The following is a 54,376-nucleotide window of genomic DNA, read 5'->3' as shown; positions in this document are numbered from 1 at the left end:
CAGGTGCCGTTCACGGTCTCCCGCGATGCCGTCGACGACGTTGAGCGGGGTGCCAAGGACTCGGACTGGCAGCCGGTCAAGGACGCTGCCCAGACGATCGCCTACACCGAGGACCAACTGGTTTTCGACGGTTTCGGTGAGGGCCACATCGCCGGCATCCGGCCGGCTTCTTCGTTGCGGGCGTTGACTTTGCCGGCCGAGGCCAAGGACTATCCGATCGCGGTCGGCGACGCGTTGGCCAAGCTCCGCGCGGCTGGCGTGGACGGCCCGTACTCGGTCCTGCTGAGTGCGAAAGCCTATGCCGCCGCCACCGAGGCGGCCGACCACGGCTATCCGGTGATCGATCACCTCACCCAGATCGTGGACGGTGAGCTGATCTGGACGCCGGCCATCGAAGGGGCCTGCGTGGTTTCCACCCGTGGCGGGGATTACGAGCTGACCTTTGGCCAGGATCTGTCGATTGGCTATCGCGGCCACGACGCGTCCACAGTGGACCTCTACTTCCGCGAGGCACTGACTTTTGTCGTGCACACACCGGAAGCTGGCGTCGCGCTCACTTCGGCATGATGGCTCTGCGGGTACGAGCGGTCGCGTTGCCAGCCGAGCGCGAGCGCGACCTGTACGTGGTGGGCGACCGGCTGACGTTCGAGCCGGTCGCGAGCGCCGAAACGGTCGTACGCTCCGGCTGGGCGGTGCCGGGTTTGGTCGATGCGCATTGCCACATCGGCCTGCTGCCGCAGGGTTTCGTGGACAGCGTCTCGGTCGCGAAGGATTTGGCGATGGTCAACCGCGCGGCTGGCGCGTTGACGATCCGGGACGCCGGGTCCCCGTTTTCGTACGCGGAGCTGGACAACGACCCTGACATGCCCCGGCTTCTGCGCGCTGGCCGGCATATCGCGCCACCGAAGCGATACATTCCGCGGCTGGCGGTCGACACGACTGGGCTCCAGTTGGCGGCGACGGTGGCCGAACAGGCCCGGGCCGGCAACGGCTGGGTGAAGCTGGTCGGCGACTGGATCGACCGGGAAGCCGGCGACCTCGGCCCCACGTACGACCGGGAATCCCTTACCGCCGCGGTAAAAGCCGCTCACGACGCGGGCGCGCGCATCACCGTGCACACCTTCAGCGAAGCCGCGCTGCCGGATCTGTTGGACGCCGGCCTGGACTGCATAGAGCACGGTACGGGCCTGTCGACGGATCTCCTGAACAAGATGGCCAGCGTTGGTACGGCACTCGTACCGACCATGATCAACATCGAGACTTTCGGCGACATCGCTGACAAAGCACAGCAGAAGTTCCCGGCGTACGCCGACCATATGCGGCGGCTGCGGGACGGGTTCCCGGCGGTGGTGGCCGCCGCGTACGAGGCGGGGGTGCAGATTTTCGCCGGCACCGACGCCGGTGGTGGCATCGCCCACGGACTGATCGGTCAGGAGATCCAGCGGCTGCACGCGGCTGGCATGTCAGCGGTGGACGCCTTGGCGGCCGGCTCATGGCGGGCTCGCGACTGGCTCGGCCTGCCGGGGCTGGTCGAGGGCGGCCTCGCTGACCTCGTCGTCTATGACACCGATCCGCGGCAGGACCTCGGCGTGCTCGCCACCCCATCCCGGATCATTCTCCGAGGCCGCGTCATCGCCTGACCGCGGCCACTACCGCGAAGTGTCATACGAAGGTCGTACCGTGGGGGAGTGACCCGCCCTGACGTGCAAGTGGTCAGTGCCGGTGAGCAGGGCTCCGAGCTGGTGACTCGGGTTCCGCCGCCGGCGCTGCGGCCGTACGTGCGCCGGTATTCGGGCTGGACCTCACCGTCCAGTCAGATCCACCCGCGGGTGATGCCGAACACGGACATCGTGGTGGTGATCAACTTCGCCGCCCCGCTGGTGATCCACGATCCGCTGCAGCCCGGCGGGGACCGTCCTTACCGGGCCTTGCTCGCGGGTCTTCGCCGGACGTACGCGGGCACCAGATATGAGGGCTCCACCGGCGGTTTCCAGCTCGACCTGCGCCCGATCGGCGCTTATCTGCTGCTTGGCATCGCTATGCACGAGATCGCCGACCGGATGATCGACATCGAGGAGCTCGGCGACTGGGAGCTGGACGGACTGGTCGCCCGGCTGCCCGAGGAGCCGACCTGGCCGGCCCGGTTCGACCTGGTCGACGAGGTGATCGGGGCCCGGCTGGCCAGGGCTTTCGAGCGTGGTCCGGCCGAGGTCGGTGGGGTCCGGAGGGCCTGCCAGCTGCTGACCGCGTCGGCGGGCCGGGTGGACATCGAGCGGGTGGTGTCCGAGTCCGACTACAGCCATCGGCACCTGATCTCGCTGTTCCGCGAGCAGGTCGGGGTGCCGCCCAAGCTGTACGGGCGGATCCTGCGGTTCCAGCGAGCCACCCGGATGCTGGGCAGCGGTTATCCGCATGGCCTGGCTGCCCTTGCCGCCGACTGCGGCTACTACGACCAGGCGCACATGGTTCGCGAATTCCGTTCGCTCGGCGGCTGCACGCCGGGGACATATCTGACCAGCGTCTGGCCCCAACTCGACCAGGAGCTGAACGCTCTGCATCTCTAGGATGCCTCGAACACTGGCGGTTCTCCGAAGGCGACGACCAGGTCAGGGTCGATGAAGAGGGTGATCCTGGCGATGTGGGTGCTGCTCAGCGTCAGGACGGCGACGCCGAAGGCGCGGTAGGCGCCGTCCGTGCCCCGCTGGTACGCGGCCGCTGCCGGTTGGCCGTTCGCGCTGGTCGGGACCATTCGCCAGTCGCCTGGAGCGCCGAGCGCGGAAGCGACGAAGAACGGCATGCAGGTCCTGAGCCCGGCGAACCAGGTCCGGGACGGGGTCATCTCCAGCGTCGAGTCCGCGCGCAGCAGCTTCTCCAGAGCGGCCGCGTCGGAGTTCTCAAAAGCCGCCATGTAAGCGTCCAGCAACGCGCGCGCCTGCGGTGCGGTCGGCTCGGCGACCGTGTCGGGCGCCGGAGCTACCTCGTCGAGGCGCGCCCGCGCGCGCTGCAACGTGCTCTTCACCGCCGTGGTGGTCGTGTCCAGCGCTTCGGCGACCTCGGCCGCCGACCAGGCCAGCACATCCCGCAGCAACAGCACCGCCCGCTGCCTGGGCGGCAGATACTGCAGGCTGGCGATCAGCGCGAGCCGAATGCTGTCGCGTGAGACGACGACGTCAGCGGGATCGGGGTTCAGCAGCGCGTCCGGGATCGGCTGCAGCCAGGACACTTGCGGCCCGGCCAGCTCGGTCGGCTCGTACGGGTCGTCCGACGGTGCGCCGAGGCCGGACGGCAAGGCTCGCCGGCCGCGGTTTCGCAACGCGGTCAGGCAGGTATTGGTCGCGATCCGGTAGAGCCACGTACGGATCGAGGAGCGGTCCTGGAACCGGTCGTACGACCGCCACGCCCGCAGATACGTCTCCTGCACCACGTCCTCGGCGTCCGACACCGAGCCGATCATCCGGTAGCAGTGCGCCAGCAACTCGCGCCGGAACGTCTCGGTACGGCGGACGAACTCCTCGTTGCCTGGTTGCGACACCGCGGCTCCATTCTGTTGGTACGCGTACTCGGGTGCAGACTCGCCGGCCAGCGCAAAGGAATCGTTCGCCCGTCAGATTTATGCAAGCGCGTCCGCTGGCTGGCGGTCCACACTCAGCGATGACACCTTCGTGCGATCGAGGAGAGAAACAGCATGAGCGCGGCAACCATCTTTCCGACCATGTCTTACCGGGATGCCACCAAGGCCGTCGGCTGGCTCTGCGAGGCCTTCGGCTTCGAGGCCAAGGCGGTCTATAAGGCCGAGGACGGCACCATCGCACATGCCGAGCTGACCTACGGCAACGGCGCGGTGATGTTCGGCCAGCAGCGAGAGGGCGAGGCTTTCGCCAGCCCGCCCGGGACGGCGTCGGTCTACGTCGTGGTCGCTGATCCCGACGCGCACCACCAGCAGGCCAGGGCAGCGGGCGCCGAGATCATCCGCGAGCTCACCGACCAGGACTACGGCTCCCGGGAGTACGTGGCCACGGATTTCGAAGGCAATATCTGGAGCTTTGGCACGTACAAGACCGTGCTCGTCGAGGGCTGACGAGGATCGAAAGCGCCGGCCGGCTACCCTGCCGGAGTGCTGATTCGGATGTCCACGCTGCTGGTGAAGACGTTGCGCGACGACCCGGCCGACGCCGAGGTGCCGAGCCACCGGCTGATGGTGCGCGCCGGCTACATCCGGCGCGCCGCGCCGGGGGTTTACAGCTGGCTGCCGCTGGGTTACCTGGTCTACCGCAACGTCGAGCGGGTGATTCGCGAGGAGATGAACGCGGCCGGCTGCCAGGAAGTGCATTTTCCGGCGCTGCTGCCTCGCGAGCCGTACGAGGTGACCGGCCGTTGGACCGAATACGGTGACCAACTTTTCCGTTTGAAGGACCGCAAAGGCTCGGACTACCTGCTTGGTCCGACACACGAGGAAATGTTCACCTTGATGGTGAAAGACCTGTGTTCCTCGTACAAGGACCTGCCGCTGTCGATCTACCAGATCCAGACCAAATACCGAGACGAGGCGCGGCCGCGGGCGGGTCTGTTGCGGTGTCGTGAGTTCGTCATGAAGGACTCGTATTCCTTCGACATCGACGACGCCGGGCTGGAGCGTTCGTACGAGAATCACCGCAACGCGTACATCCGCACTTTTGACCGCCTCGGCTTGGAATACGTGATCGTGTCGGCGATGTCCGGCGCGATGGGCGGTTCCCGCAGCGAGGAGTTCCTCTGCCCGGTGCCGGTCGGCGAGGACACCTTCGTACGCTCGCCGGGTGGCTATGCCGCGAACGTCGAGGCGGTGAGAACTCCAGTGCCAGCAGCGATTCCGTACGAAGACGCGCCGGCGGCGCACGTCGAAAACACCCCCGACACGCCGACGATCGACAGCCTGGTCACGTTCGCGAACGCCAAGTTTCCGCGCCGGGACAGCGAATGGACCGCGGCCGACACCCTGAAGAACGTCGTGCTGATGGTGACGAATGCGGACGGTACGCGCGAGCCGTTGGTGATTGGTCTTCCCGGCGACCGTGAAGTCGACATGAAAAGGCTCGAGGCGCAGCTGGAACCAGCCACCGTCGAGGTCTTCGGCGAGGCCGACTTCGCCGCGAATCCCGCGCTGGTCAAGGGATACATCGGCCCGCAGGCGCTGGGTGCGGAATCGGTCACCGGCATTCGTTACCTGGTGGATCCGCGAGTGGTCGACGGCACCCGTTGGCTGACCGGCGCCAACCAGCCCGGCCGGCACGTGTTCGAGCTGACCTGCGGACGGGATTTCACGCCGGATGGCACGATGGAGGCCGCCGACATTCGCGATGGTGACCCGGCGCCGGACGGCTCCGGTCCGCTGAGCCTGCAGCGCGGGGTGGAGATCGGGCATATTTTCCAACTGGGTCGCAAATACGCCGAGGCGCTCGGGCTTTCGGTGTTGGACGAGAACGGAAAACGCGTCACCGTCACGATGGGCTCGTACGGCATCGGGGTTTCCCGCGCGGTCGCCGCAATCGCCGAGTCGAGCCACGACGGTGCTGGCTTGTGCTGGCCGCGGGAAATCGCGCCGGCCGACATCCACCTGGTCGCCACCGGCAAGGACGACGCCGTTTTCGCCGCCGCCGCGTCGCTCGCCGCGGACTTGGTGAGCGCCGGGATGCGGGTGCTTTTCGACGACCGGCGGCGGATCAGCCCGGGCGTGAAACTGAACGACGCGGAGCTGATCGGCGTACCGACCATCGTGGTCGTCGGCCGCGGCCTCGCGACCGGAACCGTCGAGGTCACGGACCGTGCCAGCGGTGCTCGTACGGACGTGGAGCTGACCGGTGCGGTCGAACACCTGAGTGCGGTGTGCGGACGGCCGGTGGCCATTCTCTAGAATTTCGGGTATGGCCAAACCCGGAGTGCTCACCCCGCAGGCCGAGGACTTTCCTCGGTGGTATCAGGACGTCGTTGCCAAGGCCGAGCTGGCCGACAACGGCCCGGTCCGCGGCACCATGGTGATCCGACCGACCGGGTATGCGCTGTGGGAGCGGATCCAGCGCGAGATGGACGACCGGATCAAGGCCGCCGGCGCACAGAACGCTTATTTCCCACTGTTCATCCCGCAGTCGTATCTGGCCCGCGAGGCCGAGCACGTCGAGGGTTTCGCGCCGGAGTTGGCGGTCGTCACGCACGCCGGCGGCAAGGAGCTGGAGGAGCCGATCGTCGTAAGGCCCACCTCCGAGACGGTCATTGGCGAGTTCATGGCCAAGTGGGTGCAGAGCTATCGCGACCTGCCGCTGCTGCTGAACCAGTGGGCGAATGTGGTGCGCTGGGAGCTGCGGCCTCGCGTTTTCCTGCGTACGACCGAATTCCTCTGGCAGGAAGGCCACACCGCGCACGCGTCGCGCGAGGATGCCAGTGCATATGCGCGGCGGATTCTGCATGAGGCATATCAGGACGTGATCGCCGGTGTGCTCGGCATTCCGGTGGTGGTCGGCTGCAAGACCGTCAAGGAGCGGTTCGCCGGCGCGATCAACACGATGACGCTCGAGTCGATGATGCGCGACGGCAAGGCGTTGCAGATGGGCACGAGCCACGAGCTCGGGCAGAATTTCGCCCGTGCTTTCGGGATCGAGTACACGTCCGACACGGGATCGCGCGAGCATGCCTGGACGACTTCCTGGGGCTCGACGACGCGGATGGTCGGCGCGCTGGTGATGGCGCACGGCGACGACAACGGCATGCGGGTGCCGCCGAACCTTGCGCCGGTCCAGGTGCTGGTGATGGTGGTCAAGGCCGGCGACGGGGTGGCCGAGGCGGCCGAGCAGCTCGTCGATGATCTGCGTGCTGCCGGCGTAAGGGTCGCGCTCGACGACCGGGTGGACACCGCGTTCGGCCGACGCGCGGTCGACGCCGAGCTGAAGGGCGTACCGGTTCGGATCGAGGTCGGACCGCGCGACCTCGCCGACCAGAAGGTCACCCTGGTCCGGCGGATCGCCGGCAGCAAGACGCCGACCGAGCTGACCGCGGTGGTGACCGCCGCGAAGGCAGCGCTCGCCGAAGACCAGGATGTGCTCTACTCGGAGGCGCTGGAGCGTCGCGAGAAGTCCACTGTGGACGTTGCCACCGTCGCGGATGCGGCTGAGGCGGCCAAAACTGGCTGGGCCCGGATCCCGTGGTCGACGTTGGGCGTGGAGGGCGAGGCGGAACTCGCGAAGGACGCGGTCAGCGTGAGGGTGCTGACCCGGCCCGATGGCGGTGTGCCGGACGGGCCGGACGAGGCCGACCTCACCGCGTGGGTCGCTCGGTCGTACTAGGGCGTGTCTCCTCATCCCAGGCGGCGAGGGCCGAGCCCAAACGCCCCCTGCCAGCACCGGGCGATCACCCCCATACAACAACGGTATGAAGGCGACCGCCCGGCACCGGCAGACGACGCTTGGATCTCGACCCTCATCCACCTGGAATTAGGAGACACGCCCTAATGGACTGGGAGAGCGGCTCACGCGTTGTCGTGCGCCATTTTCGGGGCCGTGAACCACATGCCGCGTTGCCGACCACGGTCGTCACCGAGGACTCCACCGGCTTGCTGCTCTGGCTGGCCGGCGGCACCCCGGTCGTGCGCGGGCTGCTCGCCGACGGCCGGACCGTACGCGATGTCGGTGTGGTCGCCTCGGCGCTGCTGCCGCGGTCGCTGCGGCCACGGCAGTGGCGAGGCACCGGCATCCTGATGCTCATCCCGCCGGCCGAGGACTGGTCGCTGTGGTGGTTTTTCCGCGACGACGGCAGTTTTATGGGCTGGTACGGCAATCTGGAGGACCGTCAGGTCCGCCGGGTGGTCGACGGCGTGCAGTATGTGGACACTGCCGACAACGCGCTGGACGTGTGGTTCGAGCCGGACCGCAGCTGGTCATGGAAGGACGAGGACGAGTTCGCCGACCTCACCGGCCTGCCCGGCTACTGGACCGCGGCGCAGGCGCCACACATCCGCGCCGCCGGTGAGCGCCTGATCACCCTCGCCGAGTCCGGCGCGCCCCCTTTCGACGGCCGCTGGACCGACTTTCGCCCAGACCCGTCCTGGCCGCTGCCCACCCTCCCACCGCACTGGCACGCCGCCTAGGACACCGGATGGGAAGGGCGCGGAAATGTCGGAGCGCGGGAGAAGACTCGAATTCGGGGGCGGCATTTCTCGGGAAGCCGGACTTGGATGCGGGCTGTCTCACCAGGTGACGGGGAGCGCGTCGACGCCGTAGACGGGCATGGTCGTACGAAAAGTCAGCTCGTCGACCGACGCGGCCAGCCGCAGGGTGGGGAAGCGGCGGAGCAGTGCCGGGTAAGCGATTTGGAGCTCCAGCCGGGCGAGCGGCTGGCCGAGGCACTGGTGGACGCCGAACCCGAAGGTGACGTGGTGGTTGGGCCGCCGGTGGATGTCGAGCGAGTCGGCGTTCTCGAAGACCGACGGGTCGCGGTTGGCCGCGTCCGCGGCGGCGATCACGCCTTCGCCGGCCCGGATCAGGACCTCCCCGACCCTGATGTCCTCGGTCGCGACTCGGCGGCGGCCCAGGTGCACGATGGTGAGCAGCCGGAGCAGTTCCTCGACCGCGGTGGCCGGGTCGGCGCCGTCCCGGAGCTCGGCCGCCTGCGAAGGATTCTGCAGCAGTGTCAGGGTGCCGAGCGCGATCATGTTCGCGGTGGTCTCGTGCCCGGCGATGAGCAGCAGCACCGACATCGAGACCACGTCCCGACGGGACAATGCGTCGTTGCCGACCAGTTTGCTGATCAGGTCGTCGGCCGGTTCCGCCTGCTTTTTCGTGACCAGGGCAGCGAGGTAGCCGACCAGCTCACGACGGGAGTCGCCGGAACCCGACAGCATTTCCCGGCTCGTACGCTGGAAGAACTCGTGGTCGGAGTAGGGCACGCCGAGCAGGTGGCAGATGACCAGCGACGGCAGCGGCAGCGCGTACGCCGTCACCAGATCGACCGGCCGCCGGTCCATGGCGTCCAGCAGACGGTTCACTGTCTCGACGATCAGTGGCCTCAGCGCCTCCACTCTGCGTACGGTGAAATCGCTGATCAGCGCCTTGCGTTGGCGGGCGTGATCGGCGCCGTCCATCCGGATGAACGACCGGGCCTTGCCTGCGTGTGGCCGGGAGGCGGGAAACCCGGGGCGGCTCGGGTCCGAGCTGAACCGGCGATCGGCGAGCACCGCTCGTACGTCCGCATAGGTGGTCACCAGCCATGGCGTGCTGCCGTCCCACAGTCGTACGCGAGTGATGCCGGTTTCGCGGATCTGGCCGAGCTCCGCCGGCGGATCGAGCGGACAGCGGCGGGGCATCGGGAAGGCGGGCTCGGTCACGGCGCGTCCGCCAGCTGGTTCATCAGCGCCGCGCCGATCCGCAACATCTGCGTCTCGGTCTCCGTCAGGCCGCCAATGGCGGCCGCCAGCCAGCCGTCCCGGTCCGCCATGTCCCTGGTCAGCGCGTCCAGTCCGACCGCCGTCAGATCCAGCACCGACTCACGCCGGTCCCGCTCGCCCCGGCTGCGGGTCACCAGGCCGTCCGCCTCCAGGTCGGCGAAAACCCTGGTCAGCGACTGCGGCTGCTGGTGCTCGGCGGCGGTGATCTCGCCGGGCGTGCTCTTGCCATGCCGGTAGAGATGTCCCAGCACCGCCACTTTGTTCGTGCTCAGCGCCCCGGCCGGCCGCTCCGCCCGCAACCGCCGCGCCAGCCTGGTCGCCGCCCGGCGGGCCTGCGCCGCGACCTCCAGCCGCTCGTCAACATCTCCCATAACTATTACGCTATCACGTACTATCTCGCGCCGCTTGGTTGTCCACATCGACGCGTTGCGTGCGCTGGACGCACGTTTCGCGTCGATACGGCCAACCAAGCGGTAAGGGGTAAGAACTATTGGGAGGTGCAGGGGGAGAGGGGAGTGGCGGACGGGGAGGTCGCCCAGGTCGCCTGGGTGGCGTCGGAGGTGACCTGGTAGCTGACCGACAGTGACGGCATGCCGGCCAGGGACAGGTACGTCTTCGGGTACGAGTGGCCGTTGACCTTGGCCGCGCTGATGTACTGCAGCTGGGTCGGGTCGGTGCCTGGTGCGCTGATCGTGACAGTGTGGCCGTTGCGCAGATGCACTGCCGCATAAGGGAAACGCGGCGCGTTGACCAGGAACTGACCGGTGCCGGGAGTGGCTGGATACATGCCCAGCGCCGAAAGCACGTACCAGGCGGACATCTCGCCGAGGTCGTCGTTGCCGGTCACCCCGTTGGGAGCGTTGACGAACAAGGTCTGCGCGGCCCGTACGGCGGCCGAGGTTTTCCAGGGCTGGCCCACCAGATCGTACATCCACGGCGTGTGTAGGTCGGGCTCGTTGTTCGGGTTGTAGCGGAACTGGTTGTAGTAGCTGTACGGGCCGACCACCCATTTGGTGTGCGCGGTGCCGGACGGGTCGGTGACCAGGTCTGGATAGTCGAAGAAAGTGTCCAATCGGGCCGCCGCGTTTTCCTTGCCACCCATCAAAGCCAGCAGTCCGGGCACGTCCTGCTGGTCCATCCACTGGTATTGCCACGCGGTGCCCTCGTGGAAACCGGACTGGCTGGTCGGGTCGTACGGGCCGGTGGCCGGCGTGTAGAACGTGCCATCGGCCGTACGGGGCCGGGGAAACCCGGTGAAGCCGCGGTCGGTCGTACCGGAGTCCCACAGCTTCTGGTAGTTCTGGCCGCGCTGGGCAAGCGTCGCGGCGTCGGCGGTCTTTCCCAGCCCAGCGGCCATAATCGAGAGTGAACAGTCGGCGAGCGAGTATTCGAAAGTCGCCGAGGCGCCGTGCTGCGGGTCCACGTCCTGGCCTTTGTGCGGAAACTTCTCGTCGTACTGGACGAATCCGCGGGACAGGTAACTGGCGTTTCCGGACCGGCCGGAGAAAGCCAGCGAGGCCGGTGGAGTCTCGGTGGCGTTTTGCTTCAACGCGGCGAAAGCCTTGCTCTCCATGCCATGAAGCGCGCCGAAGCGCCACAGGTCCACCAAATACGGCGTGACCGGGTCGCCGGTCATGGTGTTCGTCTCGTAGTCGGCGTACACCCAGCGTGGCAGCCAGCCGCCCTGGTCGTGGATAGCGAGGATCGTACGCGCGATGTCCCGGGCGCGGTCTGGCCGAAGCAACGCCAGTAGCTGGTTTTGGCCGCGATAGGTGTCCCACAGCGAGAAATACTGGTAATACGTCCAGCCGATCGCGCGATGGATTTGCTTGTCCAGTCCCCGATAACGGCCGTCGATGTCGGTGCCCGTCAGTGGCTGCAACAACACGTGGTAGAGCGCAGTGTAGAAAACCGTGGCGTCGGCCGGATTCGGCGCGGAGATGTCGATGCTGCGCAGCTCGTTCCGCCACGCTTTCGCGGTGGCCGTACGAATCTGGTCGAAACTCTGGTAGCCGCTGGTACGCAGGTTGGCCCGAGCGCCGGCCGGGTCCACGTACGAGATGGACGTACGAGCGGTCACCGATCGGTTTTCGTTGGTGTCAAAGGACAACCACGCGCCACGCAATCCGCTGCCGCCGGACGACTCGGTCGAGCCAGCGGTGCCACCGGTCGGCGACCACGTGCCGTACGACGTGAAGGGTCGGTCGAAAGTGGTGGTGAAATACGTCGTGTAGTCGCCGCCACCACAGAAAGCCTGGGCGGTGACGGTGCCTTCCACGGTGTGGTTGTTGACGATCCGAATGGTGCTGCTCCGGACCGGTTCCTTCACGTTTGCCTGACCGGTGTTGATCAGCACGTGCGCGGGAGCGGCCGAGTCGAAGGTGTATCGCTCCAGCCCTACCTGGGTGGATGCGGTGGTCGCCACGTCAATGCCGCCGTAGCCGGTGAGTTTTACCTGGTAGTCACCGGGCTTTCCGACCTCGCCATCGTGAGTGTAAGGCGATTGGTAGTTGTCGTGATCGAAGCTGGACGGCTGGGTGGTGTCGAATTTCGCCGCACCAGGGCCGATATCGCCGGTCACCGGTAACGTGCCGACCAGACCGCCCTGTTCCCAGCAGCCGGCGCCGGACAGGAAGAAATGGCCGAAGCCCTTCAGCGCGGTGTCGGTGTATTCGTACCCGGCGTAATTCGTGCCGATCGGGCTGACCTGAGTCATCCCGAAAGGCGCCGAAGCGCCGGGAAACGTGTTGCCGGCGTCCTGGGTGCCGATGAAAGTGTTCACCGCCGCCAGCGGATCGGTGGAGGCCGGCACGGCCGCCGCTGGCGAGAGCAGTGATCCGACCAGGGCAGCGGCCAGGAGCGCGGAGCGCAACATCGACAACCTCCATTATCCGGTTATGTCGTACCGTAATCAGCTTCGCCGCCATGCGCGCTGACCAGCAGCGGACACCGTCGGGGAACACACCGGCCTCGGTCGGTGTTTGACGGTTGTGGAGGCGCGCCTGAAAGCGGTGTTGGCGAGAGTCCGGATGGCACTGCGCGAGGACTCTTCGATCATGACGCTGGAGGATGCGCTCGACGCGCTCGGCCGCCAGGGGGTTGCGGACGCTGGCCGGTGTGAGATCCCGGTCGAGCAGGTGGTTGGTACGGTCAGCCGGAGCGCGGACTTCGACCGCGGTTTCCAGCTGGTGAATCCGGCGCTGGCCGATCGCTGGCAGCAAATCGCCCGGGCCGTCCGTGACGGTGCCGACTTCCCGCCGGTCGACGTGGTCCGGCTCGGCGACATGTATTTCGTACGGGACGGCCACCACCGGGTGTCCGTTGCCCGATCGCTTGGCCGCCCGACGATCGCCGCCCGCGTTCAGTCGATCTGCACGACCGCGTACGCGATGGCCTGCCTGACGATCGCCCACCTGCCGTCCAAGGCCGCCGAGCGGATGTTCCTGGAACGGGTGCCGCTGCCCGACGACGTACGCACCGACCTGTGGTTGGACGAGCCGGCGCAGTGGTTGCGGCTCGCCGACGCGGCCGAGGCCTGGGCGTACCGCTCGACGATGGCCGGCCGGCGGCTGACCGATCGCGACCGGATGGCGAGCCAATGGTGGGACCGTGAGGTGCTGCCGGTGATCGAGCGGCTCCGCGCCGACGGCGCCGTGCTGCCGCTGCGGGATGTGCAGGCGTACGTCACCGCCCTGGCCACCCGCGACCGCCTCGGCAGCCTCGACTGGTCACCTGCCGTCACCGCCCACCTCCGCCCCTGACGTCCGGGTGAGGACGGGCCAAAAATGCCGCCCCCGAATTCGAGGATCCTGGGCAGGTACGACGGTCTTGAAGAGGGCGCGAGGGTTGGTGGGCATACTGCTGGATATGCCGATCTTGAGTGCGCCGTGGCCACGCGGCCAGGTTGTCCTGACGCGATATCACCGTCAGGGCGAGCTGCGTGGCGTCCGGCCGTCGACGGTGGTGGAGGACGGCGACGACTACACGCTGCTGTGGCTGGCGGCTGGTACGCCGGTGCGGTTTCCGCGGCATCTGGACGGCCGGCCGGTACGGGACGTGCCGCTGGCGGAGCGGTTTGGCGTGCCCTGGCACACGGCCGACGACACTTGGACGGGCACGAGCGTGTTGGTGTTGGTACGGCCGCGGCGGTGGCACACGGTGCAGTGGTTCTTCGCGCCCGATGGCACCTTTCGCAACTGGTACGTGAACGTCGAAACGCCGGCGGTGCGCTGGGCCGGCGGCTTGGACGCCGACGATCTGGAGGTCGACGTGGTCGCTGGCCCCGACCGCCGGTGCCAGCTGAAGGACGTCGACGAGGCGGAGGCCGCGAATGCCGCCGGCGAGGTCCGCGACGAGTGGGCGGCCAGGGCGCGAAGCGAGGCCGAGCAGGCGATCGCGGACATCACCAAGGGCGTCTGGCCGTACGACGGCACTTGGACGGACTTTCGCCCGGACCCGTCCTGGCCGGTCCCGGAGCTGCCGGCGAACTGGAACCAGCCGGTGCCCGGATACACCGGGGCCGGGCTGCTGTAGCCGCTGCTGGCGGGTCTGGCAGAATGGACTGCTGAACCTGGCTGTGCGGACCCTCTCAACCGTCACGGTCGGGTCCATCGGGTGCGCGCGCCATTCCCCACATGTGCTGGGCTCACCCACCAGAAAACGACTGTCGTAGGAGACACCACACTCGTGGCTACCAAGATCAAGTTGATGCGCCTGGGCAAGATGCGCGCGCCGCACTACCGCATTGTGGTCGCCGACGCGCGCACCAAGCGAGATGGCCGGGCGATTGAGTCGATCGGCCTGTATCACCCCAAGGAGGACCCCTCCTTCATCGAGGTCAACTCGGACCGGGCGCTGTACTGGCTGGGTGTCGGCGCGCAGCCGACGGCCGCCGTCGAGGTGCTGCTCAAGCTCACCGGTGACTGGCAGAAGTTCAAGGGCGAGGATGCCCCGCCGCCGCTCAAGGTCAAGGAGCCCAAGGCGGCCCGGCCGGAGATCGGCACCGTTTTCGCCGAGTCCGACAAGGCCAACGAGGACGGTAAGGGCAGCGCGACCACCCCGAAGAAGCGGGCGCCCAAGAAGGACGACAAGGCTGCTGAGAAGGCCGCCGAGCCGGCCGCCCCGGCCGCGGAGGCCTAAGTGCTCGAGGAAGCGCTCGAGCACCTGGTACGCGGCATCGTCGACCACCCGGACGAGGTGAGCGTCGGCGAGGTCAGCGGACGCCGCGGCTCGACTCTTGAGCTGCGGGTGCACCCGGACGACCTGGGCAAGGTGATCGGCCGCGGCGGCCGCACCGCCCGGGCGCTGCGCCAGGTGATGACCGGTGTCGGCGGTCGGGGCGTACGCGTCGACGTCGTCGACACCGACCGGCACTGACGCTTCGATGCAGCTCGTCGTAGCCAGGCTGGGGCGTCCTCACGGCATTCGTGGGGACGTGACGGTCGAGGTGCGTACGGACGAGCCGGACGAACGGATGATGGCCGGGTCGGTGCTGGAAACCGACCCGGCCGACGCCGGTCCGCTGGCCATCGACAACGCCTTCTGGCACAGCGGCCGGCTGATTCTGCATTTCAAAGACGTGCCGGACAGATCAGCGGCTGAAGAGCTGCGTGGCATCTTCCTGGTCGTCAACTCCGAAGACCTACCCGACCTGGACGATCCGGACGAGTTCCGCGATCACGACCTGGTCGGCCTCGCCGCCGTTGACCCGGCCGGCGCCTCCATCGGCACGCTCACCGCGGTTGACCACGGCCCCGGCGGCGACATGCTCATCGTGACCGCCGGCGACGGGCGCAAACACCTGATCCCGTTCGTGAAGGCCATCGTCACCGCCATCGACGCCACCGCTCGTACGATCACCATCGACGCCCCCGAAGGCCTCTTCGATCTTTAGCGCCTGCTAACGCCGGGCCGGAACCTGGGGCGGCGTGAAATGCGGGCCATCCGTCGACGGCCGTCATTTGGTCCACTGAATCTCGGTTCCCGATGTCAAGATCCGTGAAGTTGCTTCGACTACCCGGTGAAGCGGCTGCCAGAGCCGCCCGGCAACAGGAGTGACGACCATGACGAACAGCCTGGTGACCAGCGACATGATGATGTCGGTCGATGGGTACGCCGCCGGCCTCAACCAGCGGGCCGACGACCCGTTCGGTGACGGGGTGCACAAGATCCTGCCCCGGTGGATGTTCGAGGCGGCGGACGAGAACGCCGAGGAGATCAAAAACATCTGCGTTGCCGGCGCCTACGTCATGGGCCGCAACATGTTCGGTCCCGACCGCGGCGACTGGGACCTGGACTGGACCGGTTGGTGGGGCCCGGAACCGCCCTACCACGCGCCGGTCTTCGTGCTCGGCCACCGCGAGCGGGAGTCCGTGGAGATGGAGGGCGGCACGACTTTCCACTTCGTGACCGGCGGCATCATTGACGCGCTCGACCAGGCGCGGGCGGCGGCCAGCGACCGAACCGTCTCGATCGCCGGCGGCGCGGCCACCGTGAACCAGTATCTGGCCGCCGGCCTGATCGACGAGCTGCGCCTGCACGTGGCGCCGGTGTTCCTCGGGCGCGGAGAGCGGCTGCTTGCGGGAGCCGGGCGGGTGGATCTGCGGCAGGTGTCGGCCCGCCAGACGAGCGTGGTGACCCACCTGACCTACGCTCTCAAGTAGGTCAGTCAGGTTCGATGTCGGCGTGGCGGTGGCGAGCAACGCCAAGCCCAGCGGTGGCAACAGAGCCCACTCGTTCCGCACAGCTCAAGACGCTAGTCCGGCGTGCCGACCGTTTCAGCCCGGCCGGTACGGTCTTTCCTGCCATGCGCATCGACGTGATCACGATCTTCCCCCACTACCTGGCGCCGCTCCGGGAGTCGCTGCTCGGCCGTGCCCGCGACAAGGGCCTGCTGGAGGTGGCGGTCCATGACCTGAGGGACTGGACACACGACCGCCATCGCACCGTGGACGACACGCCGTACGGCGGGGGCGCCGGCATGGTGATGCGGCCGGAGCCGTGGGGCGAGGCGTTGGACACCGTCGTACCGGCGGGGGAGAAGGCCAGGCTGATCGTCCCCACACCGGCTGGTGAGGTCTTCACCCAGGCGATGGCGCACGAGTTGGCGGCCGAGCAACGGCTGGTGTTCGCCTGCGGCCGGTACGAGGGAATCGACGCGCGGGTCGTCGAGGAGGCCGCGACGCGGATGCCAGTGACGGAGATCTCTCTTGGCGACTACGTGCTCAACGGCGGCGAGGTCGCCGTGCTGGTCATCGTCGAGGCGGTCGGCCGACTGCTGCCCGGTGTGGTGGGCAACCCGGAGTCGCTGGTTGAGGAGTCGCACGCGGACGGTCTGCTCGAATATCCGGTCTACACCAAGCCGGCCTCGTGGCGAGATCGGGACGTTCCGCCCATTCTGCTGTCCGGTGACCACGGCCGGATCGCACGGTGGCGGCGAGACCAGGCGTTGGCGCGTACGGCCGCTCGACGGCCCGACCTGCTGGCCGCGCTGGCGCCCGAAGCGCTGTCCACAGCAGACCGTACGGTTTTGGCCGAGGCCGGCATCGAGCCTGGCCAGGAAGACTGAGCGGCACCGGTTTTACCGCCGCGTACGCGCTGTGGCACCATAGACAGGTTGCCGCCCGCCCTTGCGGATGCGCAGAGTTACAGACCGTTAGCCCTTAAACGTCCGGTGCAGCCCCACGCGTGTGCCGCGCCAGTTGAACGACGAGGAAGCGATTTCACGATGAACACCCTGGATGCGGTCGACACCGCCTCGCTCCGGTCCGACATCCCGGCCTTCCGTCCCGGTGACACCCTCAAGGTGCACGTACGGGTCGTCGAGGGCAACCGCTCCAGGATCCAGATCTTCCAGGGCGCGGTTATCCGCCGCCAGGGTTCGGGCGTGCGGGAGACCTTCACCGTCCGCAAGATCAGCTTCGGCGTCGGCGTCGAGCGGACCTTTCCGGTGCACACCCCGGTGATCGACAAGATCGAGGTGGTGACCCGCGGCGACGTGCGTCGCGCGAAGCTCTACTACCTGCGCGACCTGCGCGGCAAGGCCGCCAAGATCAAGGAGAAGCGCGAGGCGATCGCGCGCTGAGCGCGGTCCTTCGTCGCGTAGAACCTCGGTGCCCAGCCACGGTCACGCGCACCGTGGCGGGCGTCACCGGGCCATCCGGGAGCGCCGGCCGCTGGCCCTGTGGCAGGAAACCCTGCTGCTGACCGGTGTCGCGGTCGCGATCGCCATCCTGGTCAAGGCCTTCCTGGTGCAGCCCTTCACGGTCCCGTCCGGATCGATGGAGGAGACCCTCCGGATCGGCGACAAGATCCTGGTCAACAAGATCATCTACACCGTGCGCGATCCCAAGCGCGGCGAGGTGGTCGTCTTTCGTGGGGCCGACGACTGGAACGACGAGGGCGTGACCCCGCCGAGCGGTTTCGGCCCCGTCACGCTGGCCTGGATCGGCAGCCTCTTCGGCGCCACTCCACCGGGTGAGAAGGACCTGGTCAAGCGGGTGATCGGGGTCCAAGGGGACACTGTGCGCTGCTGTGACCGGCAGGGCCGGGTGACGGTCAACGGGCTCGGTCTGAACGAGCCGTACGTCTACGACAACACCCCGCTCTCGCAGCGCCCCTTCGGGCCGGTCAAGGTGGCACCCAACCGGCTGTTCGTGCTGGGCGACCATCGGGCCATCTCGGCCGACTCGCGCTACCACATCACCGACACGTGGCACGGCACGATCAGCATCGACGACGTCATCGGCCGTGCTTTCGTGATCGTGTGGCCGTTCTCGCATACCAGCTCGCTGGACGTCCCCGCCACCTTCGGCGGCCTGAACGCCTCAGCGCTGCTGGCCCTACCGGTCCGTACGAGACGCGTCCGTGGCCGCCGCGATCCCTAATGCCCAAGTAAAAAAGTCGTGGTCAAGCGGCAGATGCGGCACGAACTGGTCGTGTACCGGGCAACACCGACGGCGACCGGCATCGTAGGCTGCCTTGGTGCGAGCTGAGCAACCGAAACGTAAGCGTCTCTCCTTCTGGATCGAACTGCCGATCCTCATCGTCTTCGCTCTCGTGTTGGCGCTGCTGGTCCGTACGTTCCTCGTGCAGACGTTCTACATCCCCTCCGGGTCGATGGAGCACACGCTCGAGATCAACGACAAGGTGCTGGTCAACAAGCTGATCTATGACTTCCGGGCGCCTGAGCGCGGCGAGATCATCGTCTTCCAGCCGCCGCCCAGCTGGGACGCCCCGCCGAACGAGCAGGAGTTCATCAAGCGGGTCATCGGGACGCCGGGCGACAAGGTCGTGTGCTGCAACGCGGCCGGAAAAGTGACCGTGAACGGGTACGTGCTGACCGAGCCCTACCTGTACGCCGGCAACGTCCCGTCGAGCATGCCGTTCAGCATCGAGGTTCCGGCCGGCCGGCTGTTCGTGCTCGGCGACCACCGCGAGGTGTCCGGTGACTCCCGCTACCACTTGACCGACCAGTCCGGCACGATTCCCATCAAGAGCGTCGAGGGTCGGGCGTTCGCGATTTACTGGCCGATATCCCGCTGGGCGCCACTGAGCGTGCCGGCCATCTTTGACGGCGTGCCCGCGGCACCGCGGTCCTGAGCCGAGAAAGACACAGGTTTCGCGGATGCAAGCAACCCAGGCCCGCCGTCGGCGGCTGCCCTTCTGGCTCGAGCTGCCGATTTTGGTCGTCATCGCCCTGGTGGTCGCGCTGGTGGTCCGCCAGTTCGCGCTGGCGCCGTTCTACATCCCGTCCGGCTCGATGCAGAACACCCTCGCGCTGGACGACAAGGTGCTGGTCAACAAGCTGATTTACGACTTCCGGGCGCCCGAACGGGGCGAGATCATCGTCTTTGCGCCGCCGGCCAACTGGAAAGCGCCGCCAGACGAGAAGGAGTTCATCAAGCGGGCGATCGGGGAGCCGGGGGACAAAGTCGTGTGCTGCGACGCGGCCGGCAAGGTCACCGTGAATGGGTACGCCCTCCAAGAGCCGTACCTGTTCCCCGGCAACCAGCCCTCCACGATCCGGTTCCAGATCACCGTCCCGGCCGGCCGGCTGTTCGTACTGGGCGATCACCGGGACATCTCCGGTGACTCCCGCTATCACCTGGGCGACTCGTCCGGCACCATCCCGATCAGCGCGGTCGAGGGCCGAGCCTTCGCGATTTACTGGCCGATCTCCCGATGGGCCCCGCTGAGCGTGCCAGCCACTTTCGACAACGTGCCCGCGGCCGCGCGGTCCTGAGCAGGGGGAGTCGATGTCAGAGTCACGTACCCGGCGCCGCCGGCTGCCGTTCTGGGTGGAACTGCCGATCCTGGTGGTCATCGCGCTGGTGGTGGCCCTGGTGGTCCGTCAGTTCGCGGTGCAGACGTTCTATATTCCGTCCGAGTCCATGGAGGACACGCTCCTGGTGAATGACCAGGTGCTGGTCAACAAGATCGTCTACGACTTCAGGGCGCCCGAGCGTGGCGAGATCATCGTCTTCCAGCCACCGGTCGGCTGGAACGCGCCACCGGACGAGAAGATCTTCATCAAGCGGGTCATCGGTACGCCCGGTGACCACGTGGTGTGCTGCAACGCGGCTGGTCAGGTCACCGTCAACGGATATGGGCTGACCGAGCCGTACGTGCGCCCTGGCGACCGGCCGTCGGACATCCGGTTCGACATCACCGTGCCGGCCGGCCGGATTTTCGTTATGGGTGACCATCGCGGCAATTCCGGGGATTCCCGGATCTACCTGGCGATGGACTCGGGCACTGTCCCGATCAGCAATGTCCAAGGCGAGGCTTTCGCCACGTACTGGCCCCTCAACCGGTGGACCGGACTGGGCGTCCCGGCGACCTTCGCGTCGGTCCCGGCGCCGAAGAAGTAAGGCGATGGCAGCCACCCGGCGCTGGGCGCTGGGCGTTCTGATCGTGGCTTGTGTGGTCATGCTCGTCGTCGTGGCCGCGGTCGTTGGCGGACTGGCCTCGTACCGTGCCTTCACCGTCTTGTCCGCCTCGATGGGGCCGACTCTTCAGCTCAACGACCGGATTCTGGTCCGCAAGCAAGCCGGAGCCGCACAGCGTGGTGAGATCGTGATCTTCACCGCGCCGCCGAGTTGGGGAGTCAGTGCGCAGGAGTCGACCTTTCCCAAGCGGGTCATCGGAATCGGTGGCGATCACGTGAAGTGCTGCGATGCGGCCGGCAAGGTGAGCGTCAACGGGTACGCGCTGACCGAGCTGTATCTGTATCCCGTCGATGTGCCGTCGATGGTCCCGTTCGACGTGCGAGTTCCCAAAGACCGGATCTTCCTGCTCGGCGACCATCGGCCGATCTCGGGCGACTCGCGCTTTCATCTGGACGACAGCTCCGGCACCGTGCCGGTCGCCAGCGTCATCGGTCCGGTGTGGCGGATCTACTGGCCGCTGTCGCGCGCGTCCAGTCTGCCGGTGCCGGACGTTTTTTCGCACGTACCCTCGCAGTAGGGTGTGGGGCAGGATGACCGCTGACGACGTGATCGAACGGGCCGGTGCCCGAGTGCTGCTCATCAATCCGGACGCGCGGCTGTTGATGATGCATGCTTTCGATCCGGGCGAACCGAACAAACCGCCGTATTGGATCACTGTTGGTGGCGGCATCGGCCGGGGAGAGGACACGCTGCGGGCCGCCGTCCGTGAGCTGGCCGAGGAGACCGGACTGCGGGCGTCGCCCGAGGAACTGACCGGCCCGGTTTTCCACGACGAGGCGCGCTTCACGTTCGAGGGCAGGTTCTATCGCCAGACCAATACGTTTTTCGTTCTGCGCTGCGGTTTCCTGGAGGTCGACAGCAGTGGCTGGGAGGATGTCGAGCGCCGGTCGTGCCACGGCTACCGCTGGTGGAGCGCGGACGAGCTGGCGGCGACCGACGAGCTGTTCTTTCCCACCGAGTTGCCCGACCTGATCCGAGAGGCGGTCTGATGTTGGCTCCACCCAGGACCGTCATCCGCCGCGAGGCCGGCATGTACGCCATGGAGCAGGCACTTCGCCGGCGTGGGTTCGACCGGATCGCCGGCGCCGACGAGGCTGGTCGCGGGGCCTGTGCGGGGCCGTTGGTGGTCGCCGCCTGTTCCCTGCCGCCGGGCCGGCGCGGAGAGGTGCCCGGGTTGGCCGACTCGAAGTTGCTCACCCCAGCCAGCCGCGACCGGGTCTATGACGAGGTCATCGCACGCGCTTCGGCGTACGCGGTGGTGGTCGTCGACACGCCCGATGTCGACCACCGTGGCGTGCACGCTGCCAATATTGACGGCATGCGCCGCGCTGTGGGGCTGCTGGATCCAGAGCCGCAGTACGTGCTGACCGACGGCTTCCGGGTGGACGGTTTCTGCGCTCCGGCGCTGGCAGTGCCCAAGGGGGACCGGGTGGTCGCGTGCATCGCGGCCGCCTCGGTGTTGGCCAAGGTGACCAGGGACCGGCTCATGGTGGAGCTGCACGAGGCCTGGCCGCAGTACGATTTCGCTCGGCACAAGGGCTACATCACCGCCGAACACACGGCCGCGCTCGCCGAGCACGGCGCGTGTGAGATCCATCGGTCGTCGTTCATCAACGTTTCGACGTTGAAGGGGTCACAGCGTCACGTATCGATCGCGGTAAGCGATGATGTGCAGTTGGAGGGGGTGTTGGCTGAGTGAGTGCGGAAGATCTTGAGAAGTACGAGACCGAGATGGAGCTTCAGCTCTACCGGGAGTACAGGGACATCGTCCGGCAGTTCTCGTACGTGGTGGAGACCGAGCGGCGGTTCTATCTGGCCAACGCGGTTGACCTGCAGGTTCGCAACGCGGACGGCGAGGTCTACTTCGAGCTGGAGATGTCCGACGCGTGGGTCTGGGACATGTACAGGCCGGCCCGGTTCGTGAAGAACGTCCGGGTGGTGACGTTCAAGGACGTCAACGTCGAGGAACTCGACAAGCCGGACATCTCGCTGCCGTCCGACGGGTCGGCGCCGTTCGGCGAGTAACCGATTCGTCCTCCTCATCCGGGGTATCCCACCTGGGATGAGGAGGAGGATCGATGACTGACCAGCGATATGACAGCGCGGCGCAGCAGAACGGCGCCGCCGTGCCACCCGACGCCGGACAGGGGCGTACGAGCCCGCAGGAGGCCTTCCCGGACCTGCACGCCGACCAGGGCCGCGGTGAGCAGCGGCCGGCGGATATGGACCCGGGCGGGGTGCATCGGGCCGAGGCGACCTCCGAGAGCGCGGAGCCGGTGCTGGGCACGTACACGCCCGATGTCGGTCCTGGCGGGTCGGACGTGGACACCTCTCGTACGGCGACGCCCGGTCGTTATCGGACCGAGAGTCCTGGGCGTGACGCGGTCGATCGGGTGAGTGACGATGCCGAGTAGCTGATCGGTGCGTTGGCGGTACACCTAGGCTGGTCGGCGAAGAACTTCGTCTGAGAGGACCCTTCGCAAGGTGTGGCAGCCGCCGACCGATCTGGAGCAGCAGCTCCACGCCGCGAAGAGCCGCGGCGACCTCGCCTCGTACCAGCGCATCGTCGGGCTCGGCGAGGTCTACCTGAAGGTCCCCAAGAGCGACGGCGACGCCCTCGTCGACGGTACGGGCGAGGCGTACTCGCTGCCGCTGCGTAAGGAGCTGGGCCGGCAGTTCCTGGACGTGTGCACGATTGGTGAGCTCGACGAGCTGGACGACGACTGGGTGATGTTCTGCGCCCAGTGGGAGAACCTGGCCAGCAACGACAGCCACCGCGCGCGCTGGTTCGTGGTCAACCGCGGCACCCCGATCGAGGCCGCGTTCAGCCACGACATGATCCAGGACTGGCTGAGCGAACCGGGCCGACCGCCGGGCCGGTTCGTGCACGACAAGCTGATCACCACTGGGCGCGGGCCGACCCGTGGGCCGCTCGCGCATGGGCTGGCCTGCGGCGCGCACCTGGCCGTGTCCAACGGTGTGGTGTGGAACAGTACGATCAACACGTACTGCGGCGACTACACCGCGGACATGCAGCGGCTGCGCGACGACTGGGGGATCGAGAGCGCCGACGCCTGGTCCCAGCAGCTCGGCTATCTGTTCGAGGCGGACAACAGCGACCCGGCGATCCAGGTGCTGCTGTCGATGCGGCGGCATCTCGGTGGGCCGGCGGCGGCTTCGCTGCCGGTCAAGGTCTGGCGGAACGAGTTCCTCACCTGGGCTCGCGGCAAGGAGATCCCGCAGGACGCGCTGGAGGAGACCATCGACCTGATGGGGATGATCCTGGAGTACGAGGCGGCCTTCCGGGACGCCGAGATGATGACCGGTGACGAGGTGGTCGACACCGTCGCCGGCTATGACTACGGGCGGGCCGTCAACGTGATCCGCTGGGGGTTGGCCGCCCGATACTGCGACCGCGCCGCCGCTGAGCGGCTGATCACCCAGGCCGGTGAGCTGAGCCAGGCGACCTACGGCTCCTGGCATGAGTATTCGCTCGGCTACGCGCTCGGACGGGTGCTGCGCTTCGACGAGGGCGCCTTCGGTTCCTGCTACCGGGACACGCTGAACACCCACGACATCCTCGCCACCGAGTCGGCGAGCCCGTGGAAGACGACCAAATGGCAGAGCCACGCGGACGTACGCCGTGCGCCGGTCGCGTCCCAGCCGGCCGGCCGGGTCGCGATGACCGACGAACAGGCCGAGGGCTTCTTCGCGCGACGCGCGGCGGGCCTGCCGGGCCAGTGACCGCTCGGTAGCACATCTTGGGGCCCTTACCGGGTTATCCCCAGCCCCGCCCGCCATCCACAGATCTCCCTCGTCCCCGTCCCACCACCCGTCCCCGCCGGCAGGATTTCCGGCGTACGCACCGGCGGCTGGTCGCTCGGCGCGGGGAGGGTGCGACGTGGTCGGCATGGGGATCAGTAACGCGGTGGGCAGGTTCGGGGAGGAGGTCGCGGTAAGGCACCTGCGCGAGTCTGGGATGGCGGTCGAGGACCGCAACTGGCGCTGCCGGGCGGGCGAGATCGACGTGGTCGCCAGGGACGGCGATGCGTTGGTCTTCTGCGAGGTGAAGACCAGGCGCGGCACCAGGTTCGGCCGGCCGGCGGAGGCGGTGTCGCCGGAGAAGGCGAATCGGCTGCGCAAGCTCGCCGGGATGTGGCTCGCCGACTCCGGCAAGCACGCTCCGACCCTGCGTTTCGACGTGGTCGAAGTGCTGCTCTCGACCACCTTGGGCACCCAGGTCGAGCACCTGCGAGGGGTGCTGTGAGCGTCGCGAGGGCCCGTTCGGTGGCGTTGTTGGGCATCGAGGGCTATCTGGTGGAGGTCGAGGCGGACCTCAGCCAGGGCCTGCCCAAGCTGGTGATCACCGGCCTGCCGGACACCGCGCTCGGCCAGGCCCGGGACCGGCTGCGGGCGGCCGTGACGAATTCCGGCGAGGGCTGGCCGACCAGCAGGATCACCGTCAACCTGTCGCCGGCCTCGGTGCGCAAACAGGGCAGTGGCTTCGACGTGGCGATGGCGGTCGCCATCCTGCAGGCCGCCGGGGTGTTGCCCGCCGGGGCGTTGCGGGACACCGTGCTGGTCGGCGAGCTGGCGTTGGACGGCCGGATTCGTACGGTCCGGGGCGTGCTGCCGGCGGTGCTGGCGGCCAGCCGGGCCGGGATCGGCCGGGTGGTCGTGCCGGCCGGCAACGCCGCCGAGGCGCGGCTGGTCAGCGCCGACCTGCGGGTCGTCGGGGTGGACAACCTCGCGGACCTGCTGGCCATGTTGCGCGGCACGCTGGAGATCCCGGACGAGCCGGCGCCGGAGGTCGACCCGGACCAGGACAGTGGGCTGGACCTGGCCGACGTGGTCGGCCAGCCGGACGGCCGGGCCGCGGTGGAGATCGCCGCCGCCGGTGGCCATCACCTCGCGATGGTGGGGCCGCCCGGGTCTGGCAAGACGATGCTCGCCGAACGGATGCCGGGCCTGCTGCCGCCGCTGTCCGAGCACGAGTCTCTGGAGGTGACCGCGGTGCACTCGATCGCCGGGGTGCTGCCGCCCGACTGCGCGCTGATCCGCCGCCCGCCATACCAGGCCCCGCATCACACCACCACGATGCCGGCGCTGGTCGGCGGTGGCGCTGGGCTGGCTCGCCCCGGTGCGCTCTCGCTGGCCCATCGAGGCGTGCTCTTCCTCGACGAAGCTCCCGAGTTCCCGAGAGGCGTGCTCGAGTCGCTGCGGCAACCGCTGGAGCGTGGCCAGGTGCAGATCTCCCGGGCCGCCGGCATCGTGACGTATCCCAGCCGCGTGCAGCTGGTCGTCGCGGCGAATCCGTGCCCGTGCGCCAGTCCCAGAGGCGATGCTCTCTGCACCTGTCCGGCGGCTACCCGCCGGCGTTACCTGCGCAAGATCTCCGGGCCGCTGCTGGACCGGATCGACCTGCAGGTGAAGCTGTTGCCGGTCCGTCCGGGGGCATTGCTGGGGCCAACGGATCAACTGGAGAGCTCGGCGGCGGTCCGGGAACGGGTGCGGCTCGCCCGCGAGGCGGCGGCGGACCGTTGGCGGCCGTACGGCTGGGCCACCAACGCCGACGTGCCCGGTCCGTCGCTGCGGCAGAACTTCAGACTCCCGCGGTCGGTCCGGCGGACGCTCGACATGGCATTCGAGAACGGTGCCCTGTCGGCCCGCGGCTATGACCGGGTGCTGCGCATCTCCTGGACGGTCTGCGATCTCGCCGGCCGCACCATGCCGGCCGGCGACGACGTCGACCAGGCCGTCGAACTCCGGACCGGAAAGGCCGCGTGAGCCAGCCATGACCAGCACCGAAACACTCGTCCTGGACGAGGAGCGGCGAGGCCGGGCCGCGCTCACCGCGCTGGTCGAACCGGGCGACGACCGGGTGCGGCTTGCCGCCGAGCGGGTCGGCGCGGCCGACCTGGTGCGGCGGATCGCTAGCCAGCGCGAGGACAGCCAGCGGATGGATCCGTTCGATCTCGCCGACCGGCTGCTGGAGAAGGCCGCCAAGGTGGGCGCACGGTTGGCCATCCCCGGTGACGCGGAGTGGCCGGAAGCGAGTCTGTTCGGGCTGGCCCGCCTCGCCGCCCGCCGGCAGGCCCTGGTCGCCAGCGGCAGCTCGGTCTCCACGATCGAGCGCTCGGTGGCGCCACCGGTGGCGCTGTGGCTGCGCGGCCCGCTGCGGTTGGCAGACACCGTCCGCCAGTCGGTGGCGGTGGTCGGGTCCAGGGCAGCCAGCGGGTACGGCTCACATGTCACCGCCGAGCTGTCGTACGGGTTGGCGATCCGCGACTGGACGGTGGTGTCCGGCGGCGCGTACGGGATCGACGGCTCGGCCCATCGCGGCGCGCTGGCCGCCGACGGCCAGACGGTCGCGGTGCTGGCCTGCGGCGTGGACGTGCCGTATCCACCGGGTCACGCCGGCCTGTTCGATCAGATCGCCCACAGCGGTCTGCTGGTGTCCGAGTGGCCGCCTGGCACCACCCCGCGGCGACCTCGGTTCCTGGTCCGCAACCGGGTGATCGCGGCGTTGACCGCGGGGACCGTGGTGGTCGAGGCCGGCGCTCGCAGCGGTGCTCGGGCGACCGCTCGGCGAGCCACCGAGCTTGGCCGGGTGGTGATGGCGGTGCCCGGCCCGGTCAATTCCGGCACCTCGGTCGGCTGTCACCAGCTGCTTCGATCCGGCCTCGCGATCCTGGTCACTCGCGCCGAGGAGGTGCTGGAGGAAGTCGGCAGGATCGGCGCAGACCTCGCCGACCTGCCCCGGGCGCCCGATGGCTGGCGAGATCGCCTCGACGAGGTCAGCGCCGCCGTGGTGGAGGCAATGCCGGCCATGGACTGGGTCTCGGCCAGCACTCTCTGCGAGGCCATCTCGTTCCCCGCTGACCAGGTGACCACCGCCCTCGCCGGCCTGGTCGAGGCGGCCCGCCTGCACCGTGACGCCGACCGCTATCGCCTCGCCGCCGGCGCCCGCACCACCCCCACCTCTGCTCGCCCTTCGATCCGGTGACCCTCGCGAACTCGACGTTTTTGCTCGCGACACGCCGGCGGAGACAACGAAAACGTCGAGTTCGCGGAGGGCTCTAGGCTGGGGATCGGAGGTGCGCATGGTCGTACGGATCGGGGTCGAGCAGCGGCGGGCGAGGCTGGCCTCGCGGCATCGGCTGGCGGCATCGGCTCGGGTCGACAGCACCCTGGAGGCCGCCTCCAGCGTGGTCTGCCTCCACGCCAGCGACCCGGCTTCGGTCTACTTGGCCGCGATCGCCCGGCTCCGCCAGCCCGACCCAGCCGAGATCGAGCGGACGCTTTATGAGGAGCGCACCGTCGTACGAATGCTCGGCATGCGCCGGACCCTGTTCGTGGTGCCGCTGGACCTGATGCCGGCCGTCCAGGAGGCGGCCGCCAGCGCGGTCGGCGCGCAGCAGCGCAAGCTGCTCGTCAAGATGCTCGAAACCGCTGGTCACGAGGGAGATGTGAAGAGTTGGCTTGCGGAGCTGGAGGAAGCCGCGTTCGAGGCCTTGCGGACTCGCGGTCCATCGACCGCGGCCGAAATTTCCGCCGAGGTGCCGCTGCTGCGGACGCCGATCGTGATGGCCGCCGGCAAGCCGTACGAGTCGACCCAGAACATCACCGGCCGGGTCCTGATCGTGCTCGCCGCGCACGGAAGGATCGTTCGCGGCCGGCCGCGCGGCTCGTGGATGTCGCGGCTCTACCAGTGGTCAGTGGCGCAGGACTGGCTGCCCGCCGAACCTGCTCAGTCATCGGCGGAAGAGGGCGCGGCAGAGCTGGCGCGGCGCTGGTTGAGCGCCTTCGGGCCGGCGCCGCTGTCCGACCTGAAATGGTGGACGGGCTGGAGTCTTGGTCAGACGAAGAAGGCATTGTCGCAGCTCAACGTGTCCGAGGTGGATCTTGATGGCACCCCGGGAATCGCCCTCGCCGATGACCTGAAGCCGGCTCCGGCCGTCAGGCCGTGGGCGGCTTTGCTGCCCGGTTTGGACCCGACCCCGATGGGCTGGCAGGACCGCGGCTGGTTCCTCGGTGAGCACGCGGCCGCGCTGTTCGACCGCAACGGCAACATCGGCCCGACGGTCTGGTTGGACGGCCGGATCGTCGGTGGATGGGCGCAGCGAGCCTCCGGGGAGATCGTCTACCGGTTGCTGGAGGACGTGGATGCCGACGCGACCACTCGCGTCCAAGTCGAGGTGGAGCGGTTGACGACGGTCCTGGGCGATCGCCGGGTCACCCCCAGTTTCCGTACGCCGCTGGAAAAAGAGCTGTCGGCGTGAGCACCAAGGCGATGCGTGCCGAGCTGCCGGTCGCGCATCGCGAGGCGGTGGACCGCTTCGAGCGACACCTGGCCGCTGAACGCGGGCGGTCGGAGCACACCGTACGAGCGTATGTCACCGACATCGTGTCGCTGCTCGACCATGCCGTCCGGCTGGGCCTGACCAGCCCCGCCGAGCTGGAGCTGGCCGCGTTGCGCAGCTGGCTGGCCAGGCTACGCAGCGGGGGAGCGGCTTCCACCTCGCTCGGCCGACGCGCGGCGGCAGCGCGGGTTTTCACCGCCTGGGCACACCGCACCGGCCTACTGCCCACCGACGTGGGCGCGCTGCTGGCCAGCCCGCGGCCGCATCGCGACCTGCCAGCGGTGTTGCGCCGCGAGCAAGCCGCTGGCGTCGTCGAGTCGCCGGCCGCGCCTGACGAACCGGTCGGGGCCCGCGACCGCGCGATCCTGGAGCTGCTCTACGGCACCGGGATCCGCGTCGGCGAACTCTGCGGCCTCGACCTGTCCGCGGTCGACGACGGACGACGGCTCGTGCGTGTCTTCGGTAAAGGCGGGCGCGAGCGTACGGTTCCCTACGGCATTCCCGCCGAGCGCACGCTCCAGGCGTATCTGTCCATCGGTCGCCCGGCCCTGCGCGTTTCAGACAGCGGGGCGGCTCTCTTCCTCGGGGTTCGCGGCCAGCGAATCAGCCCCGGCACGGTCCGCCGGATCGTGCACGCCGCCGCTCGCAGCGTCGACGGCTCGCCCGACATCGGTCCGCACGGCCTGCGCCACTCGGCCGCCACCCACCTGCTCGAAGGCGGCGCTGACCTGCGCACAGTGCAGGAGTTGCTCGGCCACGCTTCGCTGGCCACCACGCAGATCTACACGCATGTGTCCGCCGAACGCCTCCGCGCCGCGTACCAGCAGGCCCATCCGCGCGCCTGAAGCTGCTTGCGTACGGTGTACGCAGAAGATGCCGCCCCCGAAAAATCCAGAATCTGGGGTGGGGCTGACATTTTTGGCGACGGGGGTGTCTTTGGGTGTTTGAGGTGTCGCCTGAATCGGCGGCAGCTGGGCTGTGCGGGCTGAAGAAGAGGGCTATGGCGGTGTGCTGGCGCGTGTTAGCGTCAGGGGTAGAGGGTGACTCTACCCCTTACTTAACCTGGAGAGTCGATGGTCGCGCTTGAGGTTGACACCGGTCCGCGGCGGGTCCTCGCGATGGCGGTGCCCGCGCTCGGGGTGCTCGCGGCCGAGCCGCTTTATGTGCTGGTGGACACCGCGGTCGTGGGGCATCTCGGCGCGACGCCGCTGGCCGGGCTGGCCCTGGGCGGGGTGCTGTTCACGCTGGTGTCGAGCCAGTTGACCTTCCTCTCGTACGGCACGACCGCCCGCACGGCCCGGCTGCACGGAGCCGGACGGCGTGCGGACGCGGTGGCCGAAGGCGTGCAGGCGACCTGGTTGGGGCTCGCGCTCGGCGCTGTGTTGCTGGTGATAGGTGAGCTGCTCGCGGGGCCGGTGGCCAGGCTGCTCGCCGGCGACGGACCGATCGCGGCGGCCGCCGTCTCATGGCTCCGGATCGCCCTGCTGGGGGCGCCGTTTGTGCTGGTCACCATGGCCGGCAACGGATGGATGCGAGGCGTCCAGGATGCCGTGAAGCCGCTGCGCTATGTGTTGGCCGCGAACGTGGCCTCGGCGATCCTTTGCCCGGTCCTGGTCTACGTGGTCGGCTGGGGGCTGCCTGGCTCGGCGGTCGCCAACGTCGCCTGCCAACTCGTTGGTGCGGCCCTGTTCCTGCGCGCCCTGCGGGCCGAGCACGTGCCGTTGCGGCCACAGCCGCGAACGATCCTCGCGCAGCTCAAACTGGGCCGCGACCTGGTCGTACGCTCCCTCGCCTTCCAGGTCACCGGGGTCGCCGCCACCTCGGTGGCGGCCCGTACGTCGGCCGAGGCCGCCGGCGCGCATCAGGTGGTGTTGCAGCTGTGGAGCTTCCTCGCCATGGTGCTTGACTCGCTCGCGATCGCCGCGCAGGCGCTGGTCGGTGCGGCCCTGGGCGCCGGGTCCGCCGACCAGGCGCGATCGGTCGCCCGGCGGATCACTGGCTACGGCCTGGTGCTCGGCACCGGACTCGGGGTCGTGTTCGCCGCGCTCGCCGGCATTCTCCCGCGTGCGTTCACCGCCGACCCGGGGGTGCTCGCGCAAATCCCGCTCGCGTGGTGGATTTTCGTTCTCCTGCAGCCCATCGCCGGCGTGGTCTTCGCCCTTGACGGAGTCTTCCTCGGTGCCGGCGACGCGGCCTTCCTACGGACCGCGACGATCCTTGCGGCTTTCCTCGGCTATCTCCCGATGATCGTGTTGTCGCTGATCTTGCGATGGGGACTGGTCGGCATTTGGACGGGACTCAGCCTGATGATGGTGATCCGGCTGGTCACGCTGCTCATCCGGCAACGCTCCGGCCGCTGGGCCGTGGTCGGCGCCGACCTGGCCAAGAGCTAAGCGAGATACGCGGCGGCGAATCGACTGGCCGTCTCGGTCATCAGCGCGCGTAACTCCGGTGGCTCCAACACTTCCACGTCGGCGCCGAGTTTCAGCAGGTCGCGGTGTGCGACTTCGGTCTTCTCCACAGGGATCGTGGCGGTCACCCAGCCCACCTCATCCGGGCCGATGCTCGTACGCTGCACCGCGTCGGCGACGGCGCGGCCGAGGACGCCCGGCAACCGCTCGACCGCTGCCGGCGCCAGCCTGACGACAGCGGTCGCGACATGCACGCTCTTCTCGTACCGCCGCGCCCACGCTGCCCAGAACGTGGGAAGATCGAAGTCCGGCGGCCGGTCGAAGGGCTCGTCGAGCGGCTCCAACGCGACGATCTGGGCCACCTTGTACGTGCGGAGCTGGCCAGCCGAGCGCGCCACCACATACCAAAGCCCGGCCTTCAGCACCACGCCGAGCGGCTCCAGCGTGCGGGTGGTCGGGCCGGCCCACCGCTGGTAGTCCACCCGGATCCGCCGCTGGTTCCACACCGCGTCGGCGACGGCGGCCAGGTGCGGGGTGGGGTCGGCCTCCCGGAACCAGCCCGGCACGTCCAGATGGAATCGCTGCCGGACGTGGCCAGCCCGGTCGCGCAACGCCGCCGGCAGCGCGGCCAGCAGCTTCAGCTCGGCGGCCGCGAGCATGGTGCCCAGGCCCAGCTCGGCGGCGGCCGCCGGCACCGCGGACAGGAAAAGCGACTCGGCCTCGCCACCGGTCAGTCCGGTGAGCCGGGTCCGGTAGCCGGCCACCAGCTGATAGCCGCCGCTCGGCCCGCCCTCGCCGTAGACCGGCACCCCGGACGCGGACAGCGCCTCGACATCCCGGTAGATCGTCCGGATGGACACCTCCAACTCGTCGGCGAGTTGCCGCGCGGTCAGCTGCCCGCGGTTCTGCAGGAGCAGAAGCAGGGACAGCAACCGGCTGGCGCGCATGGTCCGAAGCTATCGCGAACCACTGACAGTAGATGGCAAGGACTGCTTCCAAGATCGGTGCTCGTACGGGACAACAACGAAAGGGTGTTCTCGATGACCGCCAAGGGCGCGAAAGAAGACTTCGACTTCATCGCCGGCGAGTGGGATCTGGTCAACCGGCGGCGGACCAAGATCCTCGCCGGTGCCAGTGAGTGGGACGAGTTCGCCGGCCGGCTGAAGGGGCAGACGCTACTAAGTACTACAGGGCTACTCAAGCGGCGATAGCCGAGCCCAAGCGCCGTCTGACGGCACGGCGGAACCGCCCACGTGGCGCTGCCACGCAGGGCGGCCCCGCCGCACCGCCAGACGACGCTTGGATCTCGACTCTCATTCGCATGAGTAGCCCTGTAGTACTAGGCGGGATCGTCAACGTCGACGAGATGGACTGCTCCGCGCGCGGTTTCGCCGGCCTCACGTTCCGAGTGTTCGACCTGGCCACCTCGCAGTGGTCGATCTACTGGGTGAACAATCACCGCGGCCAGTTGGAGCCGCCGGTAGTGGGCGGATTTTCCGATGGCGTCGGCCTTTTCCACGGCGACGACACCTACCAGGACCGGTCGATCCAGGTCCGCTTCACCTGGTCCGAGATCACCGCCACCTCGGCCCACTGGGAGCAGGCGTTCTCCGCCGACCACGGCGAGACCTGGGAAACCAACTGGACGGTCGAACTCACCCGTACCAGCTGACGGCGAGGCCACGGCGATAACGGGCGGCGTGCGGCGCGGCCGGCACGTACCCTCCGGGGCATGGGAGTTTCTTTGAATGACACCGTTCGCGCGCTCGTCGACGGCAAGAACTATCCGGTCCTGTCGACGGTGAACCCGGACGGTGGCCCGCAGTCGTCCGTGATGTGGATCGGCCGGGACGGTGACGACCTGCTCTTCTGTACGGTCGCCGGGCGCCGGAAAGAGCGCAACCTGCGGCGGGACCCGCGAGTCAGCATCACCGTCTTCGACCTCGCGGATCCTTTGAACTACGCCGAAATTCGGGGCACCGCGACGATGACCACCGAAGACGCGTTGAAGCTCGACGACGAGCTGTCCTGGAAGTACGACGGCAAGCCAAAAGACCCGGATCCGGCGGGTTTCGTCCGGGTGGTGGTGCGGGTAACGCCGACGAAGGTGACGGGCTACGCCGCGTGAGGGACGACTGGCCCGTCGGCGCGATCGTCCCGATCCGCCGGCTGACGCTGGACGACCTGCCCGCCTGCCTGGCCCTGTCCGAAGACCGTGGCTGGCCGGGAATGGAACCGAAATGGCGAATCGCGTTCCGGGTAGGCACGGTTTTCGGCATTCGGGACCCGTCCGGCGAACTGGTGGCGACAACCGCGATCACGCCGTACGGCACCGAAATCGTGCTGATTGGCGAGGTGCTGACGGCCGCCCGCCATGAACGACGTGGGCTCGGGCGCCGGTTGCTGGAACACGCATTGGTCCAAGCCGGCGACGGGGTGGTCGCTCTTTACGCGACCTCGCATGGCCGGCCGCTCTATGAGAGGCTCGGATTCGTCGCCGCGTCGACGGTTTCCACTTTCATGGGGAATTTCCAGCAAACTGGCCCGACCGGATTGTCCAGGCCGGTGAACGAAAACGACGTTCCCGCAATTCTTGAGTCGGACCGGAAGAGTTTCGGCGCGGACCGGTCCGTTCTGTTGCGCTGGCTGGCGGAATCGGCGGCGCATTTTCGGATCGTCGAAGAGCGCGGCGAGCTTATTGCGTACGGCACCGCCTGGTCCAATGTGGACCATCGCATCATCGGGCCGGTGGTGGCGCGGGATGTCGTTGCCGCGCAAGGCCTGATCGCCGACCTGATCGGGGAGTGGACGGGCCGCGTACGGATCGACGTGCACGACTACCACCCGGAGGTGCCGACCTGGCTGACCGACGGCGGGCTCAAGGTCATCAACCAGTGCGCCTTCATGGTCCACAATGGACGTACGATGCCCGGTGACCAGCGTCGGATCTTCGCCCCGATGAACCAAGCGCAGGGCTAACCGAGCAGTTTTTTCGCCACCGCGAGGGAAATGTCGGTGCGCTCCTGGTCGCCGAGGGACGGCACGATGAAGGGCATGGTGCCGATCAGCAGCGAGATGACCGCGAGCCAGGCCTGGAACTGCTCGGTTGGCGGTCCGTCCGGGTCGGCCAGCAAGGACATCATCCCCAGCATCCGCGCCTGCATCTGCGTGCCGGCCGGCACGCCATCCATCGCGCCCTGGTTGACCTGCGCGAACCGCAGCAGCGGTCGCCATTGGTGGGTGAGCAGCGCGGCGAGTCGCAGCAGCACGGCCTCGCGGCCCTCGGTCGTACGCGGCTGATCCTTGGCCCAGGCAGTCAGCTCGTCCATCGAGGCGGTGAGATCCTCGATGACACTGCCGAGGATGTCCTCCTTGGCTTTGAAATGGTAGTAAAGCGCCGGCCGGGTGATTTCCAGCCGGTCCGCGACCTCGCGCAACGAGGTCTTGTCATAGCCGCGCTCGGAGAACAGCTCCAGTGCCACCTGCTGGATCCGCTGCCGGGTGTCGGTTCGCCGCCCGCTCATCGCTGTGTTGTCGACTCCTGCCCTTGACGTACGCCTCAGCATTCCTTACTTTCGTGTAAGTAAGCAATGCTGATCCTCTCCTCGGAGGCAACACTATGACGACGACACACGATGGCGTGGAAGCCATGCAGACGTTTCCGATGCGCCGGCAGTGCCCGTACGCTCCGCCACCGGAGTACGCGGGACTGCGGGCCGCCGGTCCAGTGGCCCGCGTACGGTTCCCCAGTGGCGTGACCGGCTGGGTGGTGACGCGGCACGAGGAGGCGCGACAGGTGCTGACCGATCGGCGGATCAGCACCGACAGCAGCCGGCCGGACTGGCCGCAGATTCAGCCGGGCGAGCAGGATCGGGCCGCGCCGCGCGACGGCTTCTTCATCGACATGGACCCGCCTGAGCACGACATTTATCGGCGGATGCTGATCTCCGAGTTCTCCGTACCGCGGCTGAACGCGATGCGGCCGGGCATCCAGCGGACCGTCGACGAGCTGATCGACCAGCTGCTGGCCAGCGGCCGGTCGGCTGACCTGGTGGAGGCCTTCACGCTGGCGGTACCGTCGCTGGTGATCTGCCAGCTGCTCGGTGTGCCCTATGAAGACCACGAGTATTTCCAGTCCCGTACGCGCAAACTCGTCAGCCTCGACGCCGATCCGGCCGAGGCGACCGCGGCCGTCGGCGAAATCTGGCAATACCTGGACCAGCTGGTCACCAGGGCCGAACGGCAGCCCGGCGACAACCTGATCGGCCGGCTGGTCGCCGAACGGCTCTCCAGCGGCGAACTGAGCCACGATGGGCTGGTGGGGATGTCGTTGCTGCTGCTGGTCGCCGGTCACGAGACAACGGCGAACATTCTGTCCCTCGGCGTCCTGACACTCCTCGACAAACCCGAGAGTTTGGCTTCGCTGCGGGCCAATCCAGCCGACTGGCCGGGCACCGTGGAGGAACTGCTGCGGTTCCATTCCATCGTCGACTGGGCCGCCTTCGACCGGATGGCGATCGAGGACCTCGAGCTCGGTGGCCAGCTGATCCGAGCCGGCGACCCCATTTTCGTCCTCGGTGGATCCGTGAACCGTGACGACCGCCTGTTCCCGAACCCAGACGACTTCGACATCACCCGCCCCGGCCGCCGACACCTCGCCTTCGGCTACGGCGTACACCAGTGCCTCGGCCAAAATCTCGCCCGAGCCGAGATGGACATCGCTCTGCGTACGCTGTTTGACAGGGTTCCGGGACTGGCGCTCGGGGTTCCGGTGGAGGAACTGTCGTTCAAATACGATGCGGCTATTTTCGGTCTTCATCGGTTGCCTGTCGTGTGGTGATTGGTCGAGCTTTTGGTTTGAGCGAGGGATCGTACGGGACGAGTGCTTGCCCTGGGAGGAGTCAGGGGGAGTTATCGTTGGTGGGTGACGGGGTCGCTTGGGGGTAGGTTCGCGGCGCTGGCGGGGGCGCACACAGTTTCGGTGCTGGGTAATGGGTTTGGGCGGGTCGCGCTGGCGTTTGGGGTGCTTGGTTTGCCCGGCGCGACGCCGGCCCGGCTCTCGGTGGTGCTCTGCGCGCAGGCGCTCCCACAGCTGGTGTTCATTCTGCTGGGCGGGGTGATCGCCGACCGGATGCCCAGAGCCCGGTTGATGGTGGGTGCGGAAATACTCGCAGGCCTCGCCTGGGCGGGGCTCGCGACGCTGGTTTTCGCCCGTACGACAGCGATAATGCCGGTGGTCGTGCTCGCTTTCTTCGCTGGGCTGGCTTCCGCGCTGTTCTTTCCGGCGATGAGCGGGATGGTGCCGGAAATCGTCGCGGACGAGGATTTGCAGCGCGCCAACGCCTATCTGCGCATCGGACAGAACCTGTCATTGATGCTCGGGTTGGTACTTTCCGGAGTGGTGGTCGCGCTCGTTGGCGCGGGATGGGCGATCGCCTTGAACGCTGCTTCTTTCCTTGTCAGCGCCGCGCTTATCGGTGCGATTCGAGTGCCGGCCCGGGTCCGGAAGGCGTCGACGCTGCTCGCTGACCTGCGTCAGGGTGGCCGGGAGTTCTTCTCGCGGCAATGGCTGTGGGTGGTGGTCGCGCAGTATTCGTTGGTAGTGGCCGCGGTCAACGCCAACGTTGGTGTTCTCGGGCCGCTGATCGCCGTGCGCGGCCTTGGTGGCGCGCAGGCCTGGGCGGTCATCGTCGGGGGGGGGGCAGGCGGCCGGCACCATTGGCGGTGCGGTGCTGGCCAGCCGGATCCGGGTCGGTCGGCCGTTGCTGGTGGCGGTGCTGGCGACCTTCCCGGCGGCGTTGCCGATGCTGTTGATCGCCGGCCACGCGCCGGTTTGGCTCTGCGCGGTGGCGATGCTGGTGGTCGGCGTGTCTAACGACGTGTTCAGCGTTTTGTGGGCGACCACACTGCAGCGTGAGATCCCCGGCGAAGTGCTGTCCCGGGTCAGCGCGTACGACGGATTCGGCTCACTCGCGCTCGCCCCGCTCGGTCTGCTGGTCGCCGGTCCGATCGCGGCCGCGGCGGGCGCCGAACCGACCCTCGTCGGATGCGCCGCGCTGGTGTTGGTGGGTACGGCCGGCGCGTTGCTTTCGCCGCAGGTGCGTCAGTTGCGGTCGGTCAGTCGGTCGCGAGCAGCTCAAGACTCCGGTCAGCTGTCACCTCGACGGTGAGCCCGGCCCGCGAGACCGCTCGAGCCAGTCCGTCCACAGTGGACGGTTCGCGGCCCAGGCGGACCAGCACCGCGGCCAGCCGGCCCTTGTACATTTTGTTGTGGTGACTGACCGTCAGCCGTCGGCCGGTGGCATCCTCGGTAACCACCCGCACGGACACCGCGCCCGCGATCGGCGCCAGAGCCGCATACGTCCCAGAACGCAGATCGACGACCAGATCGTCGATCTCGGCCAGCACCGGCTCCAGCGTCGGGCGCCAGAAGGAACGCAGGCCACCGACGGCCGGCAACGTGCTGGCGCCGGACAGCCGGTAGGCCGGGATCGGGTCAGCGCCGCCGACCAGCCCGAACAGCGCGGAGGCCACCACCAGTCGGCGATGCGCTTTTTCCCGCTCCCGCCGGGAAAAGCTGGCAAAACCCAGCGCGTCGTAAAGGACACCGGTGTAGCGCCGCAACGCCGGCACGGTGGGAGCGGTCCAGAGTTCCGCGTTTCGGGAGACCTCGTCCTGCTGGCGTACGGACAGACCGAGCGCCACCAGGCTCGCCGGCACGTCCGCGGCCAACTCCACCACCGCATCCGCGAGCTTGCGGCGCGGCGGGGACAGGTCCGGCCAGCTCAGCGCGTCCAAGTCCAGCGGCGGACCCTCGCCGCCGAGCGCCTTGGTTTCCGACGGAGGCAGCAGGACCAGCACGAACACGAGCGTAATCGGCCGCGGATCAGCCCGCTGAGCGGCCCTTGTCCAGCATCGTTCGGGTCAGCGCCGGCCGTACTTCGATGCCGGCCGGCGTCAGCAGGCTGTCCACCGGCTCCTCCCGATCGAGGGCACAGACGACCGTGGTCACGGTCGCACCAGCCGCACGCAGCAGGCGCGCCGCGTTCACCACCGCTCCGCCGGTGGTGATCACATCCTCCACCAGCGTGACTGTCCGCCCGGCGCAGTCGCCGCCCTCGGCGGCCCGCCGAGTCCCGTATGGCTTGGGCTCCTTCCGTACGAACAGCGCGGGGATGCCGGTCGCCTGGCTGAGCAGCGTCACCAGCGGGATTCCGCCCAATTCCAGGCCGCCGAGCAGGTCGGTGCCGGCTGGTACCAGCGGCACCATTGCGGCCGCGACCCGGCTGACCAGCACCGGATCGGCCTCGAAGAGATACTTGTCGAAATACTCGGTGGCCGTGCGACCCGAGCGCAGGGTGAACTGGCCGCTCAGCCGGCAGCGCTCGTCCACCGCACGGGCCAGATCGGTCAGGTCCTCGATGTGCATCTGTCTCCCATCACTCGCCGGTGCTGCCGTCCAGCAGCTCGCGGACGACATCCAGCTGGCCCATGTGCCGCGCATACTCCTGCAGGAGATGGAACAGGATCCGGCCCAGTGTCGGTGCGTCGGCCTCGGTCTTGAAGCGTCCACCGACCTGAGAAACATCAGTCAACCGAGCGTCGGCGACGATAACTTTTCCTTGCCGCACCTCGGAAAGATAACCGGCCCACACGTCATCGTGCCCGACGACCGACCATTCCTGCGGGTCGCCGCCGGGCGGATACGCCACCACGTCCTGCGCGGCGAAACCCCACCGCAGCCATCGCCGCTCGACCCAGCCCAGATGTCTGACGAGCCCGAGCGGCGCCCAGCCGAACGGCTCCACCGGCGTGCGGAGCTGGGTGTCCGAGAGGCCGGCCAGCTTTCGGGTGAGCGTCTCGCGATACCAGTCCAGATAGCCCACCAGCAGCTCGTACGGATCGGCCTCCCGGACATCGGGACCGTCCAACACCAAAGGCACCCTGCCAGCCGCGTCCGCCATGCCCATCACCGTACGGCCTCGGCTGTTTCTGTGTGTGGACGGCAAACATCACGCCTGGGCAGGGGTGAACATGTACGGAATGGTCCCGGCGACCGGTCGTCGGTGAGCTACCGGACCAAAATTTCCGCGACCCGGGGTACGTTGCGGGCATGTCCGACTTCATGATCAAGGCGCTTACGCCGGAGACGTTCGGCGACTTCGCCGCTCTCGTCGAGCGGAACGGGGGGATGTTCGCTGGCTGCTGGTGCACGAAGTTCCATCCCGACTGCGCGGAGAAAGGCGATAGCGCCGGGGAGAACCGGGCGCTGAAGCAACGTCTGGTGGCTGACGGGGTCGCGCACGCGGCGCTGGTCTACGACGGCGACCGGGCCGTCGCCTGGGCGGAGTACGGATCACCTGAGGAGCTGCCGAGCATCCATCACCGCAAGGAGTACCTCGCCACTGCCGAGCGACTGCCCGACTACCGGGTTACCTGCATCCTGGTCGAGCGAGGCCGTCGCGGTCACGGCCTGGCGGCGATCGCCCTACGCGGCGCTGTCGAGCTGATCGCGTCGGCCGGCGGTGGTCTGGTCGAGGGCTACCCGCACGACACCGGCGGGGTCCGGAAGAAGAACTCGTCGTTCCTCTATAACGGCACCCGCGCGATGTACGAGCGTGCGGGCTTCAGCTACGACCGACCCAAGGGCCAGGGCAACTGCGTGATGATGCGCGACGTAGCCCCGAGCACGCCCGACTAAAACCCAAGGCATCCTTCGTCGACAAAATTCACTGCCGGCGTGGCTGCGCTGGTCATCTCTTTGAGAACCTCCAGTTTCGCTGCCGACTCATCAATATCTCCGGGCGCCGGCGTATTCGGCGGGCCAGATCTGCTCGATCCGGACCACCGCTCCGGAGTGTGGCGCGTCGATCATCAAGCCACCGCCGAGGGCTATGCCGACGTGGTGGTAGTAGTCGGGTTGGTCGCCACTGGTGTGGAAGAACACCAGGTCACCGGGCTGTTCCCGGCCAGGTGGCACCGGCTGGCCGAGCCGGTGCTGACCGCTGGCGGTATGCGGCAGGCTGACACCGACCTGTGCCCAGGCGTAAAGCGTCAGTCCGCTGCAGTCAAAGCCGATGCCCGGTTCGGTACCAGTGGTTGGCCCGCGCGCGTCGCCGCCGGCGAACACATACGGGGTGCCGAGCCAGCGCCGGGCGGCGAGCACTACCGCCAACCCGCGGGCCGATCCACCGGAGCGTCGGCCGTGGCCGTCCAGCGGCAGCAGCCGGACCGGCCCACCGAGGCCGGCCAGCAGGGTGAGCGGGTCGACATACTGCCCGTTCAGCAGTGCGCCCCAGTGCAGGCAGGCGGCCATCGGGCAGCCCGGATGGCCGCCGATCAGGGTGCCGATCAGCGTCCCGTACGTCACCGCGTCGCCACGGTGCACGATCGGCCGGACCGGCTCATATGTGGTGCGCAGGCCGCCGGAGTGTTCGATCGACACCACCGGTCGGCCGGCGAGGTCACCGGCATAGACGACCCGGCCCGAGCCGGCCGCCCGGACCGGCGCGCCGGCCGGCGCGGCCAGGTCGACACCGCGGTGACCAGGTGAGTACGGACCGGCCGGCGGATCGAAGCCGCGGACCACCGGCGGCACGCCGTCCAGCGGCCAGACCAGCGTTGGTGGCGTCGGTGGCGGGACGGTGTCGGCACTCGCGCCGGCGGGCCATAGCAGCCCGGCGACCAGGTGGGTGGCGAGCAGCACAGCCAGCAGCTCACCGGCCAGCAGGGCGATGGGTCTGAGCGATCGCGGGTCGAGGCAGCGCATGTGACCAGGCTGCCGCCGCCGGGGCCGGGGTGGCGGCCGCGATCGCGAATCTGTGGACGACAGGTCGCACTGTGGATAACGCCGAGCGGGCCGCCCGATGTGGTATGTCGTTAACCGGTCTTGAGCTTGGCCAGCCGCTTGGCCGCCTCGGTGAGCACCTCCGGCCGCTTGCAGAACGCGAACCGGACGAGGTGCCGGGCTTCGTCCTGGTGGTCATAGAAGACCTGGCTCGGGATGGCGACCACCCCGCATCGCTCGGGCATCGCCCGGCAGAATTCGAGGCCGTCGGTGACACCGAGGCTGGACACGTCACAGGTGACGAAATACGTGCCCTCGGTACGCAGAACCGTGAGTCCGGCGTCGGCGAGGCCAGTGCGCAGCAGATCCCTGCGGGACTGCATGCCGGCGGCGAAATCCGGGTAATAGCTGGCATCCAGGTTGAGTGCGACCGCGACGGCCGGCTGCAAAGGCGCCGCGTTCACGTACGTCATGAATTGTTTTACCTTGGTGACCGCGGAAACCAGCTCCGGTCGGGCGCACACCCAGCCGACTTTCCAGCCGGTGAAGGAGAACGTCTTACCGACCGAGGAGATCTGGATCGTACGCTCGCGCATGCCGGGAAAAGTCGCCAGCGGGATGTGTCCACTTCGGACACTCTCGACTGCCGGATCGTTTTTATATGCGGCCGCGTCAGTGAAAACCAGGTGCTCGTAGACCTCGTCGGTGATCGCCACCAGGTCGTGGTCGACGCAGATCTGGGCAATGGCGGCGAGTTCTTCGCGGGTGGCCACGAAACCGGTTGGGTTGTGCGGGGAATTCAGCAGCAGCACCTTGGTTTTCGGGGTGATGGCGGCCCGCAGCTGCGCCGGGTCGAAGGTGAATCGGCCGCCGGGTTCTGTGGGCGCGTGCAACAAAACTGGCTTGCGGACAGCCTGGGCGAGCGCGATGCAGGCCGCGTACGAGTCGTAATAAGGCTCCAGGCAGAGCACCTCGTCGCCAGGTTCGCAGAGCGCCAGGATCGCCGCGGTGATCGCCTCGGTGGCGCCGGCGGTGACCATGACTTCGCTGTCCGGGTCGTAATCCAGCCCGTACCAGTGCCGCTGGTGGCGCGCGATCGCCTGCCGCAGGGCCGCGATGCCAGGCCCCGGCGGATACTGGTTCTGGCCGGTACGCAAGGCCTCGACGGCCGCCTCGATCACCTCGGCCGGGCCGTCGGTGTCCGGGAAACCCTGGCCAAGGTTGATCGCCCCGGTCCGCACCGCCAGCGCGGACATCTCCGCGAAGATCGTGGTGCCGAATTCCTGCATACGCGTCACAAGCCCTGCCATCGCCATGCGAAGAGCTTAAGACGCGGCCATGGTGGGCAGTCGAGAGTGGATCGTACGGACGAATCGGGCCGCGTCGGCGACGCTGATCCGCAGGCTCTTGTACGGGCTGGGCAGCGGCTGGCCGTTGCGGGAGATCAGCGCGTCCGGGTGGAAGTCGATGCGGACGGTCGCGTCCCCGTACGCCAGCAGAGCCACTCCGTCCTTGCCGACTTTCAGGCCCGTACGACCACCGAAACCTTCCGACCGCTTCCGTTCGACCACCGCCGCCCGGACCGTGTCGTAGCCGAACCGGAGCTCGGTAGACACCCCGTCGCGAACGACGATCGCATCGCCGGTCAGCAGATGCGGTTTGACGGCGAAGCTGGCCATCATCCCGAGGATCCAGAAGACCGCGTAGACGTGCAGCACGATGCTGGCGACCTCCCAGCCGATTGGTACGCGCAGCAGGGCCAGCACGAACTCCACGGCACCGCCCTCCACCACGCAGAGCACGACGATCGTCCAGAAGAGCATGGTGTCGGTCCGCGGATAGTCGAAGGCGGTGCCGCCGCGGTGGTCCGGCCGGCGGGCGATCCAGCGACCGAGAGCGGCGAAGAGCCGTGGCTCCGCCGGAAAGAGCAGCGGCAGGAGTTTTCGCATGCCTACCCCCATTTCTGGATCTCGTCGGTCAGCAGGCCGAAGCACTGTCGCTGGGCGGAATTCAGGTCCGAGCCGACCGCCCGCAGGAACAGGTCGGAGTCCACGGTTGGCGCGTTCGCGGCTGTCAGCACCTTGGTGCGTACGTCCTGGGCGTACGCGATCAGCTCGGCGGCCACCTCGTCGATGACCGGCCGGCCCGCGTCCCGTTCGGTGAGCTTTTCAAAACGCCGTGCCACCGCCAGTCCGCGCTCGGTGATCTCGTCGTCGTCCAGCACCGCCTGATACGCAGAGGCGACCACCTCGCCGCCCGGCGCGGCGCCGATCATCTCGGCGATCCGGCGCTCCCGTTCGTACGCTGGATGGTCCCCGGCCCGCTTCTCCCAGTGGGCCAAGACCTCGGCAAGCTCGGCGGACAAGGTCAGATCGCCCTCCCGGGTCGCCAGTTCCAGTAGCCGCTCCCGCTGGGCGCGGATCCGGGCTTCCTGTTCGGCCAGGTCGGCGGCGATCTCCACGACGATCTCGCGCAGCTCCCGGCCCTGGTCGTCGGCCAGCGCATCGGCCACCTCGTCCAGGCTCAGCCCCAGGTCAGCGAGCCTGCGTACGCGCAGCACCCGGACGACGTCGGCCATCTCATACCCGCGATAGCCGTTCGACCGCCGCGCCGGTTCCGGCAACAGCCCTATCCAGTGGTAATGGCGTACCGCCCGCGTCGAGATGCCGGCGATCCGGGCCACCTCACCAATCCGCAGGAGTGTCATGCCCACAGTAAAAACCTTGTCGTAGCGACAAGGTCAACCCCAACGTCAAAAGATAGGGTCGAGACCATGCCGATCATTAATGTGCAGATGTTTCCCGGGCGTACGGCCGAGCAGAAGGCGGCGATGGCGCAAAAGGTCACCGACGCGTTTCTGGAGACCTGCGGGCGACCGGGCCAGTCGCCCGCGAGCGTGACGGTGATCATCACCGAGGTGGCCCACGAACACTGGGCCGTCGGCGGAAAACTGGATTCCTGATGCGGATCTCCGTCTCCGCGGACGAGAACACCGGTGTCGCCAGCGATGTCGTACGACTCCTCCAAGAGCACGGCCATCAAGTAACCACGCACGGCGCCCTGGCTCAGAGAGAACGAACCGACTGGGCATGGGCGAGCGAGGCAGCCGCGCGGGACGTGGCCGACGGGCGCAGCGACCAGGCGGTGGTGTGCTGCTGGACCGGTACGGGCGCGTCCATCGCGGCCAACAAGGTCGCCGGCGTACGAGCGGCCCTGTGCACCGACGCGGAGACGGCTCGCGGCGCCCGGGTCTGGAACGACGCGAACGTGCTAGCCCTCAGCCTGCGCCTCACCTCCGCCGCCCAGCTCGACGAGATCCTGCGCGCCTGGTTCGCCGCCGTCCCCAGCCCCGAGCCCACCGACCAGGCCAACATCGCCCATCTCACCCAGATCTGACCTCCGCGAACGCGACGTTTCCGCGGTCAACCCCGGCGTGTTGCCAGCGAGAACGTCGAGTTCGGGGAGGTGATGGAGATCGCGTGCGGCTGGATCCGGCGGCGGCGGGTGGCTCGGTGCGCTTGGATGGGGGCATGAGTTACTCGCCGGACTGGACTCCTCGGGACGATCTGAACGACCAGACCCGCCAGCTGCCGAACACCGATCCGGCGGCCGAGGCGGCCCGTCGGGCGGCGTCGGCCGGCGGCACCGTCTACAGCAGCGGGTCGGTCAGCCAGCCGGCCGACTCGGCCGGGTACGGCGCCCATCCGGCGTACCAACAGCAAAACGACCAGACCCAGCCGGCCGCGACACAGCCCCCACCTGGGCCGCTGCCGCCGCAGATCATTGCGCCAGCGGCCAACCAGCCGCCTCCCCAACAGCCTCCCCAGCAGAATCCTCAGCAAAACCAGCCACCGGGCCAGCTACAGATGCCGAGGCCGGCGCGGCCGGCGAGCGCGATCGGTGCCGGCACCATCGCCGGTGTCGCCGGGCTCGCGGTGGCGTTGCTGCTGATCGGTATCCCGGCCGGCCTGCTGGCCTGGCGGGCGGCCGGTCACCTGCCGGCCGCGGACGGGTCGGGGGTGATCGCCGGGTCGCTGCTGTTGGCTGGTACGGCCGCACTCGCCGGCGGTCTTGCCTCGGTGCTGCTTCGTCGTACGAGCGAGCAGTCGGCTGTGCAGCGGCTGCTCAGCCCGCCGCTGGTCTTCGTCATCGTGGGCGTGCTGCTCATGCTTTTCGCCGCAATCGCAGCCTGAGGCCCTGCCGCCGGAAGGCGATCGGGGGAGCGCGTAGACTGTTAATGCAGCCCGTATGCGCGGGCTGACTACGCGCGTCCTTCGCCGGCACCGCCCCAGGTGGACTCCGGCAGCGCCGAGGCCTCGGTCCATTCCGCAGCTACGGATGGTTCGTCTCGTCGCTGGGACGCCAGGGCGGGCACCACCCGGTGGCCCGCGGCAACCGAGCAGCGCGGACCACCCGCAAGTGGGCCGCGCGAGGCGAAAGGGAGGCGTGCCACAGTGGCCGTCGTCACCATGCGAAACCTGCTGGAAAGCGGGGTTCACTTCGGGCACCAGACCAGGCGCTGGAACCCGAAGATGAAGCGCTTCATCCTGACCGAGCGCAACGGCATCTACATCATCGACCTGCAGCAGACCCTGACGTACATCGACAGCGCGTTCGAGTTCGTCAAGGAGACCGTGGCGCACGGCGGCACGATCCTGTTCGTAGGCACCAAAAAGCAGGCCCAGGAAGCGGTCTCCGAGCAGGCCCAGCGGGTCAACATGCCGTATGTGAACCAGCGCTGGCTGGGTGGCATGCTCACCAACTTCCAGACCGTGCACAAGAGGTTGCTCCGTCTCAAGGAGCTCGAGATGATCGAGCAGACCGGTGGCGAGAACGTGCTGACGAAAAAGGAAGCCCTGGTCCTGTCCCGGGAGCGGATCAAGCTGGCCCGCACCCTCGGTGGCCTGCGTGACATGAGCCGCGTTCCGTCAGCGGTCTGGATCGTGGACACCAAGAAGGAGCACATCGCCGTCGACGAGGCCCGCAAGCTGGGCATCCCGGTGGTGGCCATCCTGGACACCAACTGTGACCCGGATGAGGTCGACTACAAGATCCCGGGCAACGACGACGCGATCCGTTCGGCCGCGCTGCTCACCCGGGTGATCGCCGACGCCGTCGCCGAGGGCCTGATCGCCCGTGCCGGCCGGTCCGGTGCCCCGGAGGGCCAGGACAAGCCCGAGCCCGGTGTGGTCGGCGTGGACGAGCCGATGCCGGAGTGGGAGCGGGCCGTGCTGGAAGGCAGCGAGGCCAAGGCCGCTGAGGCAGCCGCCGCCGACGCTCCTGCCGCCGCGGTGGAAGCCCCGGCTGAGGCCGTTGTCCCGGAGCCGGCCAGCGCGTCGGTCGGTGCCGACAACTCCTGATCCACCCGCAGTTTGCCGGCTGTCCTGCGGCTTCGTACGGCATCCCGCCGGCCAGCGATGGCCGGCGGGGGTCGTACGGGCGGGGCCGTGGAGGCCGGCTTTCCGGCGAACACCTTTAGACAAATCCTCGAAATGAGAGAGAAACGAGATGGCGAACTTTACCGCCGCTGACGTGAAGAAGCTCCGGGACGCCACCGGTGCCGGCATGATGGACGCCAAGCGCGCCCTGGAAGAGGTCGACGGCGACTTCGACAAGGGCATCGAGCTACTGCGCGTCAAGGGTGCGGCGAAGGTGGCCAAGCGGGCCGAGCGGACCGCCGGCAACGGCCTGGTCGCGGCGGTCGACGGCGCGATGATCCAGCTCGCCTGCGAGACCGACTTCGTGGCCAAGAACGAGCAGTTCCAGCAGATGGCCGCTGACATCGCGGGTGTCGCGTGGGCGGGCAAGCCCGCCGACCTGCCGGCGCTGCTGGCCCTGGAGCTGTCCGACGGCAAGACCGTGGCCGCCGAGATCGACTCCGCCGCCGCCACCATCGGTGAGAAGCTGGAGCTGGCCAAGCTTGCCGTCTTCGACGGCAAGGTCGCCGCGTATTTGCACCGCCGCAACAGCGACCTGCCGCCGCAGGTGGGTGTGCTGATCGAGTTCACCGGCGACGACGCCGAGACCGCCCGCAGCATCGCGATGCACATCGCCGCGATGCGCCCGCGTTTTGTCACCCGCGACGAGATCCCCGCCGACCTGGTCGAGAGCGAGCGGCGGATCGCCGAGGCGACCGCCCGCGAGGAGGGCAAGCCCGAAGGCGCGCTGCCCAAGATCGTCGAAGGTCGCGTCACCGGCTTCTACAAAGAGGTCGTCCTGCTGGAGCAGTCTTTCGCGCGGGACCAGAAGAAGACCGTCAAGCAGGTGGCCGAGGAGGCCGGTTTGACCGTCACCCGGTTCGCCCGCTTCGAGGCCGGCCAGGCCTGATCGTACGCAACGGCCGCCGCACTGATTTTCCTCGGTGCGGCGGCCGTTTTGTGTTTTCTCAGCGATAGACGCGATTTAGCGTGTCCTGCCAGGCCTTTGTCGCTTTTTCGGCGTCGGCACCGAAACAGTGGTGGCCGATCGCGCCGGAGCTGTGAAAGCGGTAAAGCGCGTCCTTGCCGCGAATCCCCAGCACCTCCCGCACCTGGGGGATCGTGTAGTCGACCACGCCGTCGATCGGATCGAGGCCGTCCACCGCCATCCGGACCGGGTCGCCGACCCGCAGCGGCTCGGTCAGCCCGAGACCGTCGACCAGCAGCGACCACGGATCGGTGCCGTCGGGTGCTTTTGGCAGCTGTGCGTAGACGTACGTGCCTGGGCGGCCGGCGAAGTACCGTACGTACTGACCCAGGGTGTGCAGGTAGAAGTCCCAACCGGACGTGGTCATGTCCACGTACTCGTCGCCCCATTCCGGCCCGATCCGTCCACTGTGGACGAAGCGGAGCACGGTGCTGCCGCCGTCTTTGGCCTCCAACAGATATTCCATCGCGTGGAAGCTGCCGTCATCGCCGGTCGTGGTCTCGTATGCGAGGTGTTTGGGGGGATCCCACGCGGTGATCGTGGACTGCTCGGAAAAGTCGCCGATGGTCAGCTTGATCTTGCCGCCGACAGCCGGATCGATCTCGTGCGGACCCATGAACCACGACGACATCCCCGGTCCGGTGGCGATCGCGTCCCACACCAGCTCCGGCTCGGCCGGCAGTTCGACTTCCTTGTTGATCTCAAAATCCCGGGACACCGGTCACCGCTCCTTCGGTTTGGCTTTGACGCTGGGATGAATCGCCACCACAAGATGGTGGTCGCGGCCGCGCTCGGCTTTCTCGTCGTGGTACCTGCTCACCAGCGCGGCCACCGCGGCCGCGAGCTCCTCAGCGAAAGCGGCCCGATCGGCCGCCGACGCGAACCGCACCTCGCCGTCCATGGCGAAGGTCGCCAGCGGCTTGCCGGCCTTGGTGGAGCCGGTGATCAGGTCGCCGACATCGCGGACCAGCCGGGCCGCGACGGCCAGCAGCCAGCGCGCCGACAGCCGGTCCGGCGCCCGGGCCGGGTCCGGCTCGACCGCCGCGAGGGCGTTCGGGGAGATCACGTACGAAGCCGCGGTGGCCTGCATCAGCCGCTCGTACATATTCCCCTTGCGGCGCTCTTCCACCAGCTCGACAAGACCGTGTTTTTCCAGCTCCCGCAGGTGATAGTTGACCTTCTGTCGGGCCAGCCCGACGCGGGCCGCGAGGGTCGCCGCCGAGCTCGGCTCGGTCAGCGCCGCGAGCAGCTGGACCCGCATCGGGTCCAGTGAGACCTCGGCCACCGCCGGGTCGTCGATTACCGCTACTTCCAACATGCGCCCAGCCTCGCACCGACAACATATCTTGTCAAGAAGGTGCGGACTGTCCAGTCAGGGTTGTTTGGGAACGGGTGCACCACAGCAGGCGCTGTCCGGCCCGAGCGCCCGGCCCGATAGATTTGCGTCCGATGTTCGACCACCGATGAGAGGGATTTGACGTTCATGACCCCGACTGCCGCCGATTCCTCACCTCCTGCCGTCGACCTCCGGCAGAGCTGGAAGCGGGTGTTGCTCAAGCTCTCCGGTGAGGTCTTCGGTGGCGGTGAGGTCGGTGTCGACCCGGACGTGGTGCAGACGATCGCTCGGCAGATCGCCGAGGTGGCGCGCAGCGGTGTCCAACTCGCGCTGGTGGTCGGCGGCGGCAACTTCTTCCGCGGCGAGGAGCTGTCGCACCACGGCATGGACCGGGCCAGGGCCGACTACATGGGCATCCTCGGTACGGTCATGAACTGTCTCGCCCTGCAGGACTTCCTGGAGAAGCAGGGCGTGGAGACGCGAGTGCAGACCGCCATCACGATGGGCCAGGTCGCCGAGCCGTACATTCCGCGCAAGGCGATGCGGCACCTGGAGAAGGGTCGCATCGTGATCTTCGGCGCCGGCGCCGGCATGCCGTATTTCACCACCGACACGGTCGCCGCCCAGCGTGCGCTGGAGATCGGCGCCGACGTCGTACTCAAGGCCACCAAGGTCGACGGCGTGTACGACTCGGATCCGGCCAAGAACCCGGACGCGAAGCGGTACGAGGAGCTCAGCTTCGGCGAGGCGCTGAGCAAGGGCCTCGGGGTCGCCGACGCGGCCGCGATCAGCCTCTGCATGGACAACGACCTGCCGATGGTCGTCTTCGACCTGCTCACCGAGGGCAATATCGGGCGGGTCATCGCGGGGGAGAAGATCGGCACCCTGCTGACCAATCGATAAGCTTTAAGACGGCTGTACGCACCCGGGCAGACCGATACCTTGACGGGGTGGGCAGCGTGCCAGACCCGCATTCAGGAGGCGACCGAACGTGATCGACGAGACACTCTTCGAGGCTGAAGAGAAAATGGAGAAAGCCGTCGAGGTCGCCAAGGACGACCTCGGCTCGGTGCGTACGGGCCGGGCGGCCCCGTCGATGTTCAACAAGGTCATGGTCGACTACTACGGCTCGATGACGCCCTTGTCGCAGCTCGCCTCGATCAGCGTTCCGGAGCCGCGGATGGCCGTGGTCAAGCCGTACGACCAGTCCCAGATCGCGGCCCTGGAGAAGGCGATCCGGGATTCGGACCTCGGGGTCAACCCGAGCAATGACGGCAACGTGCTGCGCTGCGTCTTCCCGCAGCTGACCGAGGAGCGTCGCCGCGAAATGGTCAAGGTGGCGCGGCACAAGGGCGAGGACGCCAAGGTCTCGATCCGCAACGTCCGGCGCAAGGCCAAGGAAGAGCTGGACCGGATCAACAAGGACGGCGAGGCCGGCGAGGACGAGGTCAACCGGGCCGAGAAGGAGCTCGAGGCGACCACCCACAAGTATGTAGCGGCCATCGACGACCTGATGAAGCACAAGGAAACCGAGTTGCTTGAGGTCTAATGACCTTATGACGGCGGATCCCGAAGCGGCTGGCAGAGGTCGGCACCGGGCCTCTCGCGAGCGCCAGCCCAGCGCTCCCAAGGCCGGCCGCAACCTGCCGGTCGCGATCGCCGTCGGCTGTGGCCTCGGCGCGCTGGTGCTGGCCTCGCTGCTCATCTATCGCCCGGTCTTCGCCATCGTGGTCGCCGTCGCGGTGGTGCTGGCGACCGTCGAGATGGTCCGGGCCGTACGCCCGCTGGAGGCCCGGCCGCCACTGGTTCCGTTGATCGCCGGCGGCGTCGGCATGACGGCGCTTGGGTGGTTCGCGGGGGCGTCGATGCTCGCGGTCGGGTTCGTTCTCACGATCATCGCGGTGATGCTGTGGCGGCTCGGCGACGGTCCGGTCGGCTACCAGCGCGATGTCACGTCGGCCGCGCTGATCGCCGCATACGTGCCGTTGATGGCCGGCTTCACCGTCCTTTTACTCGTACCGGACGACGGCCAGCTTCGGGTGATCGCCTTCATGGCCACCGTCGTCTGCAGTGACACAGCCGCATATGCGTTCGGCGTATTGTTCGGCCGACACAAGATGGCCCCGTTGGCCAGTCCCGGCAAGACCTGGGAAGGCCTGAGCGGTTCGCTCCTGGTTTGTGCCATTGCGGGGGCACTTTTCCTTCGGTTTTTCTTCGACCGGCCGTGGTGGTTCGGGGTCATTTACGGGGTCGCGATCGCGATCGCCGCCACGCTGGGTGATCTTGCCGAGTCCATGCTCAAGCGTGACCTGGGCATCAAGGACATGGGCAGCCTGCTTCCCGGTCACGGCGGGTTCATGGACCGGCTCGACTCGGTGCTGGTCGCGGCACCGGTGGCGTATGTCCTCTTGTCGACGTTTGCGCCACCCTCGTAACAAGTGCCCCGATAAGTCGCCTTATCGCTTTCCTTGCGTACTGCCGGTGATCTTGTCGTGCGAACCGAGTAAACTCCAATGCCGTAAGCGACCGGGTCAGCACCGAGGGTTGTCAGGGGATGATCCGGCTCACCCACATACCGGCGACTTCTCGTGGGCGGCCATGGGAGAATAGGCCACACGATGACAACGCTGCCCCTGATTGACCTCGCTTCGATCGACGCCGTGGCGGAATCCGGACCAGATTCACTGGTGGCCGCCCAGCCGGCCGCCGGATCGGCGCCGGGCCGCCGGCGTGCGGTCCGGCCCCCCCGCCATCTCGCCGACCTGGACGTCGCCGCCCGCCGTGATGCGGTCGTTGAGCTCGGCCACCCGGCGTACCGGGCCGACCAGCTCTCCCGGCACTACTTCGGCCGGCTGACCGAGGACGCGCAGGCGATGACCGACCTTCCGGCGGACGCCCGGACCGAGCTCGGTGCCGCGCTGCTGCCGCCGTTGCTGTCCACGGTCCGCAACATCACCTGCGACGACGGCACGACCCGCAAGACGCTGTGGAAGGCGCATGACGGTGTGCTCTTCGAAAGCGTCCTGATGCGCTATCCAGAACGGGTCACCATCTGCGTGTCCAGCCAGGCCGGCTGCGGGATGGCCTGTCCGTTCTGCGCGACCGGGCAGGGTGGGCTGAAGCGGAACCTCTCGACCGGCGAGATCGTCGAACAGGTGGTGGCCGGTGCTCGTGCGCTGGCCGCCGGTGAGGTGCCGGGTGGACCGGGGCGGATCTCCAACGTGGTCTTTATGGGCATGGGGGAGCCGCTGGCTAACTACCAGCGCGTCATCTCGGCCGTACGGCGGCTGACCGAACCGGTGCCGCAGGGGCTGGGCATCAGCGCCCGCGGGGTGACGGTGTCGACGGTCGGCGTGGTGCCGGCCATCCACAAACTGGCCGCCGAGGGATTGCCGGTGACGCTGGCGGTGAGCCTGCACGCGCCGGACGACGAGCTCCGCGACACGCTTGTCCCGATCAACCAGCGGTGGCCGGTGGACGAGGTGCTGTCCGCCGCGTGGGACTATGCGCGGACCACAGGGAGGCGCATTTCCATCGAGTACGCGATGATCGCGGGGGTGAACGACCAGCCCTGGCGGGCCGATTTACTGGGCCGGCGGTTGGCCGGGAAGCTCGCGCATGTCAACCTGATACCGCTGAACCCGACACCGGGCAGCGCGTGGTCGGCCAGCAGCGCGGGAGATGAGCGGGAGTTTGTCCGAAGGTTGCGTGCCAGCGGCGTTTCCACGACGGTACGAGACACTCGTGGTCGGGAGATCGACGGAGCTTGCGGGCAGTTGGCCGCGGCGGAGGTGTGAGCGTGGTGCAGGGATCTGATCCGGGTGAGCGGTTCCGGCGACGTGCGCTGCGCCGGGGCTACAAGGTCGACGAGGTGGACGAGTTCCTGGACCGGGTGGACAGCACCCTGATGGGGAACCCGGATGGCCCGCCGATCACCTCTGAGGAAGTCCACAACGTGGTCTTCAGGGTGCGTTTCGGCGGGTATGACGAGTGGGAGGTCGACAAACACCTCGACCGCCTGGAGCGCCAGCTGAACGAGCTCGACAACCAGCCGGTGGCCGCGCCCGCCCGGTCGGAGCGGCGCGAGCCGGCACCGGCCCGGGCGATGGCCGGCAGCGGGATCGGCGGCGCCGCCTCGGTGGCGGCACCGATGGCCGCGCCAGTGGCTGCGAACCGGGTGCCGAGCCCGGCCCGCGCCGGCCGGTCCGGTCGTACGAGCATCGGCGTGTCCGGCGACGACGCGCCGACGCAGTACGTGCCGGCGGTCCGCCCCAGTCCATATGGCGACCAAGGCCCGCACCCCGACCAAGGCCCGGACACCGATCAGTTCGACACCCCGTCGGAGTTCCGCGACGGCACCTACGACGACTACGCCAACCGCGACTACCCCGACCAGGGCCGAGAGCAAGGTCGAGAGCAGAGCCGCGGCAACGTCCGGGACCCCCGGGACGACGGCTACCGCGACGAGTTCGACGACCGGCAACAGGGCGGCTACGCCGGCGGCGGCGGTGGGTACGACCAGGGCCAGACCTACCAGGACCAGGGCTACCGCGAGGAGCCCACTCCGGCGCCGTATCGCGGCGGCGCGGCGGCGGTTCCGCCGCCGATGCCGGCCGCGGCCACCTATGGGACTCCGCAGTCCGCCCAGGAGGAGGACAGCTGGGCCGCGCAGCTGGACCGGGACACCCGCAACTGGGACCCGACCGGCGGTGGTGGCGGTGGTGCTGGTCATGACCCGGGCAGCTGGGACACCGGCGCCACGGTGATGTGGAACCAGGCGCCGGTCGAGCCGCACCGGGTCACCGAGGTGCCCCTGCAGGTGCCATTGGCGGGCCGCCCGGACCCGGGTCGGCACGGCAAGTCCGAGATGACCGCGGAGATGCCGCAATATGGCATGAACTCGTACACCCCGCAGGACGCCGCGAAGGTCGACCAGCTCCGGTCCACCTTCAAGCAGCGCCGGTTCGGGTCGGGCTACGACGTCGACCAGGTTGACCGGCTGTTCGACGGCATCAGCGCGCTGGTGACCGGGCGCTCCGGCGGCCGGATCGACGCGGAGGACCTGGTGCCGCACTTCGAGCTGGTGCAGGGCGGCTATTACGAGGACGAGGTGGATGCCGCGCTCGGCGAGGTCCGCGACCTCTTCGGCCGCCGCGGCTGATCACCCGCAGGGTTCCAGGGCGAAGGTCTAGGGCTTCAAGGTCAAGGGCTTGAGGTCCGAAGGTCAAGGGCTTCAAGGTCAAGGGCTTCAAGGTCAAGAGCGAAGGTCAAGACCTGCCCTGCGGGGGGCGCCTCTAGGAAGAACGGGTTTGGGTGCGGTCGCCGCGTTGGGTGGGTGGTTGGGCTGCTTGTTCTCCCCGTCGGCGCCCAAGGGCAGCACATTTCCTGGCCCGGCGGCGGAGCTTGGGTGCGGTGCCCGGTTTTTGTTTGCCGCCGCCGGGTCAGGAAATGTGCAGGGCTACGCCCGCCGACGGGGAGAACAAGCAGCCCACACTCGCGAAAAAGCACGTCCCCGCACCCCACTTCATCGACCCTCGTGCGACCCCACCCCCTCCACGGACCTCGCTACTCTGCGCCACCACCTCCCGCGAGTTCGGATACTCTCCGCGATATTCGTTGTTGATCTTGGTTAGTTGGTCTACCTAAACCAGGCATTTCAGACCGATGTCCGTTTTGGGTAGGCAAACTAACCAAGATCAACAACTGTCGTCCCGAC

The 54,376-nt window shown here is 68.1% G+C and carries 63 protein-coding genes and 2 pseudogenes (1 of these 65 running past the window's edge); 49 read left to right on the top strand and 16 right to left on the bottom strand.

What is annotated here, in order from left to right; genetic code table 11:
- The 3 genes in view from ABD301_RS17085 to ABD301_RS17075 are tightly spaced (at most 48 nt apart) and all read left to right on the top strand, a layout consistent with a single transcriptional unit that may run on beyond the window.
- Window positions 1–567, top strand: the 3' portion of a protein-coding gene (locus tag ABD301_RS17085; RefSeq protein ID WP_344311264.1) for a family 1 encapsulin nanocompartment shell protein. 234 nt of this gene lie to the left of the window's left edge; only the last 567 of its 801 coding nucleotides appear in the window; its start codon lies off the left edge, out of view; the stop codon is at window positions 565–567.
- Window positions 567–1,640, top strand: a complete 1,074-nt coding sequence (locus tag ABD301_RS17080; RefSeq protein ID WP_425551956.1) for an amidohydrolase family protein — start codon at window positions 567–569, stop codon at window positions 1,638–1,640. The genes ABD301_RS17085 and ABD301_RS17080 overlap by 1 nt, the downstream gene beginning before the upstream one ends.
- A 48-nt stretch (window positions 1,641–1,688) precedes the next feature.
- Window positions 1,689–2,564 carry a helix-turn-helix domain-containing protein gene (locus ABD301_RS17075; protein ID WP_344311262.1) on the top strand — a complete coding sequence of 292 codons (876 nt, stop codon included), beginning with the start codon at window positions 1,689–1,691 and terminating at the stop codon, window positions 2,562–2,564.
- On the opposite strand, the gene ABD301_RS17070 is transcribed toward ABD301_RS17075, so the two are convergent.
- The gene (locus ABD301_RS17070) at window positions 2,561–3,583 is read right to left on the bottom strand and encodes a sigma-70 family RNA polymerase sigma factor (protein WP_163571810.1); all 1,023 of its coding nucleotides are present in this window, start codon (window positions 3,581–3,583) and stop codon (window positions 2,561–2,563) included. The genes ABD301_RS17075 and ABD301_RS17070 overlap by 4 nt on opposite strands.
- A gap of 102 nt (window positions 3,584–3,685) precedes the next feature.
- On the opposite strand from ABD301_RS17070, the gene ABD301_RS17065 reads away from it, so the two are divergent.
- The 4 genes from ABD301_RS17065 to ABD301_RS17050 all read left to right on the top strand — a co-directional run bounded on the left by ABD301_RS17065 (window position 3,686) and on the right by ABD301_RS17050 (window position 8,113).
- On the top strand, window positions 3,686–4,078 hold the full coding sequence (locus tag ABD301_RS17065; RefSeq protein ID WP_344311261.1) for a VOC family protein: 393 nt from the start codon (window positions 3,686–3,688) through the stop codon (window positions 4,076–4,078).
- Between the two features lie 48 nt (window positions 4,079–4,126).
- Window positions 4,127–5,890 carry a proline--tRNA ligase gene (locus tag ABD301_RS17060; protein ID WP_344311328.1) on the top strand — a complete coding sequence of 588 codons (1,764 nt, stop codon included), beginning with the start codon at window positions 4,127–4,129 and terminating at the stop codon, window positions 5,888–5,890.
- 10 nt (window positions 5,891–5,900) lie between these two features.
- Entirely contained in the window at window positions 5,901–7,313 is a 1,413-nt protein-coding gene (gene proS, locus ABD301_RS17055; RefSeq protein ID WP_344311260.1) for a proline--tRNA ligase, read from the top strand.
- Window positions 7,314–7,477: 164 nt separating this feature from the next.
- Window positions 7,478–8,113: a ribonuclease FAU-1 family protein gene (locus tag ABD301_RS17050; protein ID WP_344311259.1), complete on the top strand. Its 636-nt coding sequence runs from the start codon at window positions 7,478–7,480 to the stop codon at window positions 8,111–8,113.
- A 99-nt stretch (window positions 8,114–8,212) separates the two neighbouring features.
- Here the strand turns inward: ABD301_RS17050 and ABD301_RS17045 are convergent, their stop codons facing one another.
- The 3 genes from ABD301_RS17045 to ABD301_RS17035 form a co-directional block, all read right to left on the bottom strand.
- Window positions 8,213–9,349 (bottom strand): cytochrome P450, encoded by a 1,137-nt coding sequence (locus ABD301_RS17045; RefSeq protein ID WP_344311258.1) that lies wholly within the window; start codon window positions 9,347–9,349, stop codon window positions 8,213–8,215.
- Window positions 9,346–9,780 carry a MarR family winged helix-turn-helix transcriptional regulator gene (locus tag ABD301_RS17040; RefSeq protein WP_344311257.1) on the bottom strand — a complete coding sequence of 145 codons (435 nt, stop codon included), beginning with the start codon at window positions 9,778–9,780 and terminating at the stop codon, window positions 9,346–9,348. The genes ABD301_RS17045 and ABD301_RS17040 overlap by 4 nt, the downstream gene beginning before the upstream one ends.
- A 116-nt stretch (window positions 9,781–9,896) precedes the next feature.
- Complete coding sequence (locus tag ABD301_RS17035; RefSeq protein ID WP_344311256.1) at window positions 9,897–12,284, bottom strand: GH92 family glycosyl hydrolase; 2,388 nt, start codon at window positions 12,282–12,284, stop codon at window positions 9,897–9,899.
- 181 nt (window positions 12,285–12,465) lie between these two features.
- On the opposite strand from ABD301_RS17035, the gene ABD301_RS17030 reads away from it, so the two are divergent.
- From ABD301_RS17030 to ABD301_RS16915, 24 genes are all read left to right on the top strand, one after another.
- Window positions 12,466–13,170 (top strand): ParB N-terminal domain-containing protein, encoded by a 705-nt coding sequence (locus tag ABD301_RS17030; protein WP_344311255.1) that lies wholly within the window; start codon window positions 12,466–12,468, stop codon window positions 13,168–13,170.
- Window positions 13,171–13,276: 106 nt separating this feature from the next.
- Window positions 13,277–13,942, top strand: a complete 666-nt coding sequence (locus tag ABD301_RS17025) for a ribonuclease FAU-1 family protein (RefSeq protein ID WP_344311254.1) — start codon at window positions 13,277–13,279, stop codon at window positions 13,940–13,942.
- 153 nt (window positions 13,943–14,095) lie between these two features.
- Window positions 14,096–14,548 (top strand): 30S ribosomal protein S16, encoded by a 453-nt coding sequence (gene rpsP, locus ABD301_RS17020; RefSeq protein ID WP_344311253.1) that lies wholly within the window; start codon window positions 14,096–14,098, stop codon window positions 14,546–14,548.
- Window positions 14,549–14,785: an RNA-binding protein gene (locus tag ABD301_RS17015; RefSeq protein WP_163571778.1), complete on the top strand. Its 237-nt coding sequence runs from the start codon at window positions 14,549–14,551 to the stop codon at window positions 14,783–14,785.
- Window positions 14,786–14,792: 7 nt separating this feature from the next.
- Window positions 14,793–15,302 (top strand): ribosome maturation factor RimM, encoded by a 510-nt coding sequence (rimM, locus tag ABD301_RS17010; RefSeq protein WP_344311252.1) that lies wholly within the window; start codon window positions 14,793–14,795, stop codon window positions 15,300–15,302.
- A gap of 169 nt (window positions 15,303–15,471) precedes the next feature.
- Window positions 15,472–16,071, top strand: coding sequence for a dihydrofolate reductase family protein (locus ABD301_RS17005; RefSeq protein WP_344311251.1), 600 nt, complete (start codon window positions 15,472–15,474; stop codon window positions 16,069–16,071).
- 143 nt (window positions 16,072–16,214) lie between these two features.
- A complete protein-coding gene (gene trmD / locus ABD301_RS17000) occupies window positions 16,215–16,976 on the top strand; it encodes a tRNA (guanosine(37)-N1)-methyltransferase TrmD (RefSeq protein WP_344311250.1) in 762 nt (253 codons plus the stop codon).
- A gap of 159 nt (window positions 16,977–17,135) precedes the next feature.
- Window positions 17,136–17,492, top strand: coding sequence for a 50S ribosomal protein L19 (gene rplS / locus ABD301_RS16995; protein ID WP_344311249.1), 357 nt, complete (start codon window positions 17,136–17,138; stop codon window positions 17,490–17,492).
- A 28-nt stretch (window positions 17,493–17,520) separates the two neighbouring features.
- Window positions 17,521–18,294 (top strand): signal peptidase I, encoded by a 774-nt coding sequence (gene lepB / locus ABD301_RS16990; protein ID WP_163571776.1) that lies wholly within the window; start codon window positions 17,521–17,523, stop codon window positions 18,292–18,294.
- A 97-nt stretch (window positions 18,295–18,391) separates the two neighbouring features.
- The gene (lepB, locus tag ABD301_RS16985; protein WP_344311248.1) at window positions 18,392–19,009 is read left to right on the top strand and encodes a signal peptidase I; all 618 of its coding nucleotides are present in this window, start codon (window positions 18,392–18,394) and stop codon (window positions 19,007–19,009) included.
- Window positions 19,010–19,034: 25 nt separating this feature from the next.
- A complete protein-coding gene (gene lepB / locus ABD301_RS16980; RefSeq protein WP_163571775.1) occupies window positions 19,035–19,652 on the top strand; it encodes a signal peptidase I in 618 nt (205 codons plus the stop codon).
- Window positions 19,653–19,665: 13 nt separating this feature from the next.
- The gene (gene lepB / locus ABD301_RS16975; RefSeq protein ID WP_163571774.1) at window positions 19,666–20,280 is read left to right on the top strand and encodes a signal peptidase I; all 615 of its coding nucleotides are present in this window, start codon (window positions 19,666–19,668) and stop codon (window positions 20,278–20,280) included.
- Between the two features lie 4 nt (window positions 20,281–20,284).
- Window positions 20,285–20,875: a signal peptidase I gene (lepB, locus tag ABD301_RS16970; protein WP_344311247.1), complete on the top strand. Its 591-nt coding sequence runs from the start codon at window positions 20,285–20,287 to the stop codon at window positions 20,873–20,875.
- Between the two features lie 13 nt (window positions 20,876–20,888).
- The gene (locus ABD301_RS16965) at window positions 20,889–21,347 is read left to right on the top strand and encodes an NUDIX hydrolase (protein ID WP_344311246.1); all 459 of its coding nucleotides are present in this window, start codon (window positions 20,889–20,891) and stop codon (window positions 21,345–21,347) included.
- The gene (locus ABD301_RS16960) at window positions 21,347–22,057 is read left to right on the top strand and encodes a ribonuclease HII (RefSeq protein ID WP_344311245.1); all 711 of its coding nucleotides are present in this window, start codon (window positions 21,347–21,349) and stop codon (window positions 22,055–22,057) included. Before ABD301_RS16965 ends, ABD301_RS16960 begins: the two co-directional genes overlap by 1 nt.
- The gene (locus ABD301_RS16955; RefSeq protein ID WP_163510329.1) at window positions 22,054–22,383 is read left to right on the top strand and encodes a DUF2469 domain-containing protein; all 330 of its coding nucleotides are present in this window, start codon (window positions 22,054–22,056) and stop codon (window positions 22,381–22,383) included. Before ABD301_RS16960 ends, ABD301_RS16955 begins: the two co-directional genes overlap by 4 nt.
- A 53-nt stretch (window positions 22,384–22,436) precedes the next feature.
- Complete coding sequence (locus tag ABD301_RS16950; RefSeq protein WP_344311244.1) at window positions 22,437–22,772, top strand: hypothetical protein; 336 nt, start codon at window positions 22,437–22,439, stop codon at window positions 22,770–22,772.
- A gap of 70 nt (window positions 22,773–22,842) precedes the next feature.
- The gene (locus tag ABD301_RS16945; protein WP_344311243.1) at window positions 22,843–24,102 is read left to right on the top strand and encodes a DUF1266 domain-containing protein; all 1,260 of its coding nucleotides are present in this window, start codon (window positions 22,843–22,845) and stop codon (window positions 24,100–24,102) included.
- 166 nt (window positions 24,103–24,268) lie between these two features.
- A complete protein-coding gene (locus tag ABD301_RS16940) occupies window positions 24,269–24,625 on the top strand; it encodes a YraN family protein (RefSeq protein WP_163571769.1) in 357 nt (118 codons plus the stop codon).
- Entirely contained in the window at window positions 24,622–26,145 is a 1,524-nt protein-coding gene (locus ABD301_RS16935) for a YifB family Mg chelatase-like AAA ATPase (protein WP_344311242.1), read from the top strand. Before ABD301_RS16940 ends, ABD301_RS16935 begins: the two co-directional genes overlap by 4 nt.
- 7 nt (window positions 26,146–26,152) lie before the next feature.
- Window positions 26,153–27,364, top strand: a complete 1,212-nt coding sequence (gene dprA, locus ABD301_RS16930; RefSeq protein WP_344311241.1) for a DNA-processing protein DprA — start codon at window positions 26,153–26,155, stop codon at window positions 27,362–27,364.
- 97 nt (window positions 27,365–27,461) lie between these two features.
- Window positions 27,462–28,640, top strand: coding sequence for a winged helix DNA-binding domain-containing protein (locus ABD301_RS16925; protein WP_344311327.1), 1,179 nt, complete (start codon window positions 27,462–27,464; stop codon window positions 28,638–28,640).
- Between the two features lie 11 nt (window positions 28,641–28,651).
- Window positions 28,652–29,566 carry a tyrosine recombinase XerC gene (locus tag ABD301_RS16920; protein WP_163571808.1) on the top strand — a complete coding sequence of 305 codons (915 nt, stop codon included), beginning with the start codon at window positions 28,652–28,654 and terminating at the stop codon, window positions 29,564–29,566.
- Window positions 29,567–29,794: 228 nt separating this feature from the next.
- Window positions 29,795–31,114 carry an MATE family efflux transporter gene (locus ABD301_RS16915; RefSeq protein WP_344311240.1) on the top strand — a complete coding sequence of 440 codons (1,320 nt, stop codon included), beginning with the start codon at window positions 29,795–29,797 and terminating at the stop codon, window positions 31,112–31,114.
- Here the strand turns inward: ABD301_RS16915 and ABD301_RS16910 are convergent.
- Window positions 31,111–32,079, bottom strand: a complete 969-nt coding sequence (locus ABD301_RS16910; protein WP_344311239.1) for a helix-turn-helix transcriptional regulator — start codon at window positions 32,077–32,079, stop codon at window positions 31,111–31,113. The genes ABD301_RS16915 and ABD301_RS16910 overlap by 4 nt on opposite strands.
- 93 nt (window positions 32,080–32,172) lie before the next feature.
- Here ABD301_RS16910 and ABD301_RS16905 point away from each other — a divergent pair, with 93 nt between their 5' ends.
- The 4 genes from ABD301_RS16905 to ABD301_RS16890 all read left to right on the top strand — a co-directional run bounded on the left by ABD301_RS16905 (window position 32,173) and on the right by ABD301_RS16890 (window position 34,111).
- Window positions 32,173–32,343, top strand: a complete 171-nt coding sequence (locus ABD301_RS16905) for a hypothetical protein (protein ID WP_163571765.1) — start codon at window positions 32,173–32,175, stop codon at window positions 32,341–32,343.
- Window positions 32,344–32,453: 110 nt separating this feature from the next.
- A complete protein-coding gene (locus ABD301_RS16900) occupies window positions 32,454–32,804 on the top strand; it encodes a hypothetical protein (RefSeq protein WP_344311238.1) in 351 nt (116 codons plus the stop codon).
- Window positions 32,805–32,864: 60 nt separating this feature from the next.
- Window positions 32,865–33,260, top strand: a complete 396-nt coding sequence (locus tag ABD301_RS16895; RefSeq protein WP_163571763.1) for a TIGR03618 family F420-dependent PPOX class oxidoreductase — start codon at window positions 32,865–32,867, stop codon at window positions 33,258–33,260.
- Complete coding sequence (locus tag ABD301_RS16890; protein ID WP_163571762.1) at window positions 33,257–34,111, top strand: GNAT family N-acetyltransferase; 855 nt, start codon at window positions 33,257–33,259, stop codon at window positions 34,109–34,111. Before ABD301_RS16895 ends, ABD301_RS16890 begins: the two co-directional genes overlap by 4 nt.
- Here ABD301_RS16890 and ABD301_RS16885 read toward each other — a convergent pair.
- Window positions 34,108–34,656 (bottom strand): TetR/AcrR family transcriptional regulator, encoded by a 549-nt coding sequence (locus ABD301_RS16885; protein ID WP_344311237.1) that lies wholly within the window; start codon window positions 34,654–34,656, stop codon window positions 34,108–34,110. The two genes, ABD301_RS16890 and ABD301_RS16885, sit on opposite strands and share 4 nt — an antisense overlap.
- A 95-nt stretch (window positions 34,657–34,751) precedes the next feature.
- Between ABD301_RS16885 and ABD301_RS16880 the strand changes: the two genes are divergently transcribed.
- The 3 genes from ABD301_RS16880 to ABD301_RS16870 all read left to right on the top strand — a co-directional run bounded on the left by ABD301_RS16880 (window position 34,752) and on the right by ABD301_RS16870 (window position 37,302).
- On the top strand, window positions 34,752–35,972 hold the full coding sequence (locus tag ABD301_RS16880) for a cytochrome P450 (RefSeq protein WP_279582067.1): 1,221 nt from the start codon (window positions 34,752–34,754) through the stop codon (window positions 35,970–35,972).
- 84 nt (window positions 35,973–36,056) lie between these two features.
- Window positions 36,057–37,007, top strand: a complete 951-nt coding sequence (locus ABD301_RS16875; protein WP_344311236.1) for an MFS transporter — start codon at window positions 36,057–36,059, stop codon at window positions 37,005–37,007.
- Window positions 37,000–37,302, top strand: a complete 303-nt coding sequence (locus ABD301_RS16870) for a hypothetical protein (RefSeq protein ID WP_344311235.1) — start codon at window positions 37,000–37,002, stop codon at window positions 37,300–37,302. Before ABD301_RS16875 ends, ABD301_RS16870 begins: the two co-directional genes overlap by 8 nt.
- On the opposite strand, the gene yaaA is transcribed toward ABD301_RS16870, so the two are convergent.
- From yaaA to ABD301_RS16855, 3 genes are read right to left on the bottom strand one after another with little or no spacing between them, the layout of a single operon-like run.
- The gene (yaaA, locus tag ABD301_RS16865) at window positions 37,250–37,993 is read right to left on the bottom strand and encodes a peroxide stress protein YaaA (RefSeq protein ID WP_344311234.1); all 744 of its coding nucleotides are present in this window, start codon (window positions 37,991–37,993) and stop codon (window positions 37,250–37,252) included. The genes ABD301_RS16870 and yaaA overlap by 53 nt on opposite strands.
- Before the next feature lie 25 nt (window positions 37,994–38,018).
- Window positions 38,019–38,561 (bottom strand): orotate phosphoribosyltransferase, encoded by a 543-nt coding sequence (pyrE, locus tag ABD301_RS16860; protein ID WP_163571759.1) that lies wholly within the window; start codon window positions 38,559–38,561, stop codon window positions 38,019–38,021.
- Between the two features lie 10 nt (window positions 38,562–38,571).
- On the bottom strand, window positions 38,572–39,096 hold the full coding sequence (locus ABD301_RS16855; RefSeq protein ID WP_344311233.1) for a DinB family protein: 525 nt from the start codon (window positions 39,094–39,096) through the stop codon (window positions 38,572–38,574).
- Window positions 39,097–39,245: 149 nt separating this feature from the next.
- Between ABD301_RS16855 and ABD301_RS16850 the strand changes: the two genes are divergently transcribed.
- Window positions 39,246–39,833, top strand: a complete 588-nt coding sequence (locus ABD301_RS16850) for a GNAT family N-acetyltransferase (protein WP_163571758.1) — start codon at window positions 39,246–39,248, stop codon at window positions 39,831–39,833.
- A gap of 90 nt (window positions 39,834–39,923) precedes the next feature.
- Here the strand turns inward: ABD301_RS16850 and ABD301_RS42455 are convergent.
- From ABD301_RS42455 to ABD301_RS16830, 5 genes and pseudogenes are all read right to left on the bottom strand, one after another.
- Window positions 39,924–40,262 (bottom strand): annotated as a pseudogene (locus ABD301_RS42455) (C40 family peptidase); the annotation flags it as partial.
- A gap of 84 nt (window positions 40,263–40,346) precedes the next feature.
- A pseudogene (locus ABD301_RS42450) lies at window positions 40,347–40,901 on the bottom strand (M23 family metallopeptidase); the annotation flags it as partial.
- A 110-nt stretch (window positions 40,902–41,011) separates the two neighbouring features.
- Entirely contained in the window at window positions 41,012–42,235 is a 1,224-nt protein-coding gene (locus tag ABD301_RS16840; protein ID WP_163571757.1) for a pyridoxal phosphate-dependent aminotransferase, read from the bottom strand.
- A gap of 9 nt (window positions 42,236–42,244) precedes the next feature.
- Entirely contained in the window at window positions 42,245–42,868 is a 624-nt protein-coding gene (locus ABD301_RS16835; RefSeq protein ID WP_163571756.1) for a hypothetical protein, read from the bottom strand.
- Between the two features lie 2 nt (window positions 42,869–42,870).
- The gene (locus ABD301_RS16830; RefSeq protein ID WP_344311230.1) at window positions 42,871–43,626 is read right to left on the bottom strand and encodes a MerR family transcriptional regulator; all 756 of its coding nucleotides are present in this window, start codon (window positions 43,624–43,626) and stop codon (window positions 42,871–42,873) included.
- Between ABD301_RS16830 and ABD301_RS16825 the strand changes: the two genes are divergently transcribed.
- The 5 genes from ABD301_RS16825 to tsf all read left to right on the top strand — a co-directional run bounded on the left by ABD301_RS16825 (window position 43,561) and on the right by tsf (window position 47,246).
- Window positions 43,561–43,881: a 2-hydroxymuconate tautomerase gene (locus tag ABD301_RS16825; protein WP_344311229.1), complete on the top strand. Its 321-nt coding sequence runs from the start codon at window positions 43,561–43,563 to the stop codon at window positions 43,879–43,881. The genes ABD301_RS16830 and ABD301_RS16825 overlap by 66 nt on opposite strands.
- Entirely contained in the window at window positions 43,881–44,315 is a 435-nt protein-coding gene (locus ABD301_RS16820; protein WP_344311228.1) for an RpiB/LacA/LacB family sugar-phosphate isomerase, read from the top strand. The genes ABD301_RS16825 and ABD301_RS16820 overlap by 1 nt, the downstream gene beginning before the upstream one ends.
- An 83-nt stretch (window positions 44,316–44,398) precedes the next feature.
- The gene (locus tag ABD301_RS16815; protein WP_344311227.1) at window positions 44,399–45,112 is read left to right on the top strand and encodes a hypothetical protein; all 714 of its coding nucleotides are present in this window, start codon (window positions 44,399–44,401) and stop codon (window positions 45,110–45,112) included.
- Between the two features lie 261 nt (window positions 45,113–45,373).
- The gene (gene rpsB / locus ABD301_RS16810; RefSeq protein WP_344311226.1) at window positions 45,374–46,279 is read left to right on the top strand and encodes a 30S ribosomal protein S2; all 906 of its coding nucleotides are present in this window, start codon (window positions 45,374–45,376) and stop codon (window positions 46,277–46,279) included.
- Window positions 46,280–46,427: 148 nt separating this feature from the next.
- Window positions 46,428–47,246: a translation elongation factor Ts gene (gene tsf, locus ABD301_RS16805; RefSeq protein WP_344311225.1), complete on the top strand. Its 819-nt coding sequence runs from the start codon at window positions 46,428–46,430 to the stop codon at window positions 47,244–47,246.
- Between the two features lie 58 nt (window positions 47,247–47,304).
- On the opposite strand, the gene ABD301_RS16800 is transcribed toward tsf, so the two are convergent.
- Both ABD301_RS16800 and ABD301_RS16795 read right to left on the bottom strand, forming a co-directional pair.
- The gene (locus ABD301_RS16800) at window positions 47,305–48,042 is read right to left on the bottom strand and encodes an SRPBCC domain-containing protein (RefSeq protein ID WP_163571752.1); all 738 of its coding nucleotides are present in this window, start codon (window positions 48,040–48,042) and stop codon (window positions 47,305–47,307) included.
- 3 nt (window positions 48,043–48,045) lie between these two features.
- Complete coding sequence (locus ABD301_RS16795) at window positions 48,046–48,642, bottom strand: ArsR/SmtB family transcription factor (protein WP_344311224.1); 597 nt, start codon at window positions 48,640–48,642, stop codon at window positions 48,046–48,048.
- Window positions 48,643–48,807: 165 nt separating this feature from the next.
- On the opposite strand from ABD301_RS16795, the gene pyrH reads away from it, so the two are divergent.
- From pyrH to ABD301_RS16770, 5 genes are all read left to right on the top strand, one after another.
- A complete protein-coding gene (gene pyrH, locus ABD301_RS16790; RefSeq protein WP_163571751.1) occupies window positions 48,808–49,563 on the top strand; it encodes a UMP kinase in 756 nt (251 codons plus the stop codon).
- Window positions 49,564–49,651: 88 nt separating this feature from the next.
- Window positions 49,652–50,209 (top strand): ribosome recycling factor, encoded by a 558-nt coding sequence (frr, locus tag ABD301_RS16785; RefSeq protein ID WP_163571750.1) that lies wholly within the window; start codon window positions 49,652–49,654, stop codon window positions 50,207–50,209.
- Window positions 50,210–50,216: 7 nt separating this feature from the next.
- Complete coding sequence (locus ABD301_RS16780) at window positions 50,217–51,095, top strand: phosphatidate cytidylyltransferase (protein ID WP_163571749.1); 879 nt, start codon at window positions 50,217–50,219, stop codon at window positions 51,093–51,095.
- 249 nt (window positions 51,096–51,344) lie between these two features.
- Window positions 51,345–52,457, top strand: a complete 1,113-nt coding sequence (gene rlmN, locus ABD301_RS16775) for a dual-specificity RNA methyltransferase RlmN (protein WP_425551955.1) — start codon at window positions 51,345–51,347, stop codon at window positions 52,455–52,457.
- 2 nt (window positions 52,458–52,459) lie between these two features.
- Window positions 52,460–53,821: a DivIVA domain-containing protein gene (locus ABD301_RS16770; protein WP_344311222.1), complete on the top strand. Its 1,362-nt coding sequence runs from the start codon at window positions 52,460–52,462 to the stop codon at window positions 53,819–53,821.
- Window positions 53,822–54,376 lie beyond the last annotated feature (555 nt).

Origin of the sequence: Fodinicola feengrottensis (assembly GCF_039530045.1) — a bacterium.
Taxonomy (GTDB): domain Bacteria; phylum Actinomycetota; class Actinomycetes; order Mycobacteriales; family HKI-0501; genus Fodinicola; species Fodinicola feengrottensis.
Note: the sequence above shows the minus strand (reverse complement) of the source record. Positions and strands in the feature narration are given on the sequence as shown.

Excerpts from the sequence above, each read along its gene's own strand:
- ABD301_RS17080 (WP_425551956.1), top strand. The coding sequence starts at position 567 with ATGGCTCTGCGGGTACGAGCGGTCGCGTTGCCAGCCGAGCGCGAGCGC.
- ABD301_RS17065 (WP_344311261.1), top strand. The coding sequence starts at position 3,686 with ATGAGCGCGGCAACCATCTTTCCGACCATGTCTTACCGGGATGCCACC.
- ABD301_RS17060 (WP_344311328.1), top strand. The coding sequence starts at position 4,127 with ATGTCCACGCTGCTGGTGAAGACGTTGCGCGACGACCCGGCCGACGCC.
- proS (WP_344311260.1), top strand. The coding sequence starts at position 5,901 with ATGGCCAAACCCGGAGTGCTCACCCCGCAGGCCGAGGACTTTCCTCGG.
- ABD301_RS17050 (WP_344311259.1), top strand. The coding sequence starts at position 7,478 with ATGGACTGGGAGAGCGGCTCACGCGTTGTCGTGCGCCATTTTCGGGGC.
- ABD301_RS17040 (WP_344311257.1), bottom strand. The coding sequence starts at position 9,780 with ATGGGAGATGTTGACGAGCGGCTGGAGGTCGCGGCGCAGGCCCGCCGG.
- ABD301_RS17035 (WP_344311256.1), bottom strand. The coding sequence starts at position 12,284 with ATGTTGCGCTCCGCGCTCCTGGCCGCTGCCCTGGTCGGATCACTGCTC.
- ABD301_RS17030 (WP_344311255.1), top strand. The coding sequence starts at position 12,466 with ATGACGCTGGAGGATGCGCTCGACGCGCTCGGCCGCCAGGGGGTTGCG.
- ABD301_RS17025 (WP_344311254.1), top strand. The coding sequence starts at position 13,277 with ATGCCGATCTTGAGTGCGCCGTGGCCACGCGGCCAGGTTGTCCTGACG.
- rimM (WP_344311252.1), top strand. The coding sequence starts at position 14,793 with ATGCAGCTCGTCGTAGCCAGGCTGGGGCGTCCTCACGGCATTCGTGGG.
- ABD301_RS17005 (WP_344311251.1), top strand. The coding sequence starts at position 15,472 with ATGACGAACAGCCTGGTGACCAGCGACATGATGATGTCGGTCGATGGG.
- trmD (WP_344311250.1), top strand. The coding sequence starts at position 16,215 with ATGCGCATCGACGTGATCACGATCTTCCCCCACTACCTGGCGCCGCTC.
- rplS (WP_344311249.1), top strand. The coding sequence starts at position 17,136 with ATGAACACCCTGGATGCGGTCGACACCGCCTCGCTCCGGTCCGACATC.
- lepB (WP_163571775.1), top strand. The coding sequence starts at position 19,035 with ATGCAAGCAACCCAGGCCCGCCGTCGGCGGCTGCCCTTCTGGCTCGAG.
- lepB (WP_163571774.1), top strand. The coding sequence starts at position 19,666 with ATGTCAGAGTCACGTACCCGGCGCCGCCGGCTGCCGTTCTGGGTGGAA.
- lepB (WP_344311247.1), top strand. The coding sequence starts at position 20,285 with ATGGCAGCCACCCGGCGCTGGGCGCTGGGCGTTCTGATCGTGGCTTGT.
- ABD301_RS16965 (WP_344311246.1), top strand. The coding sequence starts at position 20,889 with ATGACCGCTGACGACGTGATCGAACGGGCCGGTGCCCGAGTGCTGCTC.
- ABD301_RS16960 (WP_344311245.1), top strand. The coding sequence starts at position 21,347 with ATGTTGGCTCCACCCAGGACCGTCATCCGCCGCGAGGCCGGCATGTAC.
- ABD301_RS16950 (WP_344311244.1), top strand. The coding sequence starts at position 22,437 with ATGACTGACCAGCGATATGACAGCGCGGCGCAGCAGAACGGCGCCGCC.
- ABD301_RS16940 (WP_163571769.1), top strand. The coding sequence starts at position 24,269 with ATGGGGATCAGTAACGCGGTGGGCAGGTTCGGGGAGGAGGTCGCGGTA.
- dprA (WP_344311241.1), top strand. The coding sequence starts at position 26,153 with ATGACCAGCACCGAAACACTCGTCCTGGACGAGGAGCGGCGAGGCCGG.
- ABD301_RS16925 (WP_344311327.1), top strand. The coding sequence starts at position 27,462 with ATGGTCGTACGGATCGGGGTCGAGCAGCGGCGGGCGAGGCTGGCCTCG.
- ABD301_RS16920 (WP_163571808.1), top strand. The coding sequence starts at position 28,652 with ATGCGTGCCGAGCTGCCGGTCGCGCATCGCGAGGCGGTGGACCGCTTC.
- ABD301_RS16915 (WP_344311240.1), top strand. The coding sequence starts at position 29,795 with ATGGTCGCGCTTGAGGTTGACACCGGTCCGCGGCGGGTCCTCGCGATG.
- ABD301_RS16910 (WP_344311239.1), bottom strand. The coding sequence starts at position 32,079 with ATGCGCGCCAGCCGGTTGCTGTCCCTGCTTCTGCTCCTGCAGAACCGC.
- ABD301_RS16905 (WP_163571765.1), top strand. The coding sequence starts at position 32,173 with ATGACCGCCAAGGGCGCGAAAGAAGACTTCGACTTCATCGCCGGCGAG.
- ABD301_RS16900 (WP_344311238.1), top strand. The coding sequence starts at position 32,454 with ATGAGTAGCCCTGTAGTACTAGGCGGGATCGTCAACGTCGACGAGATG.
- ABD301_RS16895 (WP_163571763.1), top strand. The coding sequence starts at position 32,865 with ATGGGAGTTTCTTTGAATGACACCGTTCGCGCGCTCGTCGACGGCAAG.
- ABD301_RS16885 (WP_344311237.1), bottom strand. The coding sequence starts at position 34,656 with ATGAGCGGGCGGCGAACCGACACCCGGCAGCGGATCCAGCAGGTGGCA.
- ABD301_RS16880 (WP_279582067.1), top strand. The coding sequence starts at position 34,752 with ATGACGACGACACACGATGGCGTGGAAGCCATGCAGACGTTTCCGATG.
- pyrE (WP_163571759.1), bottom strand. The coding sequence starts at position 38,561 with ATGCACATCGAGGACCTGACCGATCTGGCCCGTGCGGTGGACGAGCGC.
- ABD301_RS16855 (WP_344311233.1), bottom strand. The coding sequence starts at position 39,096 with ATGGCGGACGCGGCTGGCAGGGTGCCTTTGGTGTTGGACGGTCCCGAT.
- ABD301_RS16850 (WP_163571758.1), top strand. The coding sequence starts at position 39,246 with ATGTCCGACTTCATGATCAAGGCGCTTACGCCGGAGACGTTCGGCGAC.
- ABD301_RS16840 (WP_163571757.1), bottom strand. The coding sequence starts at position 42,235 with ATGGCGATGGCAGGGCTTGTGACGCGTATGCAGGAATTCGGCACCACG.
- ABD301_RS16835 (WP_163571756.1), bottom strand. The coding sequence starts at position 42,868 with ATGCGAAAACTCCTGCCGCTGCTCTTTCCGGCGGAGCCACGGCTCTTC.
- ABD301_RS16825 (WP_344311229.1), top strand. The coding sequence starts at position 43,561 with ATGGCGTACCGCCCGCGTCGAGATGCCGGCGATCCGGGCCACCTCACC.
- ABD301_RS16830 (WP_344311230.1), bottom strand. The coding sequence starts at position 43,626 with ATGACACTCCTGCGGATTGGTGAGGTGGCCCGGATCGCCGGCATCTCG.
- ABD301_RS16820 (WP_344311228.1), top strand. The coding sequence starts at position 43,881 with ATGCGGATCTCCGTCTCCGCGGACGAGAACACCGGTGTCGCCAGCGAT.
- tsf (WP_344311225.1), top strand. The coding sequence starts at position 46,428 with ATGGCGAACTTTACCGCCGCTGACGTGAAGAAGCTCCGGGACGCCACC.
- ABD301_RS16795 (WP_344311224.1), bottom strand. The coding sequence starts at position 48,642 with ATGTTGGAAGTAGCGGTAATCGACGACCCGGCGGTGGCCGAGGTCTCA.
- pyrH (WP_163571751.1), top strand. The coding sequence starts at position 48,808 with ATGACCCCGACTGCCGCCGATTCCTCACCTCCTGCCGTCGACCTCCGG.
- ABD301_RS16780 (WP_163571749.1), top strand. The coding sequence starts at position 50,217 with ATGACGGCGGATCCCGAAGCGGCTGGCAGAGGTCGGCACCGGGCCTCT.